General features: G+C 59.3%; 34 protein-coding genes and 3 tRNA genes. 25 read left to right on the top strand and 12 right to left on the bottom strand.

Annotation, left to right across the window (positions count from 1 at the left end; all coding sequences use genetic code 11):
• The first annotated feature begins 3 nt into the window (after window positions 1-3).
• Window positions 4-198 carry a DUF6021 family protein gene (locus HU767_RS01225; RefSeq protein WP_186708331.1) on the top strand — a complete coding sequence of 65 codons (195 nt, stop codon included), beginning with the start codon at window positions 4-6 and terminating at the stop codon, window positions 196-198.
• 331 nt (window positions 199-529) lie between these two features.
• On the opposite strand, the gene pbpG is transcribed toward HU767_RS01225, so the two are convergent.
• Both pbpG and folD read right to left on the bottom strand, forming a co-directional pair.
• Entirely contained in the window at window positions 530-1,468 is a 939-nt protein-coding gene (pbpG, locus tag HU767_RS01230) for a D-alanyl-D-alanine endopeptidase (protein WP_186708333.1), read from the bottom strand.
• 357 nt (window positions 1,469-1,825) lie between these two features.
• A complete protein-coding gene (gene folD / locus HU767_RS01235) occupies window positions 1,826-2,680 on the bottom strand; it encodes a bifunctional methylenetetrahydrofolate dehydrogenase/methenyltetrahydrofolate cyclohydrolase FolD (RefSeq protein ID WP_092326854.1) in 855 nt (284 codons plus the stop codon).
• A gap of 281 nt (window positions 2,681-2,961) precedes the next feature.
• On the opposite strand from folD, the gene HU767_RS01240 reads away from it, so the two are divergent.
• The 15 genes from HU767_RS01240 to HU767_RS01310 all read left to right on the top strand — a co-directional run bounded on the left by HU767_RS01240 (window position 2,962) and on the right by HU767_RS01310 (window position 21,037).
• Window positions 2,962-3,038 (top strand) — tRNA-Arg (locus HU767_RS01240).
• A gap of 41 nt (window positions 3,039-3,079) precedes the next feature.
• Window positions 3,080-3,155: transfer RNA gene (locus HU767_RS01245), tRNA-His, on the top strand.
• A gap of 58 nt (window positions 3,156-3,213) precedes the next feature.
• A tRNA-Leu gene (locus HU767_RS01250) sits at window positions 3,214-3,298 on the top strand.
• A 423-nt stretch (window positions 3,299-3,721) separates the two neighbouring features.
• Window positions 3,722-5,032, top strand: a complete 1,311-nt coding sequence (gene tig, locus HU767_RS01255) for a trigger factor (RefSeq protein WP_122568033.1) — start codon at window positions 3,722-3,724, stop codon at window positions 5,030-5,032.
• A gap of 93 nt (window positions 5,033-5,125) precedes the next feature.
• Window positions 5,126-5,761, top strand: a complete 636-nt coding sequence (gene clpP / locus HU767_RS01260) for an ATP-dependent Clp endopeptidase proteolytic subunit ClpP (RefSeq protein ID WP_186609760.1) — start codon at window positions 5,126-5,128, stop codon at window positions 5,759-5,761.
• A gap of 112 nt (window positions 5,762-5,873) precedes the next feature.
• A complete protein-coding gene (gene clpX, locus HU767_RS01265; protein ID WP_063322129.1) occupies window positions 5,874-7,157 on the top strand; it encodes an ATP-dependent Clp protease ATP-binding subunit ClpX in 1,284 nt (427 codons plus the stop codon).
• 161 nt (window positions 7,158-7,318) lie between these two features.
• On the top strand, window positions 7,319-9,715 hold the full coding sequence (gene lon, locus HU767_RS01270) for an endopeptidase La (RefSeq protein WP_014339302.1): 2,397 nt from the start codon (window positions 7,319-7,321) through the stop codon (window positions 9,713-9,715).
• Between the two features lie 149 nt (window positions 9,716-9,864).
• Window positions 9,865-10,137: an HU family DNA-binding protein gene (locus HU767_RS01275; protein ID WP_002552737.1), complete on the top strand. Its 273-nt coding sequence runs from the start codon at window positions 9,865-9,867 to the stop codon at window positions 10,135-10,137.
• Window positions 10,138-10,361: 224 nt separating this feature from the next.
• The gene (locus HU767_RS01280) at window positions 10,362-12,233 is read left to right on the top strand and encodes a SurA N-terminal domain-containing protein (protein ID WP_186708334.1); all 1,872 of its coding nucleotides are present in this window, start codon (window positions 10,362-10,364) and stop codon (window positions 12,231-12,233) included.
• 282 nt (window positions 12,234-12,515) lie between these two features.
• Window positions 12,516-13,133 (top strand): transcriptional repressor LexA, encoded by a 618-nt coding sequence (gene lexA / locus HU767_RS01285; protein ID WP_186708336.1) that lies wholly within the window; start codon window positions 12,516-12,518, stop codon window positions 13,131-13,133.
• Window positions 13,133-13,765 (top strand): translesion DNA synthesis-associated protein ImuA, encoded by a 633-nt coding sequence (gene imuA, locus HU767_RS01290; protein WP_186708338.1) that lies wholly within the window; start codon window positions 13,133-13,135, stop codon window positions 13,763-13,765. Before lexA ends, imuA begins: the two co-directional genes overlap by 1 nt.
• A gap of 7 nt (window positions 13,766-13,772) precedes the next feature.
• Window positions 13,773-15,194 carry a DNA polymerase Y family protein gene (locus HU767_RS01295; protein ID WP_186708341.1) on the top strand — a complete coding sequence of 474 codons (1,422 nt, stop codon included), beginning with the start codon at window positions 13,773-13,775 and terminating at the stop codon, window positions 15,192-15,194.
• Entirely contained in the window at window positions 15,191-18,268 is a 3,078-nt protein-coding gene (locus HU767_RS01300) for an error-prone DNA polymerase (protein WP_186728261.1), read from the top strand. The genes HU767_RS01295 and HU767_RS01300 overlap by 4 nt, the downstream gene beginning before the upstream one ends.
• A 291-nt stretch (window positions 18,269-18,559) precedes the next feature.
• Window positions 18,560-20,671 carry a PAS domain-containing hybrid sensor histidine kinase/response regulator gene (locus HU767_RS01305; protein ID WP_186728262.1) on the top strand — a complete coding sequence of 704 codons (2,112 nt, stop codon included), beginning with the start codon at window positions 18,560-18,562 and terminating at the stop codon, window positions 20,669-20,671.
• 96 nt (window positions 20,672-20,767) lie between these two features.
• Window positions 20,768-21,037 (top strand): hypothetical protein, encoded by a 270-nt coding sequence (locus HU767_RS01310; protein ID WP_186728263.1) that lies wholly within the window; start codon window positions 20,768-20,770, stop codon window positions 21,035-21,037.
• A gap of 336 nt (window positions 21,038-21,373) precedes the next feature.
• On the opposite strand, the gene HU767_RS01315 is transcribed toward HU767_RS01310, so the two are convergent.
• Window positions 21,374-21,757: a VOC family protein gene (locus HU767_RS01315; RefSeq protein WP_186708349.1), complete on the bottom strand. Its 384-nt coding sequence runs from the start codon at window positions 21,755-21,757 to the stop codon at window positions 21,374-21,376.
• A 322-nt stretch (window positions 21,758-22,079) separates the two neighbouring features.
• Window positions 22,080-24,116 carry an NADH:flavin oxidoreductase gene (locus HU767_RS01320; protein WP_186728264.1) on the bottom strand — a complete coding sequence of 679 codons (2,037 nt, stop codon included), beginning with the start codon at window positions 24,114-24,116 and terminating at the stop codon, window positions 22,080-22,082.
• Window positions 24,117-24,327: 211 nt separating this feature from the next.
• Between HU767_RS01320 and HU767_RS01325 the strand changes: the two genes are divergently transcribed.
• From HU767_RS01325 to HU767_RS01345, 5 genes are all read left to right on the top strand, one after another.
• A complete protein-coding gene (locus tag HU767_RS01325; protein ID WP_186728265.1) occupies window positions 24,328-25,077 on the top strand; it encodes an electron transfer flavoprotein subunit beta/FixA family protein in 750 nt (249 codons plus the stop codon).
• Window positions 25,077-26,012: an FAD-binding protein gene (locus tag HU767_RS01330; RefSeq protein WP_186728266.1), complete on the top strand. Its 936-nt coding sequence runs from the start codon at window positions 25,077-25,079 to the stop codon at window positions 26,010-26,012. Before HU767_RS01325 ends, HU767_RS01330 begins: the two co-directional genes overlap by 1 nt.
• A gap of 353 nt (window positions 26,013-26,365) precedes the next feature.
• Window positions 26,366-27,265 (top strand): glycine betaine ABC transporter substrate-binding protein, encoded by a 900-nt coding sequence (locus HU767_RS01335; protein WP_186728267.1) that lies wholly within the window; start codon window positions 26,366-26,368, stop codon window positions 27,263-27,265.
• 85 nt (window positions 27,266-27,350) lie between these two features.
• Window positions 27,351-28,349 (top strand): Ldh family oxidoreductase, encoded by a 999-nt coding sequence (locus tag HU767_RS01340; RefSeq protein WP_238349392.1) that lies wholly within the window; start codon window positions 27,351-27,353, stop codon window positions 28,347-28,349.
• 42 nt (window positions 28,350-28,391) lie between these two features.
• Window positions 28,392-29,009, top strand: coding sequence for a dimethylsulfonioproprionate lyase family protein (locus tag HU767_RS01345; protein WP_186708359.1), 618 nt, complete (start codon window positions 28,392-28,394; stop codon window positions 29,007-29,009).
• A gap of 165 nt (window positions 29,010-29,174) precedes the next feature.
• On the opposite strand, the gene HU767_RS01350 is transcribed toward HU767_RS01345, so the two are convergent.
• The 8 genes from HU767_RS01350 to proV form a co-directional block, all read right to left on the bottom strand.
• Window positions 29,175-30,131, bottom strand: coding sequence for a GlxA family transcriptional regulator (locus tag HU767_RS01350; RefSeq protein WP_189674252.1), 957 nt, complete (start codon window positions 30,129-30,131; stop codon window positions 29,175-29,177).
• A gap of 10 nt (window positions 30,132-30,141) precedes the next feature.
• Entirely contained in the window at window positions 30,142-31,488 is a 1,347-nt protein-coding gene (gene dddP / locus HU767_RS01355; RefSeq protein ID WP_186728268.1) for a dimethylsulfonioproprionate lyase DddP, read from the bottom strand.
• A gap of 211 nt (window positions 31,489-31,699) precedes the next feature.
• Complete coding sequence (locus tag HU767_RS01360) at window positions 31,700-33,190, bottom strand: aldehyde dehydrogenase (RefSeq protein ID WP_186728269.1); 1,491 nt, start codon at window positions 33,188-33,190, stop codon at window positions 31,700-31,702.
• Window position 33,191: 1 nt separating this feature from the next.
• Window positions 33,192-34,094 carry a dihydrodipicolinate synthase family protein gene (locus HU767_RS01365; protein ID WP_186728270.1) on the bottom strand — a complete coding sequence of 301 codons (903 nt, stop codon included), beginning with the start codon at window positions 34,092-34,094 and terminating at the stop codon, window positions 33,192-33,194.
• 132 nt (window positions 34,095-34,226) lie between these two features.
• Complete coding sequence (locus HU767_RS01370) at window positions 34,227-35,546, bottom strand: FAD-binding oxidoreductase (RefSeq protein WP_186728271.1); 1,320 nt, start codon at window positions 35,544-35,546, stop codon at window positions 34,227-34,229.
• A 199-nt stretch (window positions 35,547-35,745) separates the two neighbouring features.
• Window positions 35,746-36,774, bottom strand: coding sequence for a glycine betaine/L-proline ABC transporter substrate-binding protein ProX (proX, locus tag HU767_RS01375; protein ID WP_186728272.1), 1,029 nt, complete (start codon window positions 36,772-36,774; stop codon window positions 35,746-35,748).
• Between the two features lie 54 nt (window positions 36,775-36,828).
• Window positions 36,829-37,782: a glycine betaine/L-proline ABC transporter permease ProW gene (gene proW, locus HU767_RS01380; RefSeq protein WP_186728273.1), complete on the bottom strand. Its 954-nt coding sequence runs from the start codon at window positions 37,780-37,782 to the stop codon at window positions 36,829-36,831.
• A gap of 94 nt (window positions 37,783-37,876) precedes the next feature.
• Entirely contained in the window at window positions 37,877-39,037 is a 1,161-nt protein-coding gene (proV, locus tag HU767_RS01385; protein WP_186728274.1) for a glycine betaine/L-proline ABC transporter ATP-binding protein ProV, read from the bottom strand.
• 333 nt (window positions 39,038-39,370) lie between these two features.
• Between proV and HU767_RS01390 the strand changes: the two genes are divergently transcribed.
• From HU767_RS01390 to HU767_RS01405, 4 genes are all read left to right on the top strand, one after another.
• Window positions 39,371-40,339, top strand: coding sequence for a LysR family transcriptional regulator (locus HU767_RS01390; RefSeq protein WP_186708377.1), 969 nt, complete (start codon window positions 39,371-39,373; stop codon window positions 40,337-40,339).
• A 274-nt stretch (window positions 40,340-40,613) separates the two neighbouring features.
• The gene (locus HU767_RS01395; protein WP_186728275.1) at window positions 40,614-41,849 is read left to right on the top strand and encodes an aromatic ring-hydroxylating dioxygenase subunit alpha; all 1,236 of its coding nucleotides are present in this window, start codon (window positions 40,614-40,616) and stop codon (window positions 41,847-41,849) included.
• Between the two features lie 98 nt (window positions 41,850-41,947).
• Window positions 41,948-42,841: a dihydrodipicolinate synthase family protein gene (locus HU767_RS01400; protein WP_186728276.1), complete on the top strand. Its 894-nt coding sequence runs from the start codon at window positions 41,948-41,950 to the stop codon at window positions 42,839-42,841.
• A gap of 96 nt (window positions 42,842-42,937) precedes the next feature.
• Window positions 42,938-43,825 carry a DMT family transporter gene (locus HU767_RS01405; protein WP_186728277.1) on the top strand — a complete coding sequence of 296 codons (888 nt, stop codon included), beginning with the start codon at window positions 42,938-42,940 and terminating at the stop codon, window positions 43,823-43,825.
• Window positions 43,826-44,626 lie beyond the last annotated feature (801 nt).

Consider the following 44,626-nt stretch of genomic DNA (forward strand, 5'->3'; position numbering starts at 1 on the left):
CGCATGGCACAGTCGAAAACACCTACGGGGCCACATTCATCCGAGCATTCCAGTGGTGATGATTTGGGGTTCGATCCGGACTCGCCGGACCTTGAGGATCCCCAGGTCGATCCGGTCGGGCCGGCCAAGGCGCCGCTGGATAAAAAGGATGAGCGAAAGCCTGAACCTTATGATCCGCTGGGTGACTTGAAGCCATAGATTAAAAGGTCCCAGCGAGTTGGGTAATGCTGTTCATGGACGCGTAGTTTGGTGTGTAGATCCGTTTCAGCGGTAACGGCTACTGGTGGTTCCGCTCTTACAGCGGGTCACTATTGGAAGAGCGTCCAGATCAGGATCCAAAGCAAGAGCAGGAGCGGGGCACATGCCGGCATCTATGTGGCTGAGCCACCGCTATCGCGAGCAAGCCCGCTCCCACATTGGATCTTCAGTGAACACAAAACTTGTGAACACCCAAGGTCATCTGTGGGAGCGAGCTTGCTCGCGATGAGGTTGGGCATTACGACGAATCGGAGCTTTTTAGATTCGTGGATTACTTGGAGGCTTCCACCACCCCACTCTGGCGGCTCTTGAGATTCTTGGCGGCCTTGTATTGCAGGGCCACCGCCGGCACGGCGGCGCTTTTTCCGGTTTCCACCCAGCTACGAATCCGGCTGGCATCGGCGAAGTGCGTGTACTTGCCAAAGGCGTCGAGGATCACCAGCGCCATCGGGCGATTGCCCATCTTAGTTACCAGCACCAGGCAGTGGCCGGCTTGGTTGGTAAAGCCGGTCTTGGTCAACTGGATATCCCAATTGGCCTTGTGAACCAAATGGTCGGTATTGCGAAACCCCAGGCTATACACGGGCTTGCGGAAGGTAACGGTCTTCTCCTTGGTCGTACTCAATTCGCTCAGCAGCGGGTACTTGCGGGCGGCGATCAGCAACTTGGTCAGGTCCCTGGCAGTGGAGACGTTGTTGATCGACAGGCCCGTCGGCTCGACGTAATGCGTGCTGGTCATGCCCAACGCCTTGGCCTTGGCGTTCATGGCGGCAATGAACGCCGCATAGCCGCCCGGATAGTGGTGGGCGAGGCTGGCGGCGGCGCGGTTTTCCGAAGACATCAGGGCGATCAGCAAAACGTCCCGGCGTGACAGTTCGCTGTTGAGCTTGACCCGCGAAAACACCCCCTTCATCTCTGGGGTGTTGGCGATGGTGATGGAAATGTATTCATCCAGGTTCTGTTTGGCATCCAGCACGATCAGACCGGTCATCAACTTGGTCACCGAAGCGATCGGCACCACCACGTCGGGGTTGCTCGAATAAACGACTTTATCCGTCTGCAAGTCCAGCAACATCGCGCTGCCCGAGGCGACTTGCAGCTTGGTCGTGTCCCGAGGGGCCGCGATGGTTTCCTGTGCAACGACGTTTTGCGTGATAAAGCTGCCTGTGAAAGCGATGAACAGGCTGATGATCGAAAGATGGATTTTCACGCGAGTAGACTCGATGGAGTTGAAGGTGCCGTTGAGCAACGACTTAAAAAAAACGTCGCATTCTAGGAGTATGGGCGACAGCAGCGCTATATGCCTGTACCGCCAGGGGTTGTGAATAAATAAAGTTTAATGAAGGGGGATTCTGGCGAATCGAATCTGAAAAATTCGTAGTTTGCGCGATCGAGGGAATCGCGGCACAGGCCAACGCCTGTCGATAAGGGGCAGGCGACAAAAACGCTTGTGGGAGCGAGCCTGCTCGCGATAGCTTGGGATCAGCCAATATCAATGTTGGCTGAAACTCCGCTATCGCGAGCAGGCTCGCTCCCACAGGGTTTATGGCTGGATTGAAGCGATATGTCAGCTATGCAGCGTCTCGGCCGCGTACAACGTGTTTTCCAACAGGCAGGCGCGGGTCATCGGGCCTACGCCGCCGGGTACCGGGGTGATCCAGCCAGCGCGGGGCAGGGCGGTCTCGTAGACCACATCGCCCACCAGCTTGCCATCTTCCTGGCGATTGATGCCCACGTCGATGACGATGGCGCCTTCCTTGATCCACTCACCCCTGACCAGGCCGGGTTTGCCGGCGGCCACTACCACCAGGTCGGCACGGCCGACATGGCCGGCCAGGTCCTTGGTGAAGCGATGGGTCACGGTCACGGTGCAGCCGGCCAGCAGCAACTCCATGGCCATCGGGCGACCAACGATGTTGGACGCACCCACCACCACGGCATCAAGGCCATACAGGTCCACGCCAGTGCTTTCCAGCAAGGTCATGATGCCCTTGGGGGTGCAGGGGCGAAGCAGTGGGATACGCTGGGCCAGGCGGCCGACGTTATAAGGATGGAAGCCGTCGACGTCTTTGTCTGGACGGATACGCTCCAGCAGCTTGGAGGCGTCGAGGTGTTCAGGCAGCGGCAACTGGAGCAGAACACCGTCGATGTTCGGATCGTCGTTCAGGCGATCGATCAGATCGGCCAACGCTTGCTGGGTGGTTTCGGAAGGCAGGTCGTAGGCCTGGGAAAGGAAGCCGACCTCTTCACAGTCTTTACGCTTGTGCGAGACATAAACCTGAGAGGCAGGATCGCTGCCGACCAGGATCACCGCAAGGCCGGGCGTGCGCAGGCCTTGCTGGCGGCGCTCGGTGACTCGTTGGGCGATCTGCTGGCGCAGGCTGGCGGCGATCGATTTGCCGTCGATAAGTTGTGCAGTCATTGCGCGTGGTTAACCATCGAGAGGGGAAAAAAAGAGAGCGCATTCTCGCACGCCGGGGCGTGAGGGCAAAGGCGCTTGGTCTGCAAATTCCCCTAACCCCTTTAATTAAATGAATTTTTTTTAAAAAAGAGTTGACGACCTATCAGGCCGTCTATAACATTCGTCGCACTTGTCGGGCACAGCCTAGCACTGGTTAAGAAGGTCGAGCGGAGTTGGTTGTTTCAACTCGGCAAAACTGAAAGCACTTAGTTTGTAATCGTCCAAGAATACAGATTAAAAAGGCGCCCGTAGCTCAGCTGGATAGAGCATCCGCCTTCTAAGCGGATGGTCGCAGGTTCGAGTCCTGCCGGGTGCGCCAATTAGGCAGCTTTGGCACAAGTAAGGCAACAAGGCAATATGGTGGGCGTAGCTCAGTTGGTAGAGCACGGGATTGTGACTCCCGTTGTCGTGGGTTCGATCCCCATCGTCCACCCCATATTCTAGAAAGGCGCCAGATCTAACAATCTGGCGCCTTTGCTTTAAAAGCTTGATACGCGGATGTGGTGGAATTGGTAGACACACTGGATTTAGGTTCCAGCGCCGCAAGGTGTGAGAGTTCGAGTCTCTCCGTCCGCACCATACAAGTCGCTATTTAAATAGCAGAAAACGGCGCAGTACCTGAAAAGGGCTGCGCCGTTTTTGTTTTCGGTGGTTCTGTGTCTGGCGTCGGCGCTATTTTTTGCGGTTGAGCGCAGCGGACGGCTTGTCGCGAATGTGTTTCGTGATGATGCGTAGCATGCCCGTCGGTCTCCTTGTGGGGCGGGGCGCTGCGCGATCGGACACGCCGCTTCTATATATAGAAGCGCTGGCGCAGAGCCTTGGACTGAATCGACTGTATTTGCAATCCGGGTGGGGCATGACCGTTTGTCCCTTCCTAAATCCGGCGCCTGTTTCCAGCGCGTTTTCAGTAGGGTGACTTCTTGAGTTTGACCTACTAGAATGCATGCCCTTGATTCTGGGGTCGGAAACGCCCGGCCAACGTCTGTGCAACGAGGAATATCCATGCAAGTTTCTGTTGAAAATACTTCTGCTCTTGAGCGCCGCATGAGCATCACCGTGCCGGCTGAGCGCATCGAGACTCAGGTCAACAAGCGTCTGCAGCAGACTGCCCAAAAGGCCAAAATCCCAGGTTTCCGCCCAGGCAAAGTGCCAATGAGCGTGATCCGTCAGCGTTACGAAGCTGATGCGCGTCAGGAAGCCGTGGGCGACGTGATCCAGTCTTCGTTCTACGAAGCGGTCGTCGAGCAGAAGCTGAACCCGGCCGGCGCTCCGTCCGTCGAGCCTAAAGTGCTGGAAAAAGGCAAGGACCTGGAATTCGTCGCTACTTTCGAAGTGTTCCCTGAGTTCACGGTTGCCGGTTTCGAGTCCATCGCCGTCGAGCGCCTGAGCGCTGATGTGTCGGATGCCGACCTGGACAAGATGCTGGACATCCTGCGCAAGCAGAACACCCGTTTCGAAGTGACCGAGCGTGCTGCCCAGAACGAAGACCAACTGAACATCGATTTCGTCGGCAAGGTCGACGGTGAAGTGTTCGCTGGCGGTTCCGCCAAGGCTACCCAGTTGGTCTTGGGCTCCGGTCGCATGATTCCTGGCTTCGAAGATGGCCTGGTTGGCGCCAAGGCCGGTGAAGAGCGCGTGCTGAACGTGACCTTCCCCGAGGACTACCAGAACCTGGACCTGGCTGGCAAAGCCGCCGAGTTCACCGTGACCGTCAACAGCGTTTCCGAGCCGAAACTGCCTGAGCTGAACGAAGAGTTCTTCGCCCAGTTCGGCATCAAGGAAACCGGTCTGGAAGGTTTCCGCGCCGAAGTTCGCAAGAACATGGAGCGTGAACTGCGCCAGGCCATCAAGTCCAAGGTCAAGAACCAGGTCATGGACGGTCTGCTGGCTTCCAACCCGATCGAAGTGCCAAAGGCCCTGCTGGACAACGAAGTGAACCGTCTGCGCGTGCAGGCTGTTCAGCAGTTCGGCGGCAACATCAAGCCGGACCAACTGCCTGCCGAGCTGTTCGAAGAGCAAGCCAAGCGCCGCGTCGTGCTGGGCCTGATCGTCGCCGAAGTGGTCAAGCAGTTCGAACTCAAGCCTGACGAAGCCCGTGTTCGCGAGCTGATCCAGGAAATGGCCTCGGCCTACCAGGAGCCTGAGCAAGTCGTGTCCTGGTACTACAAGAACGACCAGCAACTGAACGAAGTCCGTTCGGTTGTGCTGGAAGAACAAGTTGTGGATACTGTTCTGCAGAAAGCTAGCGTGACCGATAAAGCGGTCTCTTACGAAGAAGCGGTCAAGCCGGTGGAAGCTCCACAAGCCGATTGATGGTTCTGCGGTAAGAAATAAACACCCATAAGCCAGCCTTCGTGCTGGCTTATGCGTATTCAAGACATAACTATTTGGGAGTGACTGCGAGACATGTCCCGCAATTCTTTTTATCAGCAGAGCTCTGACATCCAGGCCGCAGGCGGCCTGGTCCCGATGGTTATCGAGCAGTCCGCCCGTGGCGAACGTGCCTATGACATCTACTCGCGTCTGCTCAAGGAACGCGTCATTTTTCTGGTGGGCCCGGTAGAGGACTACATGGCCAACCTGATCTGTGCGCAACTGTTGTTCCTTGAAGCCGAAAACCCGGACAAAGACATCCATCTCTATATCAACTCCCCGGGCGGTTCGGTGACGGCGGGCATGTCGATCTACGACACCATGCAGTTCATCAAGCCTAACGTTTCGACGACCTGTATCGGCCAGGCGTGCAGCATGGGCGCGTTTTTGCTGACTGCTGGTGCCCATGGCAAGCGTTACTGCCTGCCGAACTCGCGCGTGATGATTCACCAGCCACTGGGCGGTTTCCAGGGCCAGGCATCGGATATCGAAATCCATGCCAAGGAAATCCTCTTCATCCGCGAGCGCCTCAACACCTTGATGGCCAAGCACAGCGGGCGCACGCTTGAAGAAATCGAGCGCGATACCAATCGCGATAATTTCATGAGCGCTGAAGCCGCACGTGAATATGGTCTGATCGATGAAGTGATCAGCCAGCGCCCCGCTTAAAATAAGCAGCTCAAAATGAGGTTGATCGGCAGGTCCGATCACCTGCGGGCTTGAAAAAGCCCGCAATTGCCTTCATCTTGTGTTGCAAGCCTATCGGATTTGGATCGATCGAATGACTGACACCCGCAACGGCGAGGACAACGGCAAACTGCTTTATTGCTCCTTCTGTGGCAAAAGCCAGCATGAAGTGCGCAAATTGATTGCCGGCCCCTCGGTCTTCATTTGCGACGAGTGCGTCGACCTGTGCAATGACATCATCCGCGAGGAGGTGCAGGAAGCCCAGGCCGAGAGCAGCGCGCATAAATTGCCTTCGCCTAAAGAAATCAGCGGCATCCTTGATCAGTATGTGATTGGTCAGGAACGTGCGAAAAAGGTACTGGCCGTAGCGGTGTACAACCACTACAAGCGCCTGAACCAGCGTGACAAAAAGAATGACGAGGTCGAACTCGGCAAGAGCAACATCTTGCTGATCGGCCCGACAGGCTCGGGTAAGACCCTGCTTGCCGAAACCCTGGCCCGCTTGCTGAACGTTCCGTTCACCATCGCCGATGCAACCACCCTCACCGAGGCGGGTTATGTCGGTGAAGACGTCGAGAACATCATTCAGAAGTTGTTGCAGAAGTGCGACTACGATGTGGAAAAGGCCCAGATGGGTATTGTCTACATCGACGAAATCGACAAGATTTCCCGCAAGTCCGACAACCCGTCCATCACCCGGGACGTTTCCGGTGAAGGCGTGCAGCAGGCCTTGCTCAAGTTGATCGAAGGCACGGTCGCTTCCGTTCCACCCCAAGGTGGTCGCAAGCATCCGCAGCAGGAATTCCTGCAAGTTGATACCCGTAACATCCTGTTCATCTGCGGCGGTGCGTTTTCCGGCCTGGAAAAGGTTATTCAGAACCGTTCCACCCGTGGCGGCATTGGTTTCAACGCCGAAGTGCGCAGCAAGGAAGAAGGCAAGAAGGTGGGTGAGTCCCTGCGTGAAGTCGAGCCTGACGATTTGGTCAAGTTCGGTCTGATCCCGGAATTCGTCGGTCGTCTGCCGGTCCTGGCAACGCTGGATGAGTTGGATGAAGCGGCGTTGATGCAGATTCTGACCGAGCCGAAGAACGCCCTGACCAAGCAGTATGCCAAGCTGTTCGAAATGGAAGGTGTAGACCTGGAGTTCCGTTCCGACGCGCTGAAATCGGTCGCCAAACGTGCCCTGGAGCGTAAGACCGGTGCCCGTGGGTTGCGCTCGATTCTCGAAGGCGTATTGCTCGACACGATGTATGAAATCCCCTCGCAGTCCGAGGTGAGTAAAGTCGTGATCGACGAAAGCGTTATAGAAGGCAAGTCCAAGCCATTGTATATCTATGAAAACAATGAGCCGGCTGCCAAGGCCGCACCGGACGCTTAAGCGTCCCGCTGCCGGAATAAAGAAGGGGCCTTCGGGCCCCTTTGCTTTTAGCGCGTTTTAGACGTGTCTTAGCGCTTGTTTTTTTTCAAGGCTGCCCCCATCTTGGTTTCAAGCTTACTTCCATCTGTTTCCGGCCCTAGGGCCGCCGTAGAGGCGAAATCATGAAGACAACCATCGAATTGCCTCTCCTGCCATTGCGCGATGTCGTGGTGTATCCGCACATGGTTATCCCGCTGTTCGTGGGGCGCGAGAAGTCCATCGAAGCCCTTGAGGCTGCGATGACGGGTGACAAGCAGATTCTGCTGCTGGCTCAGAGAAATCCAGCCGACGATGATCCCGGCGAAGACGCACTTTATCGCGTAGGTACGATTGCAACGGTTCTGCAGTTGCTCAAGTTGCCCGATGGTACCGTCAAGGTCCTGGTCGAAGGCGAGCAGCGCGGTACTGTCGAACGTTTCAGCGAAGTGGACGGCCACTGCCGGGCCGAGGTGTCGCTGATCGAAGAAGTCGATGCGCCCGAGCGTGAATCAGAGGTGTTTGTCCGTAGCCTGCTGTCACAGTTCGAACAATACGTGCAATTGGGCAAGAAGGTGCCTGCAGAGGTCCTGTCGTCGCTTAACAGCATCGACGAGCCTGGACGGCTGGTCGATACGATGGCGGCCCACATGGCCCTCAAGATCGAGCAGAAGCAGGAAATTCTCGAGATCATCGATCTGTCGGCCCGTGTCGAACACGTGCTCGCATTGCTCGATGGCGAAATCGATCTGTTGCAGGTTGAAAAACGCATTCGCGGTCGCGTCAAGAAGCAGATGGAGCGCAGCCAGCGCGAGTACTACCTGAATGAGCAGATGAAGGCCATTCAGAAAGAGCTGGGTGATGGCGATGAAGGTCACAACGAAATCGAAGAGCTGAAAAAGCGCATCGATGCCGCCGGCTTGCCCAAGGATGCCTTGGCCAAGGCCCAGGCTGAATTGAACAAACTCAAGCAAATGTCGCCGATGTCTGCCGAAGCCACCGTGGTGCGCTCCTACATCGACTGGCTGGTCCAGGTGCCGTGGAAAGCCCAGAGCAAGGTGCGTCTGGACTTGGCGCGGGCCGAAGACATCCTCGATGCCGACCATTACGGTCTGGAAGAGGTCAAGGAACGCATCCTTGAATACCTCGCCGTGCAGAAGCGCGTGAAGAAGATTCGCGGTCCGGTCCTGTGCCTGGTCGGTCCTCCCGGGGTGGGTAAAACCTCCCTGGCGGAGTCGATTGCCCACGCGACCAACCGTAAATTCGTGCGCATGGCCTTGGGTGGCGTGCGTGACGAGGCGGAAATTCGTGGTCATCGCCGTACCTACATCGGTTCGATGCCGGGAAGATTGATTCAAAAGATGACAAAGGTCGGCGTGCGCAATCCGCTGTTCCTTCTGGACGAAATCGACAAGATGGGCAGCGACATGCGCGGCGATCCTGCCTCTGCATTGCTCGAAGTGCTTGATCCGGAGCAGAACCACAACTTCAACGATCACTACCTGGAGGTCGACTACGACCTGTCGGACGTGATGTTCCTCTGCACCTCCAACTCCATGAACATTCCGCCAGCGTTGCTGGACCGGATGGAGGTGATTCGTCTGCCGGGCTACACCGAGGACGAGAAGATCAACATCGCCGTGAAGTACCTTTCGCCCAAGCAGATCCAGGCCAATGGCCTGAAAAAAGGCGAGCTGGAATTCGACGAGGAAGCGATTCGCGACATCATCCGCTACTACACCCGCGAAGCCGGTGTGCGTGGCCTGGAGCGGCAGATTGCCAAGGTTTGCCGCAAGGCGGTCAAGGAACATGCGCTGGAAAAACGCTTCGCGGTCAAGGTCACTGCGGACCTGCTGGAGCACTTCCTGGGCGTGCGCAAGTTCCGCTACGGCCTGGCCGAGCAGCAGGACCAGATCGGCCAGGTGACTGGCCTGGCGTGGACTCAGGTCGGTGGCGAGTTGCTGACCATCGAAGCGGCCGTGGTACCGGGCAAGGGTCAACTGATCAAGACCGGTTCCCTGGGCGACGTGATGGTCGAGTCGATCACCGCGGCACTGACGGTGGTTCGCAGCCGCGCCCGGAGCCTGGGCATTCCCCTGGACTTCCATGAGAAGCGCGACACGCACATCCACATGCCTGAAGGGGCTACGCCCAAGGACGGCCCAAGCGCGGGTGTAGGCATGTGCACGGCCCTGGTCTCGGCCTTGACCGGTATTCCGGTGCGCGCCGACGTGGCCATGACGGGTGAAATCACGCTGCGCGGTCAAGTGCTGGCGATTGGTGGATTGAAGGAAAAACTGCTGGCGGCACACCGTGGCGGGATCAAGATCGTGATCATTCCCGAAGAGAATGTCCGCGATCTGAAGGAAATTCCTGACAACATCAAGCAAGATCTTCAGATCAAACCGGTTAAATGGATTGACGAGGTCCTGCAAATTGCGCTGCAATACGCGCCGGAGCCCTTGCCGGATGTGGCTCCGGAGATTGTCGCGAAGGAAGAGAAGCGAGAGTCTGACTCTAAGGAAAGAATTAGCACGCATTAATACGCATTTGCCTGGGGGGCCTTCCTTGACAGTTTTTTAGAGCCCTTGTTATAAAGCGGCTCTTAAGTGTCTGCAGGCCATTCAGCACTCGTTTTTGCTTTCACCAAAAAAACTTAGAATCATCTCAAATAGATATAAGGGGACTTAGAGTGAACAAGTCGGAACTGATTGATGCTATCGCTGCATCCGCTGATATCCCGAAAGCTGCTGCTGGCCGTGCGCTGGACGCTGTAATCGAATCCGTCACTGGCGCTCTCAAGGCTGGCGACTCCGTTGTTCTGGTTGGTTTCGGCACCTTCTCCGTGACCGATCGTCCTGCTCGTATCGGTCGCAACCCGCAGACCGGTAAGACGCTGGAAATCGCTGCTGCCAAAAAGCCAGGCTTCAAAGCTGGTAAAGCACTGAAAGAAGCCGTTAACTAAGGTTTCGTTGAGTTTATCCGGGTCGGGGTCATGCCTGGCTTGGCAGCGGAGCGGTAATACGACCGGTTGCTACCGGTCTGGCACGCCAGGGCTTGCAGGTTCGAGCCCGGTCCGCTCCGCCAGTTACGAGAAGGCGCATCCTCGGATGCGCCTTTCTTCTATCCGGATTCTACCCACGCTCCACGGTTGCCTAAATTTGAAGTTCAACCGTTTCTGGGGGACGCATGCTGCAGAATATCAGGGACAATTCACAAGGCTGGATTGCCAAGACCATCATCGGGATCATCGTCGCATTGATGGCGTTGACCGGTTTCGAAGCCATTTTTCAAGCCACCTCGAACACCAATGAAGCGGCCAAGGTCAACGGCGAAGAGATCAGCCAGAACGAGCTGAGCCAAGCGGTCGACATGCAACGCCGTCAGCTCATGCAACAGTTGGGCAAGGATTTCGACGCCTCCCTGCTGGACGAAAAAATGCTGCGCGATTCGGCACTCAAGGGCCTGATCGATCGCAAGTTGCTGCTGCAAGGCGCACACGATGCGAAATTCGCTTTCTCCGAAGCTGCGCTCGATCAAGTGGTCCTGCAAACGCCTGAGTTCCAGGTCGATGGCAAGTTCAGCGCCGAGCGTTTCGATCAAGTGATCCGCCAGCTGGGTTACAGCCGTATGCAATTCCGCCAGATGCTGGCTCAGGAAATGCTGATCGGTCAGTTGCGCGCCGGCCTGGCAGGCAGCGGTTTCGTCACCGATGCCCAGGTGCTGGCATTCGCCCGCTTGGAAAAGCAGACCCGTGATTTCGCCACCTTGGACATCAAGGCCGATCCGGCGTCGGTGAAGCTGACCGATGATGAGGTCAAGGCTTACTACGACCAACACGCCAAGGAATTCATGACGCCTGACCAGGTGGTCATCGATTACCTCGAGCTGAAGAAAGCCTCTTTCTTCGATCAGGTCAGCGTCAAGGACGAAGACCTGCAAGCGGCTTACCAGAAAGAAATCGCCAATCTGTCCGAGCAACGTCGGGCTGCGCACATCCTGATCGAAGTGAACGACAAGGTCACCGAAGCCCAGGCCAAGGCGAAGATCGAAGAGGTCCAGGCTCGCCTGGCCAAAGGCGAATCGTTTGAAGCCCTGGCGAAGGAGTTTTCCCAGGATCCGGGTTCGGCGAACAACGGCGGCGATCTCGGCTATGCCGGCCCAGGCGTCTACGATCCGGAGTTCGAAAAGGCCTTGTACGCCTTGAACAAGGATCAGGTCTCGGCACCGGTGCGCACCGACTTCGGTCTGCACCTGATCAAGCTGCTGGGTGTCGAAGCGCCTGAAGTGCCGAGCTTTGCCAGCCTCAAGGACAAACTGACCCGCGATCTGAAGACCCAGCAGGTGGAGCAACGTTTCGTGGAGGCGACCAAGCAATTGGAAGATGCCTCGTTCGAAGCGTCCGACCTGGCGCAACCGGCCCAGGACCTGAAGCTGACCGTCCACACATCGGCCCCGTTCGGTCGTGAAGGCGGCGAAGGCATTGCGGCCAATCGCGCGGTGGTGACCGCGGCGTTCAGCCCGGAAGTGCTGGAAGAGGGTGCCAACAGCACCGCCATCGAGCTGGACCCGGAAACCGTCGTGGTCCTGCGTGCCAAGGAGCACCGCAAGCCTGAGCAACTGCCGCTGGAAAAAGTGGCTGGCCCTATTCGTGCTCAATTGACCAAGGAACACGCCAGCGCAGCGGCCAAGACCCGCGCCGACGAGTTGATCGCCAGCCTGCGTGATGGCAAGACACCGCTGGACAAACCGGTCGACGGCCAGGGCTGGAAAGCCACCGAGGCGGTCACCCGCAACCAGGAAGGCATCGACCCGGCGGTGCTGCAAGCGCTGTTCCGCATGCCCAAGCCTGAGTCCAAGGACAAGCCGACCTTCAGCAGCGTGACCTTGCCTGACGGCAGCCTGGTGGTCGTGCGTCTGAACGGTGTAAACGAAGCGGCGGCACCGACTGACGAAGAGAAGGCGCAATATCGCCGCTACCTTGCGTCCCGCGTGGGTCAGCAGGACTTTGCGGCGTACCGCAAGCAGCTGGAGAGTCAGGCAGATATCAAGCGTTTCTGATTGCTTGTTGAGGCTGGCCGAATCTGGCTGGGCTGTTTATCTGGAAAAACGGTGCTTCTTCAGAAATGGGAAGTGCCGTTTTTTTTTGGTTTTTGAGAGGGGTCGGGTTTTGTGTGTATATCCGCGGACTTGCTCGCGAAGACGTTCCCCCTGTGGGAGCGAGCTTGCTCGCGATAACGGTGGATCAGCTTGCCTGGGTGTTGAATGTGTTGATGCTCCCACAGGGTATTACGGTGTGAACTGACTGGCGGCGCTTGTCAGAAAAATCCCGGAAGAGTACAAATGTACTCCATGACGACTCTCACTCCCCGCCGTACCGCCATCCTGACGTTTATCCGCGAACGCATCGCCGATCAGGGTCAGCCTCCAAGCCTCGCTGAAATCAGCGAGGCGTTCGGTTTTGCCTCTCGCAGCGTGGCGCGCAAGCATGTGCTGGCGTTGACCGAGGCTGGTTTCATCGAAGTCAATCCGCACCAGGCCCGAGGCATTCGCTTGCTGAACCAGCCGTCGCGGCCCGAACTGCTCGATGTGCCGGTGTTGGGGCGAGTGGCTGCCGGCCTGCCGATTGGCGCCGATGCAGAGGTTCACAGCCGCCTGATGCTGGACCCGGCGATCTTCACCAAGGCGCCGGATTACCTGCTGCGGGTCCAGGGCGATTCGATGATCGAGGACGGCATTCTCGACGGTGACCTGGTGGGCGTGCAGCGTACGCCGCAGGCTGCCAACGGCCAGATCGTCGTGGCGCGCCTGGACGGTGAAGTCACCATCAAGCGCTTCGAACGCATCGGCGAGCGGGTGCGTTTGCTGCCGCGCAACCCGGCCTACCAGCCGATCATCGTCGAGGCCGACCAGGACCTGGCGATAGAAGGAGTGTTCTGTGGTTTGGTGAGGCAAGGTTGATGGGCGCTGTCGTTGCGCTGGACACGCTGTTCAACGGCGGCCAGGTCTGGAAGGGCCGGCCTGCGCCGCCGGCTGCCAGCCCGCAACCCACTGGCCATGATGCACTGGACGCGGCGTTGCCCAGTGGCGGCTGGCCGGAAGCGGCGTTGACGGAGCTGCTCATCGCCGCGCCGGGCGTGGGCGAGTTGCAATTGGTTTGGCCGACCCTGGCGCGGCTGGCGGCGGCGGGGGAGCGGATTGTGTTGGTGGCGCCGCCATTCGTGCCTTATCCCCAGGCTTGGCAGAACGCCGGCATCGACCTACGCCAGTTGTCGATCATCCGTGCCGATGGGCGTGAGGCCCTGTGGGCCACCGAACAATGCCTGCGGTCGGGCAGTTGTGGCGCGGTGCTGTGCTGGCCCCGCCAAGCGGACGACCGGGCCTTGCGCCGTTTGCAAGTGGCGGCGGAAACCGGCCAGACCCTGGCATTCGCTTGGCGCCCGATCCAGGAGGCTATCAACCCGTCGCCGGCGGCTTTGCGCATCGCCATCGATACCCGGCCGGCGCAATTGCGCGTGCTCAAGTGCCGGGGCGGGCTGGCCCGTTCGGCCCCGATTGCCTTTGCCACGCTCGCCCCCCAAACCGGGCATTGAGGTTGCGATGCGCTGGGTCTGTATTCTTTTCCCGCAATTGGCGCTGGACGCCGCGCTGCGTCAGCGCCCCGATTCCGACCAGCCCCTGGCCTTGCTGACCGGCCCGGCCCAGCGCCGGATCCTGCAAGCGGTGAACGCGCCGGCACGGGCCCTGGGCTTGCGTCCCGGCCAGACCATGACCGCCGCCCAGGCCTTGAGCAAAGGCTTTGCCACCGCGGAGTACGACGCGGCGCAGATCGAGTATTGGCAACAGTTCCTGGCGGCTTGGGCCTACCGTTTCAGCTCCCAGGTCAGCGTGCATTACCCGCGTACCCTGCTGTTCGAGATCGAGTCGAGCCTGGGCCTGTTCGGGCCTTGGCCGGTGTTCGAGGCGCGCTTGCGCGCCGAATTGACCGAGCTGGGCTTTCGCCATCGCATCGTCGCCGCCCCCAACCCCGTGGCGGCGCGGGTGCTGGCTAATGCCTATGACGCCCTGGTGGTGCCCGATGCCGAGACTTTGCAGCACTGCCTGGGCCACATGCCCGTGGAACGAATTGGCCTGGAGCCCGACGTCGCCACGGCGCTGTCGCGCATGGGCCTGCGCCGCCTGAGCCAGGTCCAGGCCTTGCCCCGACAGACCCTGGCTCGGCGTTTCGAGGCCCAGGTGCTCAAGCACCTCGATGCGTTGACGGGCAGCCGCACCCTGGCGCTGTCGTTCTACCTGCCGCCCGACCGTTTCGACGTGCGCATCGAACTCAACTATGACGTGCAATCCCATCAGGCGCTGCTGTTCCCGTTGCGCCGCCTGACCGGTGACCTGTCGGCCTTCCTCTGCGGACGCGACAGCGGCGTGCAGCGCTTCGACTTGCACCTGGAACACGCCGGGTTGCCGGATACTGTGATCAAGGTCGGCCTGCTCAGCGCCGAACGTGACCCGGCGATGCTCTTCGAACTGGCCCGCGGTCGCTTGGAACAAGTGCAGGTCGAGGCCCCGGTGCGGGGTTTTCGCTTGTGTGCCGAAGACCTGCCGAGTTTCGTGCCCCAGCGCCTGGAACTGTTCGACGAACGCCCGCAACAGTCATTGCCCTGGGAGCAACTGCGGGAACGGCTGCGGGCCCGCCTGGGGGATGATGCCGTGCAAGGCTTGGGGTTTCGCGACGACCATCGGCCTGAGTGCGCCTGGCAGACGACTTCCCAGCCCCGATCCCAGGCTTGTCCGGCGCGCGAGGGCGTGCAGCGTCCCGGCTGGCTGTTGGATGAACCCCAGGCTTTGCCGCAAGGCCAGGCACAAATCCTCATGGGGCCCGAGCGTATCGAGACCGGTTGGTGGGACGGCGCGGATGTGCGCCGCGACTATTACCTGATCGAAACTCGCAGCGGACAACGGGGCTGGGCCTATCGACCGGTGGGCGAGGGCGGGCCGCTGTGGCTGCAGGGCTGGTTCGCATGAGCGTTGAATATGCCGAACTGCATTGCCTGTCGAACTTCAGCTTCCAGCGCGGCGCCTCCAGTGCCCTGGAATTGTGCCGTCGCGCCAAGCAGCAGGGCTATCAGGCCTTGGCGATCACCGATGAATGCACCCTGGCCGGGATCGTCCGGGCCTGGCAGGCGGCCAAGGAGTTGGCGCTGCAATTGATTGTCGGCAGCGAAATCCAGGTCGAGAACGGTCCGAAACTGGTGCTGCTGGTGGAAAACCTGGACGGCTATCAAGCCTTGTGTCGGTTGATCACCCGCGCCCGGCGCCGCAGCGAGAAGGGCCACTATCGCATCGTGCGGGAGGACTTCGACGAGCCCTTGCCGGGGCTGCTGGCGTTGTGGGTCGCCGAGGGCAAGGACGCCGAGGAGCACGGGCGTTGGCTCCAGCCGATCTTTGCCGGGCGCCTGTGGCTGACGGTCCAGTTGCATTGCGGGCAGGACGACCGCCGACGGCTGGCGGACTGCCTGGCGCTGGCCGAACGCTTGGATCTTCCGGCCGTAGCCAGCGGCGATGTGCACATGCATGTGCGCGGCCGTCGTGCCTTGCAGGACACCATGACCGCCATCCGCCACCACGTCACGGTGGCCGAGGCCGGCCAACGCCTGCACCCCAACGGCGAGCGTCACTTGCGCAGCCGCAAGGATCTGGCCGAGCTCTACCCGCGGGCCTTGCTCGACGAAACCCTGGCCATCGCCCGGCGCTGCACCTTCGACCTTGGCCAACTGCGCTATGAATATCCGCGTGAGCTGGTGCCCGAGGGGCATGATCCGGCGTCCTGGCTGCGGGAACTGACCGAGCGGGGCATGCGCGAGCGGTGGAAGGATGGCGTGACAGACAAGGTGCGGGCACAGATCGACAAGGAGCTGAGCCTGATCGCCGAGTTGGGCTATGACAGCTATTTCCTCACCGTGCAGGACATCGTCAGCTTTGCCCGCAGCCGCCATATCCTCTGCCAGGGGCGCGGTTCGGCGGCCAACTCGGCGGTGTGCTACGCCTTGGGCATTACCGAAATCGACCCCAGTCTCACCAGCCTGTTGTTCGAGCGTTTCCTGTCCCGGGAGCGCAACGAGCCGCCGGACATCGACGTCGATTTCGAACACGACCGTCGCGAGGAAGTGCTGCAGTACGTGTTCCAGCGCTACGGTCGTCATCGTGCGGCCTTGACGGCGGTGGTCAGCAGTTACCACGGCGCCGGGGCGGTGCGCGATGTGGCCAAGGCCCTGGGCCTGCCGCCGGACCAGGTCAATGCCCTGGCCGATTGCTGCGGCCGTTGGAGCGACGAGGCGCCGCCGGTGGAGCGCTTGCGTGAAGGCGGCTTCGACCCGGACAGCCCGGTGTTGCGCCGGGTCTTGGGCCTGACCCAGCAATTGATCGGTTTCCCCCGGCACTTATCCCAGCACCCTGGCGGCTTCGTGATTTCCGAACAGCCCCTGGACACCCTGGTGCCGGTGGAAAACGCGGCCATGGCCGAGCGCACCATCATCCAGTGGGACAAGGACGACCTGGACGCGGTCGGGCTGCTCAAGGTGGATATCCTGGCCTTGGGCATGCTCAGCGCGATTCGGCGTTGTTTCGACCTGATCGAGCAGTACCGGGGGCAGCGTTATGCCTTGGCGTCGTTGCCCCAGGAAGATCCGGCGACCTACCAGATGATCTCGCGAGCCGACACCATCGGTGTCTTCCAGATCGAATCCCGGGCGCAGATGTCGATGTTGCCTCGGCTGAGACCCGAGAGGTTCTACGATTTGGTCATCGAAGTGGCGATCGTGCGGCCCGGGCCGATCCAGGGAGGGATGGTGCACCCGTACCTGCGGCGCAGAAATAAGGAAGAAGAGGTGACGTATCCCTCTGAAGCGCTGAAAACAGTGCTTGACCGCACCCTGGGGGTGCCCTTGTTCCAGGAGCAGGTCATGCAGATCGCCATCGTCGCGGCCGACTACACCCCGGGCGAAGCAGACCAATTGCGGCGCTCCATGGCTGCCTGGAAACGTCACGGTGGGTTGGAGCCCCATCGGGAACGCCTGGCGCAGGGGATGAAGAACAATGGCTACACCGCTGAATTCGCCGCGCAAATCTTCGAACAGATCAAAGGCTTCGGCAATTACGGTTTTCCCGAATCCCACGCCGCCAGTTTCGCCTTGCTGACCTACGCCAGCAGCTGGCTCAAATGCCACGAACCGGCGGCGTTTGCCTGTGCCTTGATCAACAGTTGGCCGATGGGGTTCTACAGCCCGGACCAGATCCTCCAGGATGCCCGCCGGCATCAACTGTCGATCCGCCCGGTGGACGTGCGCGCCAGCGATTGGGAGTGCAGCCTCGAGCCCATGGACGGCCGGCAACCGGCGATCCGCATGGGGCTGCGCCTGGTCAAGGGGTTTCGCGAAGAGGATGCCCGCCGTATCGAAGCAGCGCGCCGGCAGCGGCCCTTCAACGACGTGGCCGACTTGGGTGAACGCGCGCAACTCGATGCCCGGGCCCAGGCGCAACTGGCGGACGCGGGGGCCTTGCAGAGCTTGGCCGGGGATCGCCATCGGGCTCGCTGGGAAGTGGCCGGGGTGCAGAAGCAACTGGGCCTTTTCGCCGGTTTGCCCAGCCAGGAAGAACCGCCCGTGACCCTGCCCGAACCCACGCTGGGGGAAAACCTGTTTGCCGATTACGCCACACTGGGCACGACTCTAGGCCCTCATCCGCTGGCCCTGCTGCGTCCCGAACTGCGCGCCCGGCGCTGCCGCAGCTCCCGGGAGTTGCAGGACGTGGAGCATGGCCGCAACGTCAGCGTCGCCGGGCTGGTCACTGGCCGCCAACGCCCGGGCACGGCCAGCGGCGTGACCTTCGTCACCCTGGAAGATGAATTCGGCAACCTCAACGTGGTGGTCTGGCGCGACCTGGCCGAGCGCCAGCGCAAGACCCTGGTGGGCTCGCAATTGCTCAGGGTCGACGGACGCTGGGAAAGCGTCGGCGAGGTCCGCCACTTGATCGCCGGGCGCTTGAGCGACCTGACTGAATTGTTGGCGGGTATCCAGGTGCAAAGCCGCGATTTCCGCTGAGGTTGCTATAACACCACAACCCTGTGGCGAGGGAGCTTGCTCCCGCTCGGCGGCGCAGCCGTCGTAAAACCGATTGACGCGGTGTACCTGAAGGATTGCAGCCGCCTTTTTTGGGGCTGCTTCGCAGCCCAGCGGGAGCAAGCTCCCTCGCCACAGCAAGCATGTCCCAGTCCAGACAGGTCGTCGTCATGACCTCAGCATGAAACCAAACGCCAACCCGACGCTCGAAGCTCTGATCGCAAGGGATTTGTGTGCCGATTCCCTGCAGGTATTTTGAGGTTAGAGTCGACCATGCAGTTTCTATCCCAGAATCACGGGTGCCCTGGGTGGGGCGGTGAGATGGCCGGGCGTATCCGGGCGTTCGATTGGAGCCGAACCGAGTTGGGCGCCATCGAGCACTGGTCCGCCAGCTTGCGCAGCGCTGTCCAATTGTTGTTGGCTTCGCCCCTGCCGATGGTGATGTTGTGGGGCCGCCAGGGCTTCATGATCTACAACGACGCCTATGCCGAGTTCTCTGGCGGTCGCCATCCCTACCTGTTGGGGTGCGCGGTGGAGTTGGGCTGGCCGGAGGTTGCCGAATTCAATCGCCATGTCCTGGACGTTTGCCTGGCCGGCGGCACCTTGTCCTACCGTAGCAAAGAGCTGGTCCTGCTACGCGATGGCAAGCCTGAAGACGTGTGGATGGACCTCTACTACAGCCCGGTGCCCGATGACGACCAATCTCCGGCGGGGGTGTTGGCGATTGTGGTGGAAACCACCGAGCACGTATTGACCGAGCGCGCCCGGCAAGCGGCCGAACGCAGTTACCGCGCGGTCAATGAACGCATCCAGCTGGCGCTCTCGGCCGGGCCCTTGCTGGGGTCGTTCGTCTGGGACATCCAGGCCGACACGTTGTCGGGCGATGAGCGTTTCGCCCGTACTTTCAACTACCCACCCGACTGTTCGCTGGACGCATTGCCCATCGAAATTGCCCGCCAGGGTATCCACCCGGACGACCTTGAAGAGGTCAACCAGCGGGTCGAACTGACCGTGCGCACCGGCGTGTCTTACAGCGCTGAATATCGGGTTCGCCGCCTGGACGGCAACTATCGCTGGGTGCTGGCCAGCGGTCGATGTGAGTTCGATGGGGCGGGCAAGCCCCTGCGTTTTCCGGGGGTGCTGATTGATATCGATGAGCGCAAGACGGCCGAAGCGTCGCTGCTCAAGTTCACCCGCGATTTGGAGCAGCGCGTTGCCAACGAGGTGCAGGCGCGGCTGGCAGCGGAAGAACAGTTGCGCCAGTCACAGAAGCTCGAGGCCATTGGCGGCCTCACCGGTGGCGTGGCCCATGACTTCAATAACTTGCTGCAGGTGATCGCCGGCAACCTGCATTTACTGGCACGCCACGAACGAGACAATGCCAATGTGCAACGACGGGTCAGTGCCTCCATCGAAGCCGTGGAGCGGGGGGCCAAACTGTCCTCGCAGCTGTTGGCTTTTGCCCGGCGCCAGCCCTTGTCACCGGCGGTCTACAACCCTCGGCGCATCTATGAGGGCATGGGTGAGTTGCTGCAACGGGCCCTGGGCGAAACCATCCAGATTGAAGTGAGCCTGCCTCAGGCGCCCTGGTGCATCCACGTCGATCGCAACCAACTGGAAAACGCCCTGTTGAACCTGGCAATCAATGCCCGTGACGCCATGGACGGCGAGGGCACGATCCGCCTGCTCGGCGAGAACATCGTGCTCGATGAAGCGTTCTGCGCCGGTAAGGAAATCCCGACCGGCGACTATGTCCGGCTGTCGGTGATCGATTGCGGTGCCGGCATGCCGCCCGATGTCCTGCAGCAAGTGTTCGAACCGTTTTTCACCACCAAGACCGATGGCCAGGGCACTGGGCTTGGATTGAGCATGGTGTTCGGGTTCGTCAAGCAGAGTGGCGGCCATATCGAGATTTCCAGCGACCTGGGTGAAGGCACGCGGGTGCGGATGTATTTCCCTCGAAGCCTTGCGCCTGAAGTAGGGGAAACCGAGCAATACGACGCGCTTCAGTCCGGCCGGCAAGAGACGATTCTGGTGGTGGAGGACAACGACGAGGTGCGCAGTGCGTCGGTGGACCTGCTGGAGCAGTCAGGCTATCGGACCCTCACGGCCGCCAACGGCGATGAGGCGATGAAACTGCTGCTGGACGGCACCGCGGTGGACCTGATTTTCACCGACGTGGTCATGCCTGGCCTGATCAAGAGTTCCGACCTGGCCGCCTGGGCCAAGGTGCAGAGCCCGCCGGTCCCGGTGCTGTTCACCTCGGGCCATACCCGGGACATCATCTCCCGGAACCATCAATTGAGCCCCGACACCCATCTGTTGAGCAAACCCTACGGCCCGGACGCATTGGCCCGGATGGTCAGGAGCGTGTTGGGCGGTTGATCGCTGCGTTTTAAACAAATGGAACCGAAGCCGTTGCGTCACCTTCGAATGTTCAAGACCGGTCAACCATCCGGCCCTGCCATGAACGAGGTGCCTATGAACGACGATCCCGCAAACACTCAGCCACAGACGCCGTCTGCGCGTAATGATCCGGCCATCGACCCTCAGGTTCCGGGCAAAGCGTCTGATGCCGAGCCAGTCAGTCCTGCCGGAACGGACCAGGCTGACAGCGCCGCCTCTGAGGTCGATCAGAAGCAGCATCACCAGGACAATGACAACACCTTCAGCCCCGGCTTCAAGCCTGATCCGGACCGGCCGAAATCCGGTGACAGCACGGATGCCGATATCGATACCGATGGGGGCTAGGCTGCTTGCCAAAGCGATGGGCAATCTGCATGCAGGTTGACTGTGACGGCCTCTTCGCGAGCAAGCCCGCTCCCACAGTGGTCTTGTGGTGAATATGAGACTCATAAGCGCCCAAGATCCCTGTGGGAGCGAGCCTGCTCGCGAAAGCGGTGGGTCAGCTTGAATCAATGTTGTCTGTGCCACCGTCTTCGCGAGCAGGCTCGCTCCCACAGTGGTCCTTTGGTGAATGCAAAACTCATGAACACCCAAGATTCCTGTGGTGAATATGAGGCTCATGAACACCCACGATCCCTGTGGGAGCGAGCCTGCTCGCGATAGCGGTGGGACTGCCTACATTTATTCAGCCTTGAAGCAATACACCGCCAGCTTGTTGCCATCCAGGTCCCGGGCATAAGCGGCGAAGGCGTTGTCCGCCCAGCCTCGCGGGCCTGGCAGGCCTTCGCAGACGCCGCCGTTTGCCAGGGCGGCCGTATGGAACGCCTGGACCGCCGCGCGGTTCGGCGCTTCGAAGCTCACCGTGACACCGTTGCCGATGGTGGCCGCACTGCCGTTGGCCGGATTGAGGACAAAAAACGACGGCTTGTCGACGCCCCAGATGGAGCCGGCCTCGTTGAGGTCGGCAACACGCTTGAGGCCGATCTCTTTCAGGGTGGCGTCATAGAACGCACGCGCTTTTGCCAGGTTGTTGGTGCCGACGGTGACATGGGTAAAAACGGACATCTTGGTTTCCTTTCTTTGGGTCATTGGGTTTACGAGCGGATTTCAGAAATGAATGACGGTACGAATGCGACCGCAGCCCTAGGTTTCAAGGTCTGTGCTGACATGGAAAAGCATCGTGTTAGTTGCAACGCTATCTACTTGAGAAACGATGAACCTGTGGCGAGGGAGCTTGCTCCCGCTTGACCGGGCTGGCGCTCCAGTGCGAAGCGCTCACAAAATGGGTCTGCTACGCAGCCCAGCGGGAGCAAGCTCCCTCGCCACGGGCTCATCGAACGTCTTGAATGCAACATCAGTCCCTGACCCTGACGATCAGGGCAATATTTCAGATGTCCTTGACCAGCCGCAGCGCATCGTAGATCGCCGCGTGGGTATTACGTGCCGACACTGCGTCGCCGATCCGGAACAGCTGGAAGCGACCTTCGGGGTTGGTCACGATGTCCTGGGTTTTCCCGGCGATCAGGTTGTGCTGTTCGACCGCGCCGTTGTTGCTCGAATGCGGGCGCAGTTCGAAGTACAGGTCGTCCAGGGGCAGGGTGCCGTGGTTGACCACCACTTGATCGACCACGCGCTGTTTGCGCACCTGGCCGTAGTCGCTGCCGAAGTTGGCGATCAGTTGACCGTCGCGCTTCTCTACGGAGTCGACTCGATAGGTCACTGTGAAGGTGACGTTCAGGTCTTGCAGGCTGCGCATGTACGGCACCAGGTTCATCGCCATCACCTCCGGCGAAAACGACCGGTCCGGCGTGACGATCTCCAGTTTCGCACCGCTGTTGGCGATGACCTCGGCCGCCTGTAGCGCCGCGTGGTCGCCGGCGTCGTCGAAGATCAGCACGTTCTGGCCGGGTTTGACGTCACCGGAAATGATGTCCCAAGTCGACACCACCAGCTCATTGCCGTGCTTGAGCACCTCGGTATGGGGCAAGCCGCCCGTGGCGACGATCACCACGTCCGGCGCCTCGGCCATCACGGTCTCGGCTTCGGCCCAGGTGTTGAAATGGAACTTCACCCCCAGCCGTTCGCATTGCGCCATGCGCCAATCGATGATGCTGATCATCTCGCGCCGCCGCTCGCTCTGGGCGGTCAAGCGGATCTGTCCACCGGGCTGATCCGCCACTTCGAACACCGTGACGTCATGACCGCGTTCACCAGCCACCCGCGCCGCTTCCAGGCCCGCCGGGCCGGTGCCGATCACCACCACTTTACGTTTGACCGATGCCTTCGGGATCTCATGGGGCATGGTGGTTTCGCGGCCGGTGGCGGCGTTGTGGATGCAGTAGGCGGCGCCGCCCTGGTAGATGCGATCCAGGCAATAGTTGGCGCCGACGCAGGGGCGGATCTCTTCTTCGCGTTTTTCAATGATCTTGCGCACGATGTGCGGGTCGGTCATGTGCGCGCGGGTCATGCCGATCATGTCCACCTTGCCGGAGGCGATGGCGTGCCGCGCCGTGGCGACGTCCGGAATCTTGGCCGCATGGAACGTCGGGAAACCGGTGGCCGAGCGAATCTCGCCAGCAAAATCCAGGTGCGGCGAATTGCGCATGCCCTGGATGGGGATCACGTCGGTGAGGCCGGCATCGGTATCGATGTGCCCGCGCACGACGTTGAGGAAGTCCACCAGCCCACTGTCCTTGAGCATGTGGGAGATCTGCAGGCCGTCGCTGGCACCGAAGCCGCCGGGCAGGTCTTCATCGCCGGTGTAGCGCACCCCGAGCAGGAAATCTTCGCCACAACGCTGGCGAATGCCACGCAGGATGTCGAAGGTGAAGCGCATCCGGTTTTCCAGCGAGCCGCCGTAGGGCCCGTCGAGATCGTTGGTCAACGGCGACCAGAACTGATCCATGAGGTGCCCGTAGGCCTGCAGTTCCAGGCCATCAAGACCGGCGGCCTTCATGCGTTCGGCGGCATCCACGTAATCCTTGATGATCCGGTCGATGTCCCAGTCTTCCAGTTTTTTCGGGAAGGCCCGGTGGGACGCTTCGCGGCGATGGGACGGCGAGACGACCGGCAGCCAGTCCGCCTTGTCCCAGCGTGTGCGCCGACCCAGGTGGGTCAGTTGGATCATCACTGCCGCGCCGTGTTCGTGGCATTCGTCAGTCAGGTCCTTCATCCATTTGACCACTTCGTCCTTGTACGCCAGCACGTTGTTGAACACCGGCGGGCTGTCACGGGAAACGGCGGCGGAACCCGCCGTCATGGTCAGCGCCACGCCAGCCTTGGCCCGTTCGACGTGATAGGCGCGGTACAAATCCTTCGGCATGCCGTCGACAGGATAAGCCGGCTCATGGGAGGTGGTCATGATCCGGTTCTTGAGGGTCAGGTGCTTGATCTTATAGGGCTGCAGCAGAGGATCGCTGGACATGGTGTTGCGCTCCGGGAACAGAACATCAGGCTTGGTTTGACATAACGGTATGTTGAATGTTCATGTGTGTCAACGATTGAGACACAGGTGTACATTTTTCTTGCGTGGCGGAAAAACCAGGATTACCATCCAGTCGAAACAGGGGTGCACCGGCTCGTGCGGCCGGCCATCTCGCATCGATCCACAGTGCAAGGGGGCTATGGGAAGAACCATGAAAGTGCTCGTTGCGGTAAAGCGTGCCATCGACCCGAATGTAAAAGTCCGGGTGAAAGCCGACGGTTCAGACGTCGAACTCAATGGCGTGAAGATGGCCTTGAACCCGTTCTGCGAGATCGCGGTGGAAGAGGCGATTCGCCTCAAGGAGAAGGGGCTGGCCTCCGAAGTGGTGGTGGTCTCGGTGGGCACGTCGGTGGCGCAGGAACAACTGCGCACGGCCTTGGCACTCGGTGCGGACCGGGCGTTGCTGGTCGAGACGAATGCGCTACTCGAACCGCTCAACGTCGCCAAGTACCTGAGCAAAGTGATCGATCAGGAACAGCCGCAATTGATCCTGTTTGGCAAACAGGCGATCGACCAGGAGAACAACCAGGTCGGGCAAATGGTCGCGCAGTTGATCGGCAGCGGCCAGGCCACTTACGCCTCGGCCGTCAATCAGGTCGACGGGCAATGGGTCGTCGAGCGTGAGGTCGACGGTGGCAGCCAGGTGGTCGCCATCGCCATGCCGGCCGTGGTGACCTGCGACTTGCGGCTGAACCAACCGCGCTATGCCTCGTTGCCGAACATCATGAAAGCCAAGAAAAAACCGCTTGAAATCATTGCCGCCGACACCTTGGGCGCGAGCGTGAAGGAACACGCTCGATTATTAGGCGTAGTGCCGCCGGCGGTGCGCAAAGCCGGGATCAACGTCGGTTCGGTGGCCGAGCTGGTGGATAAATTGAAAAACGTTGCGGGGGTGATTTGATGCGCACATTGGTGATCGCCGAACACAGCGCAGGTCAACTGACGTCAGGGACATGGAGTGCCGTGACCGCCGCCCTGGCGTTGGGCGCCAAGACGGATTTGCTGGTGATGGGCGGGGCGGATGCGTCGGCAGTGGCGCAACAGGCAGCGCTGGCCCAGGGCCTGGACCGGGTGCTGCTCGCACAAGGGGCGATGTTCGAACATGCCCTGGCGGAAAATGTCCAGCCACTGATCACTTCGCTGGTGGCCGAGGGGTATACGCATGTCGTTGCCGACGCCAGCAGCATGGGACGCAATGTGCTGCCACGGGTCGCGGCCAGCCTGGATGTCGGCATGCTGTCCGACGTCACCCACATTGTTTCGGCGGACACCTTCCAGCGCCCCATTTATGCCGGCAATGCCATCGCCACCGTGCAGTCCCTCGATCTGATCAAGCTGCTCACGGTCCGCGCCTCGGCGTTCGCCCAAGCCTTTTCCCATGAACATCGCTGTGAAGTGGTGGCGGTGGAGGGCGGGCAAAGCGCAAGCAATGTGCGTTTCGTGAGCGAACAACTGACGGCCAGCGAAAGGCCGGATTTGTCGAGCGCCCGCGTCGTCGTGTCCGGTGGTCGCGGGATGCAGAGCAAAGAAAATTTCGCCCTGATCGAGCGAGTGGCTGACAAGCTTGGCGGCGCCGTCGGGGCCTCCCGTGCGGCGGTGGATTCGGGTTTTGCCCCCAACGATTTGCAGGTCGGGCAGACCGGGAAAATCGTCGCGCCAGAGCTTTATATCGCGGCGGGCATCAGTGGCGCCATTCAACATCTGGCGGGTATGAGCGGCTCAAAGGTCATTGTCGCGATCAACCAGGACGCTGAAGCACCCATCGCCCAAGTGGCGGATTACATGTTAGTGGCGGATCTGTTCGAAGCATTGCCGGCACTCGAAAAAGCGTTGTGAGTGCTTAACGAAAAACGCTGAACCCGTGGCGAGGGAGCTTGCTCCCGCTTGACCGGGCTGGCGCTCCAGTGCGAAGCGCTCACAAAAGGGCTGCTACGCAGCCCAGCGGGAGCAAGCTCCCTCGCCACGGTTTGTCGACAGTCTTAAGGGAATCTGCATTACCGAAAGAGTTTCGCCAAAGGGCGGAGGAGGGCCGAGCGACCGAAATACATGAGCTGTTCCCATAACTAAAACTTATCCATGCATAACATTAAATCCCTTGAGGAGGGTGATAGCACTCTGCTCTGATGAGGGAACGTTAATTCTTCTGCTGCCCTGCCAATAACTATTAATACAGTACGCGGAGATGCACCATGATGACGTTGTCCAGTAAGACGTGTATCGGCTGGTTTGCCGGCCTGGCGATGGCCGCCAGCAGCCTGATGACCCACGCCGAGGAAGCCACGCCTATCCGCATCGGATGGGTGAATTGGTCGGATACGGAAATTGCCGTAAAGCTGGCGGATACCGCATTGCGCGACCACTTGAAGCAACCGGTCAAATTGGTGCTCGCCGATATTGGCATTCAGTTCCAGGCCTTGGCCAACGGCAATATCGACCTGATCCCGATGGTCTGGCTGCCGAGCACTCACAAGGCGTTCTACGACAAATACCAGGACAAGCTCGAAGACCTTGGCGTGTTGTATGAAGGTCGGATCGGCATGGCGGTGCCAACGTCCATTCCCACCAGCGAGATTGCCAGTGTCGAAGACCTGAACAAGCCTGAAGTACGGGAAAAACTCGGCGGCAAGATCCTGACCTCGGAAGTGGGCAATGGCCAATACAAACTCACGGAAAAGGCCATCAAGGAATACAAGCTCGAGGGCTACAAGATGGTCGCCTCTTCGGAGTCCGGCATGTTGAGCGAGCTGGATCGCAACCTCAAGCGTGACAAATGGGCCTTGATCAACGCCTGGAGCCCGCACTGGATGTTCGCCAAGTGGCCGCTGCGCTACCTGGACGATCCGAAGCAGATTTTCGGGGGCGCCGAGCAGATTCACGCGGTGGCTCGCAAAGGCTTCAGCGCCGAACATCCTGATGTCGCCCGGTTCTTCGCCAACTTCAAGATCCCCAAGGCCGACCTCGAGAAGTTGATGGCGACCGCTCGTGACAGTTCGGCGGACAAGGTCGTTGCGGAGTATTACGCCGCCAACAAGCCGCGCTTCGAGGCGATGTTCGGCAGCCAGACCGCTTCCGCGACACCGGCCCAGTAATGGCCGTCATCCAATAGTTGTGTTGCCGTCCGATGCCCTTTGTGAGGGGCATCGGCTGCATCGAACGAACATTCAGGCGATCCCCTTGAAGACCACCGCTTACCGTCGCTTTACCCTGGATGAAGCGGTCGGCTGGGTGAAGCACCTCTGCGCAGCGAAGGGCTGCTCAGCCGCGGTTGCCCTCTCATTGGCCCACGCCACCGTGGCTGCGCAAGCGCGCGGTAACCAGGCCGTGGGGTTCCGGCATCTTGCCGATTACTTGTCGGGCTTTTCCTCCGGACGCATCGATCCACGTGCCGAGCCAAGTATCTCCCGCGCTGGCGCGATGATCTTCAAATCCGATGCCCAAGGCGGAATTGCCCAGTTGGGGGTCGATCGCTGTTTCGATTCGCTGTGCCATGCCGCGCACGCCAATGGCATGGCCACGTTGAGCCAATGCAACAGTTTTACCAGCGGTGAGTTGGGCGACTACACGCTGCGGTTTGCCCAGGCCGGGCTGATTGCCTTGGCGGTCGCAAACGGACCGGCGCTGGTGGCCGTTCCTGGCGCCAAGGGCAAGACCTACTCGACCAACCCGCTCTCGTTTGCCGCGCCCTCGGCCGATGGCATCCCCTTGTTGTTCGACCAGGCCTGCAGTGCCGCGGCATTCGTGAACATCGCCCACGCCGCTTCGACGGGCAACGATATTCCCGAGGGTTGGGCGGTGGATCAGGAGGGCAACGGCACACGTAATGCCCTGGCGGCGCTGGGCGGTGCGCTGCTGCCTTTTGGCGGTTATCGTGGGGCCAACCTGATGCTCATGGTCGAGGTTCTGGCGGCGGGGCTCACGGGCGCCAACTGGTCGCTGGATGCGCCGGACTTCAACCAGGGAAACCAGACGCCTGGCTGTGGCCTGTTGATCCAGCTGCTGGCGCCGGATTTCTTTTCGGCGGGATTCGAGCTGCGGCTCTCAAGTCAACTGACCCGCCTGGCGCAGATGGGCGTCCACAGGCCGGGATGGGAACGGCAACATTCAACGGTCACCGCGCAGAATGATGGGATCAGTGTTCCCGTTGACCTGCTGGAACAACTGAGTTGTCTGTAAGCCGCTCCGATACGTCGCTCGGGAAATGGGATCGAAACGATGATGAATAGCACTGAAAATCCAGCGTGGGGTCAGGACATTCTCCGCAGCGGCGACTCGCTCAGGTGTTCGCTTCAAAACATCCTGTCGGGCAGCGGCTGCGATGAGGCGCAAGCGCATGTCGCGTCCCTGAAGGCGGCCCAATGGACGATCAGGACGGCTGCGCAAGCTTCAAATGCACTGCCAGGCTTTTTGGCGTCCCACTTATCCGAGGCACTTGAAGCTGCGCCCAGGACCGATGATGACCTGCTGTCGATACGGGGTGCGTTAGGCACGCTCTTGCCCCATGTCACCTGGATGAATCGCCAGGCCCGGGCCGACCAGGACAGCGCTTTCGTGGAGCGGCATCGCCACGGGATGATCGCCGGCCCCGGAGGGTTATTTGAATGTTCCACCCTGACCTTGGGATTGGCGCTCATGCTGCCCGAAACCTGCTACCCCTATCACCAACACCCGCCTGCCGAGTTCTATCTCGTCCTGTCGCCGGGCGAGTGGTATCGGGAGGAGGTGGGGTGGTGGAGTCCTGGCGCGGGAGGTTTGGTGTTCAACCCGCCCTCCTGTGTCCATGCAATGAAGTCGAGGGATGTTCCACTTCTGGCCCTGTGGGGCTTGATGCACTAGTGCTTCGTTATAAGAAACGATGAACTCACTGCCCATCTACAGCCTATCGAAGTCGCCCGCCATGAGTTGATGTAGGTTCTGCACGTTTGAGCTCCATCGACATCCGCTCACCGTCTACGCGGAGGCGGTGACGGTCCGGGAATGCGATGCGTACCCAGGCAGCGCTCATAGTTCGTGGCGACGTTCCCTCGACGGGGGGTAACCAAAAAAGGCGCTGTAGCATTTACTGAAATGCGGGGTTGAGACAAAGCCGCAGGCAATTGAAACATCGATGATCGCCAAGCGTGAATTCTGTATCAGGTGTTGGGCGCCTTTAAGTCGCAGTTCCAGGTAATAGCGCTGGGGAGGGACGCCCAATTGTTCCTGGAAAAGTCGTTGCACCTGACGTCTTGATAATTGAACACACTCGGCAAGTTGATCCGGGCCCAGCGGTTCCTCCAGGTTACTCTCCATCAAGGTGATGATTTCTCGTAGCGGGGCGCTGACCTTGCCGTCTTGCACCTGTACTGAAGTCCGAAACCTGGATTGGTCATGATCCAACAGGTCAAAAACCGCGTTCGCGACGTTCTGATCAAGCGCTTTGTAAAGCCACTTCATCATCATCTGAAAAGCGCCCGCGGGACTCGCCGCCGTGAGCCGGTCTCGATCGAATACCACGGCGTCCAACGTGACGTTCGTGTTGGGCGAAAACTCGGATAACGCGATCCGTTGTTCTGCGTGAATGGCACAGCGGTAACCGTCCAGCAGCCCGGCCTTGCCCAGATACCAGGCGCCATTCCATAGCCCTCCGAGCGCGATGGGCATGCTGGCGAGTTTGTTCAATAGTTTCACCAACCCATCAGGCACGACTCTAGGCGTGCGCAACCCTCCGCAGACAATCATCAGATCCAGGGCGGCGATCCTGATGTCGGTCAGGGGGGTATCCGGCCTGATGGGGATGGCCAGGTCGCTCATGACTTCGGAGTCGTTGCGACTGAATGTATGCACTTTTACCGAGCCTGGCCGGATCAGATTGGCCGTCACGAGCACGTCCAGGCATTGCGTGAAGCACGTCAGGGAAAAGTTCTCAAGCAAGAGAAAACCGATGCTTGATGGTTTATGGCCTTCAATTAAATGGCTCATCAATCAAGCTTCATATGCGCAGAAAGCTGTCGTCGAAGGGGTAATGCGTCAACAATTCATAGCCGGTTTCAGTGACCAGTAATTGGTTCTCCAACTTGATGCCATCGCGGCCACCCACTTCACCCACGTACGCCTCGACACACAGGGCCATGCCTGCTTGCAGCTCGCCCTCGTATCCGTAGGATTCCAGGTCCTCCGGATAGCGGACACAGGGGTACTCGTCACACAGGCCGACACCGTGGAGCAGCACGCCGTACCGCTGGGCGCGGCAGGACTCGGGGAGCCGATGGGCCTTGGCGGTCAGTTCCGTGAAGCGTACGCCTGGCTTGATCAACTCGGTGTTATGGACGATATGGTCATGGGCAATTCGATACAGGCGTCTCTGTTCGGCCGTGGGCTCCAGTCCCCCACAAATCCAACTGCGAGACATGTCCACGCACATGCCGTAGGTGCCGATCAGATCGGTGTCGAACGACAACAGGTCGCCGTCGCTCAACACCCGTGGGCCAGACTCCTGGAACCAGGGGTTGGTGCGAGGGCCGGAACTGAGGATGCGCGTCTCGATCCATTCGCCACCACGGCGGATATTGCCGGAATGCAGGGCGGCCCAGACATCGTTTTCGGTCACGCCGGCGCGCATCGCCTGGTGCATTTCGGCCACTGAGGCTTCACACGCGGCCACCGCGCAGCGCATTGCCTTGATTTCATCCGGGCCTTTGATCATGCGCGCGAACTCGGTCACTTCCTGGCCGCTGCATATCTCGATCGCCAGGTCATCCAATGCGCGCACGCCAGCAACTTCGATTCGATCGACCGCAAGCCGGCGGTTGGCTCCGGCGTGCTGGCGCAGCAACTCGTCCAGTTGTGCGGCGAAATGCCTGGCGTGTCGATCGGTGTGCTCGCCGGTCTCGAAAAAGAAAAAAGACGCGCCGCTGCGCAATTCTGTAATCAGCGGCAAATGGGCGGAAAGGTGATCGCAGCCATGGAAGTCCCACAACACGAGGTGCCCACTGGCGGCGACGAAGCAGGCCCGCGCGGGGTTATGGGCCGTCCATAACTGCATGTTGGTGGTGTCGGTCGCGTAGCGGATATTCAGCGGATCGAATAACAGAATGCCGCCCAGGTCACGGGCGACCAACTGATCAACCAGTCGTTGCAATCGATAGGTACGCAGGGTGGGCAAATGGGGCGGCTCCAGGCCCAAACGCTCCCACTCCGCGAACGCCAGGGGAGTGGGGCCTATTTCGACGCGGTCGTTGTCATTGACTGAGCCATCTTTTTTTAATGCGGTTGCGCGCTGCCTGGCCGGGTCGATGCGTCGAGCATTGGGTGGAATCGAAAAAGGTGAAGGGGTCATGATGGCGTCCAGTGTTCAGTCTGCTAGAAGTATTGTCAGCTGTGCCGGCCTCATCGCGAGCAGGCTCGCTCCCACATTCCTTCGGCGTACACATGACCCTGTGGAGCAAGCTCATTCCCACATTCCTCCGGCGTACACATGACCCCTGTGGGAGCGAGCCTGCTCGCGATGAGGCCAGTACAGCCGCCACAAAATCGCGATCTCGATCAGGTTATGAAGCATCGATCCAGATGGTTTTCAGCTCGGTGTACTGGTCATGGGCCCAGACGGATTTGTCGCGCCCCCCAAAGCCAGACTCCTTGTAGCCGCCGAACGGCGTGGAGGCGTCGCCTTCACCGAAACAGTTGACCGTGACCACGCCCGCACGAATTTCCCGCGACAGGCGCAAGGCATTGCGCAGGCTGCCGGTATAGGCGGAGGCCGCGAGGCCGTAGACCGTGTCGTTGGCCAGCCCGATGGCTTCGTCGATCGAACTGAAGCTGGTCACGCTGAGTACCGGCCCGAAGATCTCCTCGATAAACAGGCGACTGTCACGTTCGACGCCATCGATGATGGTCGGCTGCACGAACACGCCGGACTCGGTCTTGCCCCCTTGCATCACATTGAGTTTGTGCTCGGCTGCGTATTCCAGATAAGAACGGACTTTGTCGAAATGGGTTTTGCTGATCATGGCGCCGAGGCGATTTTCAGGATCGAGCGGGTCACCCATTTTCCAATCGCGCAGGTGCTTGCCGATCAGTTGCAGCAGTTCATCCTTGACGTCTTCATGGACGATCAGCCGCGAGGAGGCCGAGCAGTTCTCGCCCATGTTCCAGAAAGCGCCAGCCGTCACATACTGGGCCACCTGATCAAGGTCTTCGCAGTCGTTCATCACCACGGCGGGGTTTTTACCCCCCAGTTCCAGCACGACGCGCTTGAGGTTGGACTCGGACGCGTACTTGAGGAACAACCGGCCGGTGTCGGTCGAACCGGTGAAGCTGACCATCGCCACATCCATGTGCCGACCGATTGCCTCGCCAGCCTCCCGGCCGCCGCCAGGGGTGATGTTGAACACGCCTGGCGGAATACCGGCCTGATGGGCCAGTTCGGCCACACGCAGCGCGGTCAGGGTGGTTTCCTTGGCCGGCTTGACCACGATGGAACAGCCGGCCGCCAAGGACGGGCCAATCTTCCAGGCCAGCATCAACAGAGGGAAGTTCCACGGCAGGACCAGGCCGACGACGCCGATCGCTTCGCGCACCACCAGGGTGACCGCACCGTGGCCGGTCGGCGCGGTGCTGTCGTACACCTTGTCGATCAACTCCGCATGCCAGCGCAGGGTATGGATCGTGTCGGGCACATCGACGTTCTGGCATTCACTGACCGGCTTGCCGCTGTCCAGGCTTTCCAGCACGGCGAGCTCGTGGGCGTTGTCTTCCAGCAATTGGGCGAAACGCAGGAGCACCTGCTTACGTGCGCCGGGCGACAGCTTATGCCAGCGACCATCCTCGAAGGCTTGCTTGGCGGCGGCTACGGCAACGTCGACGTCACGGCTATCGCACGCCGCGATCTCGGCAAGCTGTTCACCCGTGGCCGGGTTCGTGGTGATGAAGGTTTTTCCAGAGAGGGCATCACGGAACTCGCCGTTGATGAACGCCTGGGTCGGGAATTTCAACTGGGCGGCGATGGCCGCGTACTGTTCTTTGCTCAGTAAATCAGCCATTTCAGGCACCTCCAGTGATCTGCGCGATGTTGCGCTTGAGCTCGGTGACGACGGCTTGCAGCGCCTGCTTTTCCTCAAGGTCCAGGCCATGCAGAGGGGCGCGCAGGCCACCGGTGCGCAAGCCGTTCAGTTCACAGCCGTACTTGATGGACTGGACAAACTTCCCGCCTTCCAGGAAGTCCATCAGCGGCATCATCGCCGCCATGATGCGGCGGCCTTTGTCGAAGTCCTTCTCGACAACGCAGGCCTCGTACAACGCGACGTGCTCGCGGGGGATGAAGTTGGAACCGGCGCACACCCAACTGCGGGCGCCCCAGGCGAAAAATTCCAGGGCTTGATCGTCCCACCCGCATGACAGGGCGATGTGCGGGTACTTGCAGGCCAAACGGTGCATCTGGGCCATGTCACCGGAGCTTTCCTTGATGGCAACGATGTTTTTCACATCGCCGACCTCGTCAAAGAATTCCTCGCCCATGCTCACGCCCATGCGGCCTGGATAGTTGTAAAGCATGATGGGCAGACCGGCGGCGCGGTCCACCGCCTTGACATGCAGGGCGATCTCTTTTTGTGTCGGCAATGCATAGGGTGGCGAGCCCACCAACAACGCATCGGCCTTGATGGCCTTCACCGCTTCGGCGTAGGCGACCGAGTCTTCAGTGCGGATGGCGCCGGTACCGACGATCAGCGGCAGACGACCGCGCAATACGTCCTTGGCCTGGGCGGCCAGGTCGAAACGCTCCTGGGCAGTGTGTGCGTAATATTCGCCGGTCGAGCCGCCGATAATGATGCCGTGGACCTTGGCGTCGACCAGATACTCCAGGACTTCGGCGAAGGCGGTCTTATCGATACTGCCGTCAGCGGTCAGCGGCGTAACGGCCGGTGTGTAAATGCCTTCAAACTTCATTGATCTCGCTCCAGTTAGTGTCACTGCCTATCAAGCGGCGCTAGCCAGTCAGCGCAGCCTTTTTTAACCAAGAGAACCGCTCGCAGAAGACCGAGCGAGCAGCGCCAACGTCTTCAAGTTTTTTCGATATGGTTAACTTTCTTTACCCGCTCGGTATTGCCCCCAGCGCAAACTTATATTGACGCCCGCTGCAACCAGCGGGGCGGGTGGATTAGGGCAGGGGCCGGGTGATTTCAAGACAAAATCAATGAGCTCGGATTGTTCTCCAGCCAGCCAATCCGCCAAGAGTTTGCCGGTCGCCGTCCCGCGGGTAACACCTAGTCCGTTGCAGCACAGAGCTCCGTAGACGTTGGGTGAAAGTTCACCGAAATAACCCATATGGTTGCGTGAAAGAGCCAGTGCGCCGCCCCAGGTATAGTCGAAGTTCATTTCAGGCAACATGGGAAAGCGTTGTTCAAAAGAGGCCTGATGCCGGGCGACAAAGCGTTTCAAGTATTTTGCATCGCTGCGGCCGTCCGGGTTGAAGCTGAAACTGTTACGGATCAAAAGACGATTGTCCGGTGTGCGACGTACCGTGGTGCCGAATGGATCCGCAGGAATGACACCCCAATAAGGCCGTCCGCCAAGACGAGCTTGTTCTTGCTCGGTCATGGGGCGGGTCAGGCTGGCATAGGTGAACACCGGCAGCATGCGGCCCTTCAGGAAACCGAAACTCATGCCAAAGGCATTGTTGGTCAGGATCAGTTTGTCCGCAGTGATTGAGCCCGCAGCATGCGTGAGCACCGTTTTCGTGCCGTACTCCACGTGAGTGATCGCGGTGTTTTCGTACAGCGTCACGTTACTGGGAAGGCTGTCGGCCAAACCTTTGACCAGTGCCGAAGGCTGAAGCAAAGACGTCCCCGGCGTAAATAAGGCCTTGCGGTAAAAATGCGTGCCGATATGTTCGGGCAGTTCGCCAGCCTCAATCATCTGGTAGGGCTGATCGAGTTTATCGAGCCCGCGACGGTAGGCCTCCAGGACGGCGATGCCCCGTGGTTCAACGGCTGCCTGATATTTACCACAATGTTTCATTTGGCAATCGATGCCGTGGCGTTCAACTAATTCTTTTAAATAATTCAGGCCACTCAGGTTAAGTTTCAGTGTGGTTTTCGCCGTGGCGATATCGCCGATGTAATCCTCGGCGGCGATGTCATGGGGCAGGTCGATAGCGAACCCGGCATTACGACCGGAAGTGCCAAATCCCACTTCCTGAGCGTCGATCAACACGATCTGATCGTCGGGGAAATGAGTCGCGAGCTGCCGGGCGGCGGCAAGGCCGGTGAAGCCGGCACCGACAATCACCCAACGGGCACTGCCATGGCCTTGATGGGCGGGCTTGATTTGGCGCCCCTTGCTCAAGTGGTACCACCCGCAAGATTGATCATCGGCAGGCAATGAAGATACTTTTAACATTTCAAGATCCTGTTCATTCAACCGAGCCGATGCCAGTCATGCAAAAAAGGGTGCTCGATAACTTCACGTGAGCTGAGAATCCACGTAAGTGTTAAAACTTTGCAGTTCAATTAACTATGTTTGAGGCGAAGTGCGGCTACGAACGCAATGCTATTAAAGGCCGGGGCCGTCATCGACGTGCCCCACCTCGATAGGCTTATTATTTGCTGGCTTGTGTCGCCGCAGCGCGAGCCGTTTGCAACCAGGCATCAAATTGCTGCCGATGGGCGGCAACCCACTCCTTGGCATGACGGCGGATATCAGCAGGCTTTTTCTCGCCCTGTTGCATTTTCAAGTTCTGGGCGCTTTCGTCAGCGGTGGTAATTTGCATCACCGAAAGGAACTTCAACGCCGCTGGATTCTTATCGGCGAAGTCTTTGTTCAACACGGCCTCGACCTTATCGACTGCAAAACCGAGATTCTTGCCCTTGTACATCGTGTCGACATCATTCTTGCCATCAGGCAGGTCGGTTTTCGGTACTTCCAGCCAGACCACATCCTTGTCTTCGACCAACACATTGGCAATCCATTGTGGAACCCAAGTGAAGTAGAGAATCGGTTGCCCTTCCTTATAACGCGTAATGGTGTCAGCCATCAGTGCGAAATAGGAGCCCTGGTTGACGGTGACCGTTTTATCCAGGCCATAGGCTTTCATATGATGGGAGATAATCAGCTCGCAGCCCCATCCAGGGTTGCATCCCGTCATGTCTGCCTTGCCGTCGCCGTCGGTGTCGAACAGTTTGGCGATTTCCGGTTTTTTCAAGTCAGTGATGTACTTGATGTTATGAGCTTCAGCGGTCTTCTTGTCGATCAAGTAACCTTGGAGCACGCCGGGCATGATGTCGCCCGCCTTGACCATGGTCTTGTCGCCCCCGGCCTGCTGATAGAACTTATCGTGCAATTTGTCCCACAAGTGCACCGTAAAGTCCGCATCACCACTGCCCAGGGCCATCATCATGACGCCGTACTCGGTCTCCTTGGGTTCTTGCACTTTGTAACCCAGCTCTCGGAGGCCTTCCATCGCCACTTCGCCGCGGAATCGTTCTTCAGCGATAGAGGGGAAGATAGGAGTGATCTTTACACCGTCGCCCGGTTGGTTGGCCGAGGCGTTTGCGCAAAGCGACATCGCCGCGATGGAAAGGACTGCAGCGCAGTTGAGAATGCTACGGGAAAGCTTGAATTCAGACATCTTCGCGTACCTTTTTGGTTTTATCTTCGTGTGCGGCAGATCGAATACGAGGGTTTAAGCTGTCTTGCTCCTTCCCACCGGTTGTTTCGCCCCGAACAAGCGCAGAACAAAGCCGACAGGACCTGTGTGATACCAGCGCAGGCTTGGGTCGGCCCCGGTGCGTGCCCCCATGGCTTGGGTCAGGCGGTCAAGGAAGATGGCGAGCAGCACCAGGCCAGTCCCGCCGACCGTGGCCAAGCCCATGTCCAGGCGGCCGATGCCGCGCAGGACCATTTGGCCAAGGCCGCCCACCGAGATCATCGAAGCGATCACCACCATCGACAGCGAAAGCATCAGGGTCTGGTTGAGTCCCGCCATGATGGTGGGCGTCGCCAGGGGCAACTGGACGCGGGTCAGCATCTGCCGCGGCGTGCAGCCGAACGCGCGGGCCGCTTCTATCTTGTCCTCCGGGACCTGGCGGATGCCCAGGTTCGTCAGGCGCACCAGAGGGGGGAGGGCGAAGACAATGGTGACAAGGATGCCCGGCACGTTGCCGATGCCGAACAGCATGACGACAGGCACCAGGTAAACGAACGCCGGCAGTGTCTGCATGGCGTCGAGTAGGGGGCGCAGGAGCTTTTCCAAGTTGTCGCTACGGGCGCAGAGAATACCCAGGGGTATCCCTAGCAGGGCACAAAAGAACACCGAAGTCAGTACGAGCGCCAAGGTAGTCATCGACTCGGACCAGACGCCGATAAGGCCCAGTAGGGTGAGCGTCACAAAACACAGCAGAGCCATGCGTTTGCCGGCTAGCTGCCATCCCAGCAAGGAAGACAGAATGATCCCGATGCTGGGTGGGATGCTTTGCAGTGTGTATTCGACGCCGTTCAGTACCTGGTCAATCGGCCAGCGGATGGCGCGGAACACATCGCGAAAGTTGTGTACCAGGAAATTGAGGGTGCTTTCCACCCAGTCACCCAATGGAATAGTGAGGACTTGAAACGGGTCGAGAAAACTGAATTCGGACATCAGGGTTTACCTCTTCATCATCACCGCAGCGGCGTTATGAAGGCCGCAGGTACTTCAGGTCAGGGACGCGCCAGCGTAGAAGGGCGCGCCTGTATTAATGGCGGCTCAGCGTTTGCAGCAACTGGCTCTTCGACAGGGTTCCGGTGAGCGCCCCCGAACGGTCGAGTACAGGGACCGGGTAGGGCAGGTTGGCTGCGATTTCCAGTACTTCGTGCAGGGGGGTATCGGTAAAGACGGGATGCTGTTGGTGCTGGGTGTAATGCGTGCTGCCACCTGCGCCGCTGGTATCGATATCCACGACCCCGAGCAATTGCCCGCCTTCATCGATCAAGTAACCGAACGGTAGGCCGGCCTTGAACTGTGGCGCTTGGCCGTTCAGCTTGCGAACCCATTCCGGATCGAGCCTGGCCACGTCGCCTGCCTTGAGGATCCGTGAGCTGTCGAAGCCTTTGAAGAAGGTGCGGACATAGTCGTTGGCCGGTTGACTGATCAGCTCTTGAGGCGTGCCGATCTGTACCACCTGACCGCCCTCCATGATCGCGATGCGGTGACCGATGCGAACGGCTTCCTCAATGTCATGGGAAATGAAGATGATGGTGCGCTTCTGTTCTGCCTGCAGGCGGATGAGCTCTCCCTGCATCTCGCTGCGGATAAGCGGGTCCAGGGCGGAAAAGGCTTCATCCATCAGCAGGATGGTCGGGTCGTTGGCCAGCGCGCGGGCCAGGCCTACCCGTTGTTGCATGCCGCCGGAAAGTTGATGCGGATAACTGTGCTCCTGTCCGGCAAGACCGACTTGGCTGAGGGCTTCCCTGGCGCGGCTATGCCGCTCCTTTTCACTGATACCGGAAATTTCCAGGCCAAAGGCAGTGTTTTCCAGAACGCTCATGTGCGGCATCAAGGCAAAGGATTGGAACACCATGCCCATCTCTTTGCGGCGAACATCCAGAAGAGCTTTATCAGCCAACCCGGTAATTTCGCGGCCGTTCAGATAAATGCTGCCTGACGTGGGCTCGATGAGGCGGTTGAACAATCGCACCATCGTCGACTTCCCGGATCCCGAGAGCCCCATGATCACAAAGATTTCGCCACGCTTAACCGCAAAGCTGGCGTCGAAAACACCAATCACTTGACCTGTTTTCTCAAAGACATCTTTTTTACTGGCCCCTGCGGCGAGCATTTTCATCGCCGCGTCGGGGTGTGCGCCAAATATCTTAAAAACATTCTTAACTGAAATGATTTCGTCTGGACTCGTCATTGCGTCCCTCCTTTGCGTATAACGCTACAAGCGCACGAAATCGAATTGAATTCGAACGTTGGTAATTTAGGCGGGCAGTAATAAAAGATGGATCTGCGCATGACATGTACCTGTTTTTTATTGTTTGCCCTTGGGCTCGGGCTTTTTTTCAATCTATAAGTATCCTGGTTTTAAATCCAACAACATTTACAGGGCTTTATGGATAACCTAACGTTATCCAGACCCGCCGAAACGACCGCCTTGGTCCAATCACGACGCGTTGGTATGGCCTGGGCTAGGCTATTGAGTTAGGCTCCGCCGCTTCCGCGGATGACAGGAGGATGAGGGCTTACCATGCTCAGCAGACACGTAGACCCTGATACATTGCTGCTTAGAATGCCTTCCCTTCGGGCTGTCAGAGCATTTGTCGCCGCCGCTAAATATGAAAGCTTCACGCGGGCAGCGGAGGCGCTGTGCGTATCGCAAGCCGCGATCAGTCGGCAGATTCGAGAGCTTGAGGAGTCGTTGGGCGCTCAACTGTTCATGCGTGCCGGGCGCACGGTAGAACTAACCGCCGAGGGAAAGATTTTTTTCGAGGCGGCGCAACTGTCCTTCGTTAATATCGCACAGGCGGCTGAAAGGATTCGTACCGCGCCGACGCAGAAACATATCCTGACGGTTTGTTGCTCACCGGCCTTTTCTGCATTATGGCTGTCAGAGCATCTTCCGGAGTTTCGTGCGACTAACCCGGATATTGAGTTCAATCTGATTACCACTCAGAACTTTGTGAATATGGAGCCGGGCATAGAGCCGGACATCATCATTTCAAAAATTCGCAAAGTGGGAGACGGGTACAAGAGTCATCAGTTGTGCCACGATATTATTTATCCAGTTTGCTCTCCGGCGTTTTTGGACGCGCATCCCGAACTGACCTCGCTGGAAGGGGTGCGCGATTCTTCGCTGCTCAACCTGAGTCCCTATGGACGGTCGGGCGTGGCTGAACATGTGGATTGGGGGGTATGGCTGGCTTTTCTGAACGTTGATATCGATGAGCGTCCTTCCGACTGTCCACCTATTTTTCATGCCAATGATTACAACCTGATCATGAACATGGTCCTGACCCATCAAGGCGTCGCACTGGGCTGGAACCAGCTGGTCGGGGCAATGGTCGAGCGAGGGCAGCTCGTTCGCCCTGTCGAGCATCAAGTGACGCTTCGAAACAGCCTTCATTACGTGGCCTGCAATGAAAGGACTGAATACGAAGATGCCTGTCGGAGAGTGCGCGACTGGATTCTTTCGAAATTTTCCAGGTGGAGTGTGTGAATTTTCCTCCCATTTATGTCTTCCCGGTCGGTAGCGCAATTGTAAGCAAAGTAGTGTCCGGATTCGCTGGGTCATAACGCTAAGTTATCAGTTGAGCGACGAAAATGTAGTTTTGCCGACTGGATAGGCTGTCGTACCCTTCGTGTTAAACATGGCTAAAAATATTTATTCAGCGGCTGCGTTGGACGAATCTGCGCGCAGGATCCGTTGGCCATGACACCGTTTTCTGGGCGTACTTGCCATTAACTCTCAGGTTGATGTGTAGAGGATAATAATGAATACCAAAGCTTGCGTGACCGACCTGATTAAAAAGCGTAAGGCGCGTCACGCGCTTCCCCGTGAACTGTATATTGAGCCTGAGGTTTTTCGTCAGGATCTTGAGCAGATCTGGCACAAGGACTGGATTTTTGCCGGGCATACTTTTGAGCTTGAAAAGCCCGGGCAATACTTGACGCTGCAGATCGGCGACTATCCTGTCTTGATCATCAGGGATAAAAGTGGCCAGGTGCGAGCATTTCATAATGCTTGTCGTCATCGTGGCTCTAAAGTTTGCGAACACGCCCAAGGAAAAGTCGCGAAACTGGTTTGTCCTTATCATAAGTGGACGTTCGAACTGGATGGCAGCCTTTTGTTTGCCGGTAATATGGGGGGCGATTTCGACAGGACGCAATACAATCTGAAACCTGTTCATTGTGAAATTGTTCACACCTACATTTATGTCTGCGTCGCTGACGAGGCGCCTGAGTTCGAAAGTTTCAGGCACTCTGTAAGTCCTTTCATCGCCCCGCATTTCCTGGATAACTGCAAGGTGGCTTTTGAGTCAAACCTCATCGAAAAGGGTAACTGGAAGCTCGTATTTGAAAACAATCGCGAGTGTTTCCATTGTGACGGTACGCATCCCGAGTTGATGAATTCCTTTGTCGAGAACCTTTCGGTGGCCGGGGTCGGGGGCGAAGATGATCCGGAACTGACCGCCCATTGGAATCGCTGCGAAACCGCGGGTATGCCCAGCAAGCTGGTCATGGATCCGAATGGCCGTTTTCGTATGACACGCATTCCACTGTCCGCGGGCGCCGTGAGTTACACCATGGACGGTAAACCTGCCGTGGCGGGACGCTTGGATAAAAGCGGCGAGCCGGATATTGGCGCCTTGCTCTATTTCAACTACCCGTCTACCTGGAACCACTTTCTCGGCGATCACGCCTTGAGCTTCCGGGTGCTTCCGATCGGCCCCGGCGAAACGCTGGTGACCACCAAGTGGCTGGTGCCCAGTACTGCCGTTGAAGGTGTGGACTATGAGATTGACCGGCTGACGAAGGTCTGGCTGGCCACCAACGATCAAGACCGTCGTTTGGTAGAAGGCACGCAGGCCGGTGTGACCTCGCCGACTTACGAGCCGGGACCCTTTTCGGACATTGCGGAAAATGGCGTATGCCAGTTCGATGATTGGTACTGCGAAACCATGCTGACGCGCCTCCAGGCCCAGATTCCACTTAAATCGGTGAGCTGATTTCCCTGCGACGATAGGTGTTGCCACTACTGCGTGCAAACAGCCCGGGAAGGGCTGTTGGTGCGTCCGATCAGGAAAACAAGAAGGGGCACGACCCAATGTCCGCATTCGCTTTTTCCGGCCTCAACCTGGCCGTGACCACGCCGTTCGATCCCCAAGGCAAGATTGACTATCCACGCTTTGAGACGTTGCTCGAGCGCTATCTGGCTGCTGGCGTACAGGGTTTTGTCCTGAGCTCGGGGACCGGCATGCATGTCTACCTGAGCCAGGAAGAGTCCCGACAACTGGTGGCCTTCGGCGCCAAGGTCCTCAAGGGGCGTGCTCGCGTTATTGTGCAAACCTCTGCCTTGTTGGTGGACGAAGTGGTGCAGCGCACCCGTCATGCCGCTGAATGTGGCGCCGACGGCGTCATGGTGTTGCCACCGTTTTTCGAAGGCCCGACCGACGACCAGGGCATCGTCGATTTCTACTCGACGGTGTCTGAGGTCGGGGTGCCGATCATAGGCTACAACGTGCCCCAGGCGGTGGGCGTAGAAGTGACCCCGTCGCTGTTTCGCCGGCTGAGCGAGATACCCCACTTCGTCTCGGTCAAGGACAGCAGTGGTGACCTTGCCGCCCAAGCCTCGCTGATCCGCACGGGTCTGCCGACGATGAATGGCGCCGACGCGCTGGTGCCCTACGCGCTCTTCGCCGGTGCCGCGGGCTTGATCTGGGGCGGGGCGAACATGGCCCCGCGCGCTTGTGTTGCCGTGGTGGAGGCTGCCATGAAACAGGACTGGGCACGTGCCCGGGAGGTTTGGCGGTCGATCGAGCCGGTGATGTCGTTGATCTGGCAGGGTGACTATGTGCAGTCGGTCTACGCCGCTGCCGAGATCAGCGGTTATGGGGCGGGGAATCCGCGTCGGCCCTTGACGCGTTTGTCCGCCGATAAAATCGATGTGCTCAAGGTTGCCCTTGCGCCGTTGATCGCGCTCGAGTCTGAGCTCGCCTGACAATCGGGCCCGGCTTACGATGACGCGAATGGTGTGCCGGGCATGGATGATGCCTGGCGTCACGAAGCAGCAATTCTCCTCCAGATGGAATGATCCATGAGCAATCAGTTGGACAGCGCTGCACGAGCTTATAACGTTCCCAGGCCCCAGTTCGGCATTCTCCTGTGCCTGCTCTCCATGCTGGTGTTTGCCAGCCAGGACGGGATCACCAAGGTGCTGGTCAAAGACCTTCCCGTCGCGCAGTTGGTGATGGTGCGCTATTGGGCGTTCCTGGCTTTTGCTGTGGGTTATAGCGTCTATCAGGGCAGCCTGCGGACCGCGTGCCGAAGCCGCCATCCTTACCTGCAGGTCATCCGTGCATTGGTCGGGGTGGGTGAAATCGTGCTGTTTGGATGGGGGCTGCGCTATCTGGGACTGGCGGAAATGCATGCCCTGTATGCGGTGTTCCCTTTGATGACACTGGCGTTGGCTGGGGTGTTCCTGGGTGAGTTCATCGGCGTGCGTCGTTGGGTTGCCGCCGCCGTGGGCTTCGCGGGGACGCTGGTCATCCTTCGGCCTGGCACCGGTGTCTTCGAGCTTGTAGCGCTGATTCCGCTGGCGTCTGCCTTGGGTTTCGCGGTCTTCAGTGTGCTGACGCGTCGGATCAGCCAGCATGATTCGTTCGCCACGAACATGCTGTACATGGGCTTCTTCGGCGCGATCACCATCACTTCGGTAGGCCTTCCCGGATGGGTGGCGCCGAGCCCGACGCAATGGGGCCTGATTGCGGTGCTGTCCACGACAGGCGTGGTGGCCCAGCTGTTATTTCTCCAGGCGCTGAAGTATGCAACCGCGGCCACGCTCCAGCCGTTCAACTACACGCTGCTGGTGTTTGCCACGCTGATTGGCCTGTTGATATTCGGCGAACTGCCAGACACCTGGACGGTGGTGGGGGCGTGTCTGGTGATTGCCGGTGGCATGTATGCGATCAAGGCGAAAGGGTAGTGGCCTGGCAGATACCGAGCAACACAGGCACTGCGTACCGCTCAAATCCACTGTGGGAGCGAGCCTGCTCGCGAAGGCGGTGGGTCAGCTTGCATCAGTATTGACTGTACCGCCGCCATCGCGAGCAAGCCCGGCTCCCACAGGGTTTTGTGGTGAATGCAGATATGGCTGGCACCACAAGTCCATTGTGGGAGCGAGCCTGCTCGCGAAAGCGGTGTGCCTGTCACCGGAATGCTGAATGTACCGCCGCCATCGCGAGCAAGCCCGGCTCCCACAGGGTTTTGTGGTGAATGCAGATATGGCTGACACCACAAGTCCACTGTGGGAGCGGGCTTGCTCGCGAAAGCGGTGTGCCTGTCACCGGAATGCTGAATGTACCGCCGCCATCGCGAGCAAGCTCGGTTCCCACAGGGTTCTGTGGTGAGCGCAGACATGGCTGACACCATAAGTCCACTGTGGGAGCGGGCTTGCTCGCGAAAGCGGTGGGTCAGCTTGCATCAGTATTGACTGTACCGCCGCCATCGCGAGCAAGCTCGGCTCCCACAGGGTTCTGTGGTGAGCGCAGACATGGCTGACACCACAAGTCCATTGTGGGAGCGGGCTTGCTCGCGAAAGCGGTGTGCCTGTCACCGGAATGCTGAATGTACCGCCGCCATCGCGAGCAAGCTCGGCTCCCACAGGGTTTTGTGGTGAACGCAGATATAGCTGGCACCACAAGTCCATTGTGGGAGCGAGCCTGCTCGCGAAAGCGGTGTGCCTGTCACCGGAATGCTGAATGTACCGCCGCCATCGCGAGCAAGC

This window comes from Pseudomonas sp. SWRI179 (genome assembly GCF_014268705.1).
Classification (GTDB): Bacteria; Pseudomonadota; Gammaproteobacteria; order Pseudomonadales; family Pseudomonadaceae; genus Aquipseudomonas; species Aquipseudomonas zanjanensis.

Coding starts and splice junctions, on each gene's coding strand:
- HU767_RS01225 (WP_186708331.1), top strand. CDS start 4: ATGGCACAGTCGAAAACACCTACGGGGCCACATTCATCCGAGCATTCC.
- folD (WP_092326854.1), bottom strand. CDS start 2,680: ATGACTGCACAACTTATCGACGGCAAATCGATCGCCGCCAGCCTGCGC.
- tig (WP_122568033.1), top strand. CDS start 3,722: ATGCAAGTTTCTGTTGAAAATACTTCTGCTCTTGAGCGCCGCATGAGC.
- clpP (WP_186609760.1), top strand. CDS start 5,126: ATGTCCCGCAATTCTTTTTATCAGCAGAGCTCTGACATCCAGGCCGCA.
- clpX (WP_063322129.1), top strand. CDS start 5,874: ATGACTGACACCCGCAACGGCGAGGACAACGGCAAACTGCTTTATTGC.
- lon (WP_014339302.1), top strand. CDS start 7,319: ATGAAGACAACCATCGAATTGCCTCTCCTGCCATTGCGCGATGTCGTG.
- HU767_RS01280 (WP_186708334.1), top strand. CDS start 10,362: ATGCTGCAGAATATCAGGGACAATTCACAAGGCTGGATTGCCAAGACC.
- lexA (WP_186708336.1), top strand. CDS start 12,516: ATGTACTCCATGACGACTCTCACTCCCCGCCGTACCGCCATCCTGACG.
- imuA (WP_186708338.1), top strand. CDS start 13,133: ATGGGCGCTGTCGTTGCGCTGGACACGCTGTTCAACGGCGGCCAGGTC.
- HU767_RS01295 (WP_186708341.1), top strand. CDS start 13,773: ATGCGCTGGGTCTGTATTCTTTTCCCGCAATTGGCGCTGGACGCCGCG.
- HU767_RS01300 (WP_186728261.1), top strand. CDS start 15,191: ATGAGCGTTGAATATGCCGAACTGCATTGCCTGTCGAACTTCAGCTTC.
- HU767_RS01305 (WP_186728262.1), top strand. CDS start 18,560: ATGCAGTTTCTATCCCAGAATCACGGGTGCCCTGGGTGGGGCGGTGAG.
- HU767_RS01310 (WP_186728263.1), top strand. CDS start 20,768: ATGAACGACGATCCCGCAAACACTCAGCCACAGACGCCGTCTGCGCGT.
- HU767_RS01315 (WP_186708349.1), bottom strand. CDS start 21,757: ATGTCCGTTTTTACCCATGTCACCGTCGGCACCAACAACCTGGCAAAA.
- HU767_RS01320 (WP_186728264.1), bottom strand. CDS start 24,116: ATGTCCAGCGATCCTCTGCTGCAGCCCTATAAGATCAAGCACCTGACC.
- HU767_RS01325 (WP_186728265.1), top strand. CDS start 24,328: ATGAAAGTGCTCGTTGCGGTAAAGCGTGCCATCGACCCGAATGTAAAA.
- HU767_RS01330 (WP_186728266.1), top strand. CDS start 25,077: ATGCGCACATTGGTGATCGCCGAACACAGCGCAGGTCAACTGACGTCA.
- HU767_RS01335 (WP_186728267.1), top strand. CDS start 26,366: ATGATGACGTTGTCCAGTAAGACGTGTATCGGCTGGTTTGCCGGCCTG.
- HU767_RS01345 (WP_186708359.1), top strand. CDS start 28,392: ATGAATAGCACTGAAAATCCAGCGTGGGGTCAGGACATTCTCCGCAGC.
- HU767_RS01350 (WP_189674252.1), bottom strand. CDS start 30,131: ATGAGCCATTTAATTGAAGGCCATAAACCATCAAGCATCGGTTTTCTC.
- dddP (WP_186728268.1), bottom strand. CDS start 31,488: ATGACCCCTTCACCTTTTTCGATTCCACCCAATGCTCGACGCATCGAC.
- HU767_RS01360 (WP_186728269.1), bottom strand. CDS start 33,190: ATGGCTGATTTACTGAGCAAAGAACAGTACGCGGCCATCGCCGCCCAG.
- HU767_RS01365 (WP_186728270.1), bottom strand. CDS start 34,094: ATGAAGTTTGAAGGCATTTACACACCGGCCGTTACGCCGCTGACCGCT.
- HU767_RS01370 (WP_186728271.1), bottom strand. CDS start 35,546: ATGTTAAAAGTATCTTCATTGCCTGCCGATGATCAATCTTGCGGGTGG.
- proX (WP_186728272.1), bottom strand. CDS start 36,774: ATGTCTGAATTCAAGCTTTCCCGTAGCATTCTCAACTGCGCTGCAGTC.
- proW (WP_186728273.1), bottom strand. CDS start 37,782: ATGTCCGAATTCAGTTTTCTCGACCCGTTTCAAGTCCTCACTATTCCA.
- proV (WP_186728274.1), bottom strand. CDS start 39,037: ATGACGAGTCCAGACGAAATCATTTCAGTTAAGAATGTTTTTAAGATA.
- HU767_RS01390 (WP_186708377.1), top strand. CDS start 39,371: ATGCTCAGCAGACACGTAGACCCTGATACATTGCTGCTTAGAATGCCT.
- HU767_RS01395 (WP_186728275.1), top strand. CDS start 40,614: ATGAATACCAAAGCTTGCGTGACCGACCTGATTAAAAAGCGTAAGGCG.
- HU767_RS01400 (WP_186728276.1), top strand. CDS start 41,948: ATGTCCGCATTCGCTTTTTCCGGCCTCAACCTGGCCGTGACCACGCCG.
- HU767_RS01405 (WP_186728277.1), top strand. CDS start 42,938: ATGAGCAATCAGTTGGACAGCGCTGCACGAGCTTATAACGTTCCCAGG.